Here is a 55,234-nt window from a genome sequence, read left to right on the forward strand (position 1 = left end):
ACGCCGGCGCCGTGATCGAGTTGATTCAGTACTGCGCTCATGCCGCCTCCTTATGCCTTGATCTTGAACGAGTCCGCGTACGCCTTGGGGTTCTTGCCATCCCACACGGTGCCGTCCAGCAGCTTGGCGCTGCGCAGCGGCGACTTGGGCAGGCTGACCTTGGCCATGGCGGCGGCATCCTGGTACACGTCGATGCGGCTGACCTGCTTGGCCACCGCCAGGTAATCGGGCTCGCTCTTGAGCAGGCCCCAGCGCTTCTGCTGCGTGAGGAACCACATGCCGTCCGACAGGTAGGGGAAATTCACGCTGCCGTCGTTGAAGAACTTCATGTAGTTCGGATCGTCCCAGGTCTTGCCCAGGCCATTCTGGTAGCGGCCCAGGATGCGCTGGTTGATCACATCGACCGAAGTGTTGACGTAGGATTTATCGGCGATGGTTTCGGCCATCTTCTGCTTGTTCGACAGCGAAGCGTCGATCCAGCGTCCGGCGTCGAGAACGGCCGCCGTCAGCGCGCGCGCCGTGTTGGGATGCCTGGCCACCCATTCGGCGCTGGTGCCCAGCACCTTTTCCGGATGGTCGCGCCAGATGTCCTGGGTGGTAGTGGCCGTGATGCCCACGCCGTCGGCGATGGCGCGGTGATTCCACGGCTCGCCCACGCAAAAGCCGTCCATGTTCCCGATCCGCATATTGGCCACCATCTGTGGCGGCGGCACGGTGATGACCTTGGCATCCTTCATGGGGTTGATGCCGTGCGCGGCCAGCCAGTAGTACAACCACATGGCGTGGGTACCGGTGGGGAAGGTCTGGGCGAACGAGTATTCGCGCGGGTCGGCGCGCATCAGCCGGGCCAGCGAGGGGCCGTCCACGCCGCCCTTGTCGGCCACTTTCTTCGACAGGGTGATGGCCTGGCCATTATGGTTCAGGTTCATCAGCACGGCCATGTCCTTCTTCGGCCCGCCCGCGCCCAGCTGCACGCCGTAGATCAGCCCATACAGCACATGGGCCGCGTCCAGTTCACCGTTGACCAGCTTGTCGCGCACGCCGGGCCAGGACGACTCCTTGCTCAGCACGATCTTGATGCCGTACTTCTTGTCGAAGCCCAGCACGGACGCCATCACCACCGAGGCGCAGTCCGTGAGCGGAATGAAGCCCACCTTCACTTCCTCTTTTTCCGGTTTGTCGGAACCGGCGGCCCACACGCCGCGGGTGGCCAGGCCACCCAGGGCGGTGGCCGCGACACCAGCCTTGATCAGCGTACGTCGGGTCAACTTGATGCGGGTATCGCTCGTCATCGTATCCTCATGCCTGGTCCATGGGCCGGCCGGCTGGCCGCCCTGCTTTCAATATCAGCAAGCGCTGTGCCAGCGAAAAAGCGGGAACCGAGGGGAAAAGACGTGCAACGGACGATGAAAATGGGCGGCGGCGGTGCGCGCCCGCGCCACAATGGACGGCGCGGCACTGATATTGTGCGACGCACCAAAAGAGGATGGCGGCGCGCTAGTGTGCGGCGGCGGCCGCCGGCAGCGACCGCGACGGCGACGGCGTTCGTGACGACGATGCTGAGCGCCAGAGTGACCCGCGCTGGTCCTCCGCCAGCGCGCCCTGCTCCGGTGCAGCCAGCAGATCGGCGCGCGGGTCTTCCCAACCCGGCACGCCCTGTGGACAGGCGCTGCCGCGCAGCGCGCCGAAACGCAGCGTGGTGAAATTACCGCGCGGGGTGGTGGCGAAGCGGTAGTCCGATGCCTCGCCGGTGGCCATCGACAGGGCCGGCGCGCGGGCGAAGCGCAGCCACGCGTTGACGTGGCAATCGTCGCGCTGAAGCTGGCGCAGCGCCCGCAGGCTGGCCGTGACCTCGCTCATCTCGACGATAGCCGGGTCCAGGGTGGTTTTGGCGCCGCCATCGACCAGCCGATGCGGACAGGCCAGCGGCGCCAGCCAGTCCGGCGCCAGGCTGGCCACGCCGCGCCGCATGCGGTAGCTGCCGGCCGCCTCATCGCTCTCCACCGACACGAAATTCCAGCACAAGGGCTGGGACGGATAGGCCGTCATGGCCACGTCCACCACGCGCGCGCCCGGATCGATGCGCGCCAGCGCGGCGCGGATGCGCTGCCCGCCCACGTGAGACGCTACTCCCTGCCCCGCCACGTACACGCCGCACAGGCCCAGCGCCAGCAGCAGCGCGGCGCGGCCTTGGGCACCGGCCCGGCGCTGCGCAGCCCCCAGCAATACGCCCGCACCCAGCAAGGCCGCGCACGAGGCCGCGCCCAGATAGCCTTTGAACGTGAAGAACAGCAGCGCGCACACAGGCACGGCCAGCGCCGCCATGCGTGCGCGCCGCGTGGCCAGCATCATGGCCAGCGGCGCACCGAAGGCGATCCAGTATAGCGGTTCGACAATGAACACCATGTCGCCATAGAACCAGCGGCCATCGAAGGGATAGAACGGGTGCAGGCCGTAGGAATTGGTGTAGTCGAGCAGCAGGTGCAGGCCCAGGCCGGCGCCGATGCTGGCGGCCAGTCCCCGGCTGGCCGGCCGGCTGGCCCGCAGCAAGGCGCGCGCGGCCGGCCAGCACAGCCACAACAGGACGGCCAGCGCCAGCGCCTGCGGCAGCGCGTACAGCAGCGTGTGGGTGTGGCCACGGTGGTTGAGCAGATAGCCCAGCGGATCGGGCAGCAAGCGAGAGAGGAACAGGTCGAGATCGGGGAAATTGCTGGCCAGCGCGCACGCGGTCAGCAGCAGGCGGCGCCGCGTACGGGCGCGCAAGGTATCTGCCTCCGGCGGCAGGCTGCGCTCCAGCAGCTCGCCCACGCCCAGGCCGACGATGGTGTGTGTGATGTTATCCATGCACGGCATCTTACAGGCTGGATGCCGATGGTGGCGCCGGCGCCCGTCAGCGGGCGGGCCGGCGCCTCAGGCCAGCTCAGTAGGCGATCTGGTTGCGGCCCTGCTGCTTGGCCCGCAGCAGGGCCGCGCCGGCCTGGCGCAGCAGGCTGTCGCCGTCCGCGATTTCCATGTGGTTCAAGGCGCCCACGCCCACGCTGGCCGTGATGGGCAGTATGCGCGTGGCGACCAGGTGCTGCTGCGCCTCGATCTTGACGCGCAGGTTCTCGGCCAGCTTGCAGGCGCCATCGAACGGCGTGTTGGGCAGCACGATGCAGATCTCCTCGCCGCCGTAGCGGGCCGCGATGTCGATCACGCGCACGCTTTCGCGCAGCATGCGGCCCACGCTGGCCAGCATCTGGTCGCCCACGGCGGGACCGTAGCTGTCGTTAATCTGGCGGAAGTGGTCGAGGTCTATCATCAGCGCCGACAGCGGCGCGCGGAAACGCTTGGCGCGCGCCGTTTCGAACTTGAGGCGCTGCAGCAGCGAACGGCGGTTGTGCAGGCCGGTCAGCTCGTCCATGATGGTCAGCTGTTCCAGCTCGCGCACGGATTCGCCCAGCGCCTTGTCCTTGGCCCGCAATTCGATCAGGGCCATGGCCTGGCGCGCCAGCCGCGCCAGCGTCTGGCGCTGCTCGTCGTTCAGGCGGCCGGGCACGGTATCCATCACGCACAGGGTGCCGATGGCGAAACCGTCCGACGACGTCAACGCCACGCTGCTGTACATGCGCATGAACGGGGCGTTGACGGTAAGCGGCATGTGGGCCGTACGGTAGTCCGCTTGCAGGTCGGTGATTTCAGTGGCGCTGTCGCCCAGGATGGCCAGCGAGCAGTAGCAATCAGTGCGGGGCAGCGCGGACAGTTCCATGCCCGTGTGGGCCTTGATCCAGACGCGCTCCGCGTCCACCAGCGAAATGAAGGAATACGGTACGTTGCACAGCTTGGCCGCGAGCTCGGTGAGGAAGTCGAAATCCTCACTGGCGGGGGTGTCAAGGATGTTGTAACGGTGCAAGGCGGCCAGGCGGAACTGGTCGGTCTGTGGTCTCGCCATGGGCAAGACATGGATTTTTTCTGCGGCCAGCATAAGACCCCCAAAGCAACACTATCGACACCAGCGCCGGGATAGCCGGAGTGGCCGGCCCGGGCCTTTTGTTACTTTGACAGTTTATCCCAAAACCGGGGCCGCAAGCGTGCCCGCGGCCTGCGGTTCACAGCATTTTTTAAGCTTCCGTCATGATCTGGCGCAGCGCGCGCTCGAACACTTCCACCGGCTGGCCGCCGGAAATCAGGTGGCGCTGGTTGATGATGATGGCCGGCACGGAATTGATGCCGTGGCGGGCGAAGAATTGCTCGCGCTCGCGCACCTCGTCCGCGTATTGATTGCTTTCGAGAACTTCCGACGCCGTGGCCGCATCCAGGCCCGCCTCGCCGGCCACGCGCACCAGCACGTCGTGCGCGCTGGGATTCTGGCCACGGCTGAAATACGCTTCCAGCAAGGCCAGTTTCAGCTCCTTCTGGCGCCCTTGCAGCTCGGCCCAGTGCAGCAGGCGGTGGGCGTCGAAGGTGTTGTAGATGCGGCTGCGCTGGTCGAGCGCGAAGTCGAAGCCCACTTCGGTGCCGCGGGCGCGGATGGCGGCCCGGGTCTGGGCTTGCTGCTCGGCGCTGGCGCCGTATTTTTCCATCAGGTGTTCGGTGATGTCCTGGCCTTCCGGGCCCATGTTGGGGTTCAGCTCGAACGGCTGGAAGTGCAGCGTGACGTCGGCCTCGTCGCCGATGCGGGCAATGGCCGCGTCCAGCGCCTTGAGCCCGATGGCGCACCAGGGGCAGGAAACGTCGGAGACGAAATCGATCGTGATAGGGGTGGTCATAGGGAGCCTTTGCATTGGTGACGCGCCGCGCGAGGTGCCGGCGCCCGCGCCGCAGATGGCGGCGGCGCGGCGAAATTCAAGCGGGCCGGGCAGATTCTGGCCGTTGCCGGCCGGGCCCCGGCCCGGCGCTGGTGCGCTGATTACGCTGATGCGCTGGTGCGCGAACGATTACTTGTGCTTGGCCTTGGCGGCGCCGGCGCTCTTGCCGCCGATGCGGCTTTCCTTGCCGGCCAGCAAGTTAGAGATGTTCTGGCTGTGGCGGTAGGCCAGCAGCACGCTCATGGCGACCACGGCGAACAGTTGCGGCTCCACGCCGAACAGCAAGCCATAGTAGAACGGCGCGAACAGGGCCGCGATCAGGGCCGCCAGCGACGAATAACGGAACGCGAACGCCACCACCAGCCAGGTAGCCAGCGTGGCCAGGCCCAGCCAGGGGTTCAGGCCCAGCAGCACACCCAGCGCCGTGGCCACGCCCTTGCCGCCCACGAAGCGGAAGAAGATGGGCCACAGATGGCCCAGGAACACGGCGATGGCCACCAGCGCGATCGTCATGTCGCCCACCTGCAACAGGTCGGCGTAGCGGATCGCCAGCCACACGGCCAGCCAGCCCTTGGCGCCGTCGCCGATCAGGGTCATGATGGCGGCCTTCTTGTTGCCACTTCGCAACACATTAGTGGCGCCGGGGTTCTTGGAGCCGTAGGTGCGCGGGTCGGCGATGCCGAACAGACTGCTCATCACGACGGCGAACGAGATCGAGCCCACCAGATAGGCGGCCACGGTCATCCATACTGTATTCATTGTGTCCCTTTGCAGATAATTCCCGGCGCGCTGGGCCGGGGGAGGCTGAATATACACCAAGCCCGTCCCCGATCGGGAAAATTGTGCGGTTTTGCCAACGCTGCGCCACATCGACGCCACGGGCTTTTTGAAAGGCTGGTCAGTCCGCCAGCGCGCACTGGACGGGGCGCGCGCCCAGCACGTCGATCAGCACCTGGGGCGCGATGCCCACCAGGTAGCCGCGCCGGCCGCCGTTGATATAGATGGTTGCCAGGTCCAGGATCGATTGCTCCACATAGACCGGCATGGCCTTGCGGGTGCCGAACGGCGAAGTGCCGCCCACCTGGTAGCCGCTGTGGCGCTGCGCCACTTCCGGCTTGCACGGCTCGACCGACTTGCAGCCGATGGCGCGCGCCAGGTTCTTGGTCGACACCTTGCAGTCGCCGTGCATCAGCACGATCAGCGGCTTGGCCGCCTCGTCCTGCATCACCAGCGTCTTGACCACGTGGTGCTCGTCCACGCCCAGTTCGCGCGCCGACACGGTGGTGCCGCCATGTTCCTCGTAGTCGTAGGGATGTTCGCTGAACGCCACCTGGTGCTTGCGCAGCAGTTGGGTCGCCTGGGTTTCTGAAATGTGTTCTTTCTTTGCCATGCCGTGATACGCTAAACGTTCGCTAAGGAGTGTCGCATTATGCAGCAAGAAATTCGCTTTGCCACTTTCAATGTTTGCAACCTGGCCCCGGCCGGGGCGAAATTGTATGACAACCTGGCGCCGCTGACGGCGGCGGAATACGAAGCGAAAATCGATTGGACGGCGCACCAGCTCGACCAGCTCGACGCGGACGTGGTGGGGCTGCAGGAAGTATTCAGCCTGGATGCGCTGCGCGACGTGCTGGCGCGCAGCCGGCGCTACGGCGGCGCCAGCGTGGCTGGCGTGGCGCCCGATCCGCACGCCGAACGCCTCACGCCGCAGGTGGCGCTGATCTCGCGCCTGCCGCTGGCGGCGCCGGCCGCCAGCCACCCCACCTTCCCCGCTGGCGTGGCCATGCCCATCCATTGCCGCGACGCCGAGCGCTACGCGCGCGCGCCCGTGCATGCGCGGCTGCTGCTGCCCGGCGGCACCGAGCTCGACGTGCTGGTGGTGCACCTGAAATCGAAACGGCCCGACTACCGCAGCGGCGATGCCAACGGCAACGGTGGCAACGGTGGCAATAGCGGCAATGGCGGCAACAACGGCAACGGCGGCCATGGCAACGGTGGCCCCGATTCCATGCAGTACGCCCAGGCCAACCTGCGCTCATTGATCCGGCGCGGCACGGAGGCGGTGGCGCTGCGCGCGCTGGCCGGCGAACTGGCGCTGAACGCGCGGCGTCCGTGCGTGGTACTGGGCGACTTCAACGACACGCTCGATGCCGTCACCACCAGCATCGTGCTGGGCGCCGGCGCCCCCTGCTCGCCGGACGACGAATTGCGCGGCCGCCTGTTCGACAGCAACCAGATCCAGCTGCGCCAGGATCAGGCGCGCCACCTGGGCTACACCAACGTCCACGAAGGGCGCTTCATGACCATCGACCATGTGCTGGTGTCTGAGCATTTCAACCCGGCCTCGCGCCACGCCATCGGTGAAGTGCTGGAAGTGAACTACCTGAACGACCACCTGCTGCTGCAGCGCCCGGAAACCTCCGACCACGGCCAAGTGCTGGTGCGGCTGCGGCTAAACGGCGTGGCCACCCCGGTCCCGCCGCTGCGCTAGCGCGGGTTGCCGGTTCACAGCGCGGCGCCGTCCCCGGCTGCCGGCGCCGGCCCCGGCTCGGCGCGCACGTAACTGCCCTGGTACTGGTCGCAGCCCTGCTCGCGCAGGAAGCGCAGTTGCGTCTCCGTTTCCACGCCTTCGGCCAGCACCTTCATCTTCAGGCTGTGGGCCAGCGCGATGATGGCGCTGACCACGGCCGCCTCGGCCGGCTCGTGCTCGAAGTCGTTGACGAAGGACCGGTCGATCTTGAGCTTGTCGACCGGGTAGTCCTTCAAATGGCCCAGACGCGAATAGCCGGTGCCGAAGTCGTCGATCACCAGGCTCAGGCCCAGCGTGCGCAGCTCCTGCAGCATGGTCATGGCGCCGCCATCCTTCATCAACGTCGTTTCCGTGATCTCCAGCGCCAGCAGCGACGCCGGCAGCGCCGACGCCCGCAGCGCCTCGCTCACCGTGTCCGCCAGTCCCCGTTGCATGAACTGGCTGGGCGACAGGTTGACGGCCACCACCAGCGGCCGGCCCTCATCATGCCAGCCGCGTGCGCGCCGGCACGCCTCCTGCAGCACCCAGGTACCGATCACCACCATCAGGCCGCATTCCTCGGCCACGCCGATGAAGCGGGCCGGCGCCAGCAACCCCAGTTCCGGATGGCGCCAGCGCACCAGCGCCTCCATCCCCAGCACCTGGCCGGTGGCCAGGTCCAGCTCGGGCTGGAACACCAGCTCGAACTGGCGTTCGGCCACGGCGCGCCGCAAATCGTTCTCGAAGCGCACCCGCTCCGTGATCTGCCCGTTCATCTCGGCGTTGAAGAACTGGTAGCGGTTGCGGCCATGCTCCTTGGCGTGGTACATGGCCAGGTCGGCGTGGCGTACCAGGGTGTCGACGTCGGCGCCGTCGTCGGGGTAGATGCTGATGCCGATCGAGGTGCTCACGTCCAGCCGGTGCTGTTCCAGTACATATTGCTGGGCGATGGATTGCAGCACGGTGGCCGCCACGTGGGCCGCCTGGTCCACGGCGCCGATATCGGTCAGCACGATCAGGAATTCGTCGCCGCCCTGGCGGCTCACCGTGTCCACCGCGCGCACGCAGCGCACCAGGCGCGCGGCCACCTCGCGCAGCAGCAGATCGCCCACGTGGTGGCCCAGCGCATCGTTGATGTGCTTGAAGCGGTCCAGGTCCAGGAACAGGATGGCCAGCTTGCTGTGGTGGCGGCGCGCCGCCGTCAGGGCCAGGTTCAGGCGATCCAGCAGCAGTGCGCGATTCGGCAATCCTGTCAGGAAGTCGTGTTCGGCCAGGTGGCGGGTGCGGTCCTCGGCCTGCTTGCGCTCCGTGATGTCCGACAACATGCCCATGTAGTTGCTCACCTGCTGGCGGGCGTCGCGGATGGCCGTCAACGCCAGCCAGGCCGGATAGCGCTGGCCGTTGGCACGCAGCGCCCACACTTCGCCCTGCCAGTGGCCGCTTTCGCCCACGGCCGCCACGATACGCTGGTACTGGGCCTCATCCTCGATGCCGCAGCGGTGCCCGCCCAGCGGCTGGCCCAGCATCCGCGCGCCGTCGTAGCCGGTCACGTCGCGGTAGGCGCGGTTGACGGCCGCGATCACCTGCTGGCCATCGGTGAGCACGATGGCGTCGCGGCTGTTCTCGAACACCTGGGCCGCCAGGCACAGCGCCTGCTCGGCCTCCTTGCGGGCCGAGATGTCGCGGATCACCGTGTAGAAAGTGGGCTGGCGGTCCAGCGTGGCGAAGGTCATCAGCACCTCGGCCCAGAACGGCTGGCCGGCGCCGTTCAGGTAGCGCCAGTCGAAGCGCAGATTGCCTTGCGCCCGCGCCAGCCGGGCCCGGATCCGGGCGGCGGCGGCCGAGGGCGCGCCGTCGGCCTGCTGCGGCGGCGACAGCTGGGCCAGCGTGCGCCGCAGCAGTTCGTCCTTGCGGGCGCAGCCGAACAGCGCCAGCGCGGCCGGATTGGCGTCGGCGATGCGCCCGCGCCGCAGCAGCACGATGGCGTCGCCGCTGCGCTCGACCAGGTGACGGAAATTGGCGCCGGCCGACAGCTGCGCGTTTTCCTCGGCCTTGCGGGCCGTGATGTCCACGTCCATGCAAAAGATCTGCTCCGGCACGCCGGCGCGGCCGACTGGAAACATGGTGGAGTAAATCCACACGCTGCGGCCGTCGGCCAGCCGCATGCACCAGTCGCGCGCGGCGGCGGGCTGGCCCGTGCGCCACACGCGCGCCAGCGCGGCCTCATAATCGCCGGCCCGCCCCACCGGGCGCAGCAGCGCCTCCAGCGGCCGGCCCAGCGCGTCTGCCGTGGCCACGCCATACAACAGGGCGCTGGTATGGTTCCAGAACCGCACCGTGCCGGCCCGGTCCACGCTATGCACGGCCACCATGGGCGTGGCCTCGATGGCGGCCACGATATGGGCGATCACGTCGAGCGCCTGGTAGCCGGGGCCATCGATGCGCGCGCTGCCACCAACGCTGCTTGGGGGAATACTCACGTTGACCTCACGAAATATTAGCGCTTATCAGCGTTTAAGCCATTCTTCCTTGACCCGCGTGCGCGCTGTTGACTTCGCTCAAGAAAGTCACGCCCCGCTCCGCCTTAGCCAATATCGGTTGCCATAAACCAACAATTTGGGCCGCGTGGGCACCGCCGCCGGTGGCGCTGGCATCCGCTTTTTTGCAGCTCAGGCCCGCTTTTTAACGCTTTGTCGCATTCCGGTGGCGGCCGGCGCCCTTCCTTCTTAAAGTGACAACATGCATTCAACCGCGGACGAAGGCAAGGGGGACAGGATTGTCCCCCTTCCAACTATGCGGCGATGCTGCGATCGGTCCCCAGGCGCCCCGCCCCCATTCCACAAGAAGACGACGACATGAAAATCGAGACCCTGCCTCCCCAGCCCGCCGTACGCCGCCATCGCTGGCGCCTTCCCGTGATCGCCGTGGCCGTGCTGGGCCTGGCTGGCGGCGGCTGGGCCATGTTGCGGCCCCAGCCCACGGCCGCCCAGGCCAGCGAGCAGAAGACCAAAGCCAAGGCCGAGGCACCGGCCGTGCTGGAACTGGCCAGCACCGACGTGGCGGCCATCACGGCCCGCTCGCTGGCGCTGCGCCTGCCCCTGTCCGGCTCGCTGGCGCCGCTCAGCCAGGCCACCGTCAAATCCAAGGTGTCGGGCCAGGTGGAACTGACCACGGTGCAGGAAGGCATGGCCGTCACGGCCGGCCAAGTGCTGGCCCGCATCGACCTGGCGGACTTGCGGGCCCGCCTGTCGCAGCAGCAGGCGGCGCTGGACGAAGCCCAGGCCAGGCTGTCGCTGGCCACCAAGAACGAGGCCAGCAGCCTGGCCCTGCTCAAGCAGAAATACATCGCCCAGACGGCCTACGACAGCACCCAGAACAGCGTGGACCTGGCGCGCGCCAGCGTCAAGGCGGCCGCCGCCGCCGTCGAGGTGGCGCGCATCGCCATGAACGATGGCGTGATCCGCGCCCCCATCAGCGGCATCGTCAGCAAGCGCCACGTGCAGGCCGGCGAGAAGCTGGCGCCCGACATGCCGGTCTACACCATCGTCAACCTGGCCGAACTGACGCTGGAAGCCCAGGTGCCGGCCTCGGAAATCCCCCGCATCCAGGTGGGCCAGGAAGTGCGCTTCCAGGTCGACGGTTTCCAGCAGCGTGAATTCAGCGGCAAGGTGGCCCGCATCAACCCCACCACGGAAGCCGGTTCGCGCTACATGCTGGTGTATGTGGCCGTGCCCAATGGCGATGGCGCGCTGCGCGGCGGCATGTTCGCCAAGGGCAGCCTGGTGATGGCCCGCTCGGCCGTGGCGCCGCTGGTGCCGCTGGCGGCCTTGCGCACGGAACAGGGCCGGCCAGTGGTCTACACCATCGTCCAGGACAAGGTGGCCGTGCAGCCGGTGGTGCTGGGCATGCGCAACGAGGACGAGGGCTATGCCGAAGTGACGGACGGCCTGGCGCCCGGCGCCAGCGTGATCATCGCGAAGATCGACGGCCTCAAGGCCGGCAGCCCCGTCAAGCCGCCCCGCAGCGCGGGCACAACACCAGCGCCGCACGCGTCGCAACTGGCGCAAAAGGACTAAGCCATGTGGATCACCAAAGTCAGCATTCAGAATCCCGTGTTCGCCACCATGGTGATGGTGGCGCTGGTCGTGCTGGGCCTGTTCTCCTACCAGGGACTGGGCCTGGAAGCCATGCCCAACGTGCAGATCCCGGTCGCCATCGTGGAAGTGCAGTATCCGGGCGCCTCGCCCGAGGCGGTAGAGAACGACATCACCCGGCCGCTGGAAGACATCATCAACACCGTCAGCGGCATCAAGACCTTGCGCGCCAATTCGTGGGAAGGCCGGGCTGGCGTGTATATCGATTTCAACCTGTCCACCAACATGGACAAGGCGATGCAGGATATCCGCGACAAGGTGGCGCTGGTGCGGCCGCGCTTCCCCAAGGAAGCCAAGGATCCGTTCATCGCCCGCGTGGAAGGCGAGAACGAGCAACCGATCGTGCAACTGAGCCTGACGGCCAGCGCCCACTCGCTGCGTGAGCTGTCCACCCTGGCCGACCAGGTCATCACCAAGCGCTTCCAGGCCGTGCCCGGCGTGGGCCAGGTGCGCCTCACGGGTACCCGCGCGCGCCAGGTGCTGGTGAGTTTGCGTCCGGCCGACATGACGGCCCAGGCCGTGGGCGTGGATGAAGTGATCGCCGCCATCCAGGCCACCAACACCAACCTGCCGGCCGGCAGCATCAGCTACGGCGCCAACGAACAACTGGTGCGGGTGGAGGGCAAGCTGAAACAGGCGCGCGAATTCAGCAAGATCATCGTGGCGCGGCGCGCCAATGGCCCCGTGTTCCTGGAGCAGGTGGCCAACGTGGTGGACGGCGAGCAGGAGGAATTGTCGCTGTCGCGCCTGAACGGCCAGCGCGCCATCTCGATCGAGATCACCAAGGTGCAGGACGCCAACGTGGTGGCCGTGGGCACCGGCATCCAGCGCGTGGCGGCCGAGCTGCGCCAGTCGCTGCCCAAGGACATGGAACTGAAGGTGCTCAACGACGAATCCGTGCATGTGCAAAGCCAGCTCACCAACGTCAGGGAAACCATCCTGGAAGGCGCCGGGCTGACCATGGTGATCGTGTTCCTGTTCCTGCACTCGTGGCGCAGCACCATCATCACCGGCCTCACGCTGCCGATCTCCGTGATGGCCAGCTTCATCGCCATGAAGGCGTTCGGCTTCACGCTCAACTTCCTGACCCTGATGGCGCTGTCCTTGTGCATCGGCCTGCTGATCGACGACGCCATCGTGGTGCGCGAAAACATCGTGCGCCACCTGGGCATGGGCAAGGACCACCGCCGCGCCGCCGGCGACGGCACCAACGAGATCGGGCTGGCCGTGATGGCCACCACCTTCGCCATCGTGGCCGTGTTCGTGCCGGTGGCGTTCATGCAGGGCATCATCGGCCGCTTCTTCCTGCAGTTCGGACTGACGGTGGCGGTGGCCGTGCTGGTGTCGCTGTTCGTCAGCTTCACGCTCGATCCCATGCTGTCGTCCGTGTGGGCCGACCCGGTGCAGGACCGCTTCAAGTACGTCCCATGGCTGGGCCGCTTGATGGCCTGGCTGGAAGGCGGCGTGCACCGCCTGCACGGGGTGTACGGCAAGGTGCTGGCGCTGGCGCTGCGCTGGCGCAAGAGCACGCTGGCGCTGGCGCTGGCCCTGTTCGTGGCCAGCCTGGCGCTGGTGCCCATGATAGGCGGCGAGATGTTCCCGGACACGGACGATGGCCGCATCTTCATGCGCTTCAAGACCCCGGTCGGCTCCAGCCTGGAATACACGGACAGCAAGGTGGCGCAAGCCGAGGCGGCCCTGAAGAGCTTCCCCGAGATCGTCGACGTGCTGTCGCGGGTGGGCACCCAGGACGGGCGCAACACGGCCGACGTGGTCATGAAGCTGAGCGACCTCAAGACGCACAAACGGCGCTCGCAGAAGGAACTGGAAAAGCTGGTGCGGGACCGCTTGTCGACCATCGCCGGCATCACGCTGTCGGTGGGCCAGAAGCCCATCTTCATCGCCATCCTCGGCACCGATGAAGGCAAGCTGGACGCCGTGGCCCACCGTTTGATGGACAAGATGAAGCAGATCAAGGGCGTGGCCGACCTGGAGTACAGCCAGGAAGGCGCCAACCCGTCCACCACCATCAAGATCAACAACGAGCTGGCCAGCGACCTGGGGCTGTCGGTGCAGCAGATCGGCGCCGCCCTGCGCCCGTTCGTAGCCGGGGACACGGTCAGCCACTGGCTGGCCGACGATGGCCAGAACTACGACGTCAACGTGCAACTGCCCAAGTCGGGCCGGCAAAAAATCGCCGACCTGGCCGACCTGTCGCTGGCGTCCAGCCGGCTGGGGCCGGACGGCAAGCCGATCATGATCCCGCTGCGCCAGGTGGTGGAGTTCGTGCCCTCGTCCAGCCCGCAGGTGCTCAAGCGCCAGGCGCTGCAGCGGCGGGTGGCCATCTACGCGGCCGTGGAAGGCCGGCCCGGCGGCGACGTGGACGCCGACATCAAGCGCGCCATGAAACAGATCGAGCTGCCGGCCGGGGTGCGCTTCGACGTGGCCGGCAGCGCCCAGGACATGGCCGAAACCATGTCCGGCGCCGCCATGGCGCTGGGCATCGCCGTGATCTTCATCTACCTGGTGCTGGCGTCCCAGTTCGGCAGCTTCATGCAACCGATCGCCATCATGGTGTCGCTGCCGCTGTCGCTGATCGGGGTGCTGGTGGCATTGCTGGTGACGGGCAGCACGCTCAACATCTTCTCCGTGATCGGCTTCATCATGCTGATGGGGCTGGTGACCAAGAACGCCATCCTGCTGGTGGACTTCACCAACCATGGCCAGCGCGCGGGCCTGAGCCAGTTCGACGCCATCATGGAAGCCGGCCAGGTACGGCTGCGCCCCATCCTGATGACCACGCTGGCCATGGTGTTCGGCATGCTGCCGATGGCGATCGGCATGGGGGACGGCGGAGAATTACAGGCGCCCATGGGCCGGGCCGTGATCGGCGGCGTGCTCACCTCCACCCTGCTGACGCTGGTGGTGGTGCCGGTGGCGTACACCTATCTGGATAATCTGGGCAAGCGGGCGGCCCGCTATTTCAAGGGAAAACCGGAACACGGCGTGACGGCCGTGCCTGCGTCAGCGCGGCAGGAAGAAGTGGCTTGAAGCCGGCGCCAGTGTGAAAAACGGGGGCAGTTCCGGCAATCTGCCAAATTGGTGGAAAAACGGGGTCAGTTCCGGCAACCTGCCAAATTGGTGGCGCGATGCCGGAACTGACCCCGCTTGTTGTTCTTATTCGGCCGCTGCGCCGTCGGCGTCTTGCGGCTCGCCATCGTCGGCGTCCGCATCCGCTTCCTCATCCCGGGCGCCGGGATTGGCCTTCAGCTCGGCTTTGCGCCTGGCTTTTTCCTCGGCCTTTTTCTTCTTTTCTAATTCGCGTTGCCGCTTTTCATATTGGAAATTTGTCTTTGCCATTTGCATCCTCTGCTTACATGATATTGAGATAATTCAAGTACATTATGACGCAGATACGGCCCGCGCAACTTTTTCATCCACGCGGATGATGTTGCGCATGTAAATGTTTGAGCCGTTCACGCGCCACATGGGTGTAGATCTGGGTGGTGGAAATGTCCGAATGGCCCAGCAGCAACTGCACCACACGCAGGTCGGCGCCGTGGTTGAGCAGATGGGTGGCGAAGGCGTGGCGCAGCGTGTGCGGCGACAGCGGCGCCGTGATGCCGGCCCGCTGCGCATGCTTCTTGATCAGCACCCAGAACATCTGGCGCGTCATGGGGCCGCCGCGGGCCGTCACGAACAAGGCGTCGTCCACCTGGCCATCGAGAATCACGCCGCGCGCCTCTTTCAGGTAACGCTCTATCCACAGCCGGGCCTGGGCGCCGAACGGCACCAGCCGCGTCTTGGCACCCTTGCCCGTGACGCGCAGCACGCCATCGTTCAAGCTCAGCTCCAGCATCTTGAGCGCCACCAGTTCCGACACCCGCAGACCGCTGGCATACATCAACTCCAGCATGGTGCGTTCGCGCAGGCCCAGCGGGGTGGTCACGTCCGGCGCGGCCAACAGCGCTTCCACCTGGGCTTCGCTGAGCGTATGGACGAAGCGGGCCGGCTGCTTGGCCGTGGGCAGTTGGGCGCACGGGTCGGCGGCGATCTGCTTGTTGCGCAGCGCGTGCTGGTAAAAGCGCCTGAGCACGGACAGGCGCCGGTTCGCGGAGCTTGGCTTGGTCTGCCCATGGCGGGCCGAAAAATAATCGCTGATATCGTGCCCCGCCACCGCGTGCAGGTCCGGCAGCGCCGGGCGCTGCACCTGCAGCCAGCGGGCGAACAGGCGCAGATCGCGGCGGTAGGCTTCCAGGGTATTCTTGGACAGCCCATCCTCCAGCCACAGGCTGTCGCAGAAGGCGTCGATCAGAGCAGGGTTGTCTGGCGCCATGCGTACTCGCTCGCTCCCTCATGCGCCAGCAGCCAGCGCTTGATGTTCAGGTGGTAGCCGTTCTGGTCGTCGTTGTTGGAAAAACCGCCCAGGCCGTTGGCGGCCGTCACCCGGTGGCAGGGGATCACCAGCGGGAACCAGTTGGCGCCGCACGCCTGGCCCACGGCGCGCGGCGCCGAGCCGATGTGGCGCGCCACTTCGCCATAGGTGCGCACACTGCCGCGCGGGATGGAGGCGATGGTGTCCCACACCTTGTGCTGGAAGGCGCTGCCCACCCGCGCCAGCGGCAGGTCGAACACGAAGTCCGGGTCCTGGCAGTAGCGCAGCACCTGGTCGGCCGCCAGTTCGGCCACCTTGTCCTGCGGCGCCTTTTCATCGAAATGGGGCGCCAGGTAATACAGTTCCGTCACCAAGGCGCCGGCCGTACGGATGCCGAACTTACCGAACGGCAAGTCGATGATGGCGGAAAAGATCTCGCTGCCCTGTTGTATTCTCGTCACTTCCTTGTCCTTCCGCTGGTCCTGTTGCTAGTCGCGCTGTCGCGCCGGCACGACACCGGTGCCGCCATTGTAAAACCACGGGACAAAAAAAAGCGCACCCGAAGGTGCGCTCGAATCCTGCTTCACGTTCCCGGCCGTTTGGTTCCCGTCGTAGCGCGCTTGTGGCGGCTTGCAACAGTGATACCAACAGCATTCTGTAAAACGTGTGTCTCCTCAAATATGGCCGGCTCTGGTTCGCCGTTGTTATACCCACTCCCCACAACTAATCCTGCGTACTGCTTGTATGTTCTTTGCTACCTGGACGCATTTCGTTATCAGTTATATGTCCGACAGCGACGCCATCATAACGTATCTGAATGGCTTTTTCCCATTTTTTTTGTCGTAAGAAAAAGACAGCAGGTCCTAATATTTTAGTAATAAATTAAGTCGGGCACCCGTGGCGCGCGCCGGGCAGTGGCCGGGCCAACCTTACTTGGCTGCTTCCTTGTTGATGGCCGAGATCAGGTCCTTGCCGATCCGGCCTTCCATCTCCCGCTGCACCGGCAGCAGCGCGCGGCGCCACTCGGCCTGCTCCTTCACGCTCAACGCGTAGACAGTAGTCTTGCCAGTCTTCTTGATGGCCTCCAGCGCCGCGTCGTTATCGCGCTGGGCGATCGCCTTCTCGAACGTGGTGGCATCCTTCATCGCCTTCTCCAGCGCATTGCGGATATCGCCCGGCAGGCCGTCCCAGAACTTCTTGTTGACGATCACGGCGTAGCCCAGGTAACCGTGGTTGGACACAGTCACATGCCGCTGCACCTCATACATCTTCTGGGTGTACATATTCGACGGCGGATTCTCGGTGCCATCCACCACCCCCGTTTGCAAGGCCCGATAGACATCGGAGAAAGCCAGCACCCGCGGACTGGCACCCAGCGCCCGCATCTGCGCATCGAGCACCGTGGACGACTGGATGCGCATCTTCAAGCCCTTGAAGTCGGCCGGCGTGTGCAGCGGCTTGTTGGCCGACATCAGCTTGAAACCATTGTCCCAAAACGCCAGCCCGGTGATGCCCTTGGCCTCCAGCTTCTTCAGCATGCCCTTGCCGATCTCGCCCTCGGTCACATTGTACAGGGCCGTCTTGCTGGGGAAGATATAGGGCAGGTCGAAGGCCTCGAATTCCTTCACCCCCAGCGGACCGAACTTGGCCAGCGACGGCGCCAGCATGTGCACCAGGCCCAGTTGCAGCGCCTCCAGTTCCTCCTTATCCTTGTACAGTTGGCTGTTCGGATAGATGTCGACCTTGACGCGGCCATGGGTGGCCTGCTCGGCCAGCTGCTTGAAACGCTGCGCGGCCTGGCCCTTGGGCGTATCCATGGCCACCACATGGCTGAACTTGATGATGATGGGACCTTCGGCGTAGGCGTTCGCGCACAGGGCGGCGCACAGGGCCGCCAGGCTGGCTCTCAATTGCATGCGGTCTCCGAGGATATAGGTGTACCAAAATACACTATTATGATGTTTGTCGCCGATTCTCGGCAGTCGCCTGTGGCCACGCAACTGTGGAAAGCCACAATGGCGACGCCAGCCCAACTGGATAACCTTGCCGGCAATGAACCCTGTTCCCACCTTCGCACGCCGCCTCCAGTTCAACAACACCTTACGCTGGCTGCTGCCGGTGGTGCTGGTGCTGCTGTTCCTCACCATCCTGATCTGGTTGCCGTGGCAGGCGCGCGAGATGGAGAGCAACGAGCGCCAGGAACAACTGATCGCCGACACGCTTTGGGTGGAGCAAACCATCCGCTTCCAGCTGGGGCGCGACGAGGAAAGCCTGCGCGCCCTGGGCGCCGACATCGACAACGGCCACCTGACGCCGAACCAGCTGCGCGAACGCATGGCGCAACTGCTCAACAACGGCCACGAACTGCTGCGGGTGCAATGGATCGATCCACAAGGCCGGATGATCACCGGCAGCGACGACGGCGCGCCCCTGTCCGAAATCTCACGTACCACGGCCGACATCGCGCGCCGTACCCATAACGCGCAGTACACCCAGCCCGAAGCCCAGAACCCGGACCCGCACGCGCCACCGGCCGCCGTGCTGATGGACTACCACGTGCCCTTGTACCGGGGCGGCACCTATTTGGGCAGCCTGGTGGCGACCTACCAGGTCAGCGCCCTGCTGGAGGAAATGGTGCCGTGGTGGTTCGCCCAGGAGAACCAGATCACCCTCACCGACCGCGACGACCACGTGCTGGCGCGGCGCGCCGCCGCCGGTCCCGGCCACGGGGTGTACACCCACAAGCGGGCCTTGGACCTGCCGGGCGTGAATATCACGCTGGTGACGGACAGCGTCAAAAGCGCGCCGCGCCTGCTGCCCAACCTGCTGGTCGGCTCCGTCATCGTGCTGTCGCTGGGCTTGTTGTGGAGTCTGTTGGCGCTGTGGGGCCACATCACGCGCCGGCTGGCGGCCGAGGGCGCGCTACGCCAGCAAATGTCGTTCCGCACCGCGATGGAAAATTCGCTCGTCACGGGCCTGCGCGCGCGCGACCTGGAAGGCCGGGTCACCTACGTCAATCCCGCCTTCTGCCAACTGGTGGGCTACCCGCCCGAGGAACTGATCGGCAAGGTGCCGCCCATGCCCTACTGGGCGCCCGAAGCGATGGCCGAATACCAGCACCGCTTCGCCGCCGTACTGGCCGGCACCATCACGCCCCAGTTCGAAACCATCTTCCAGCGCGCCGACGGCACCCGCGTGCCGGTGCTGATCTTCGAAGCGCCGCTGGTGGACAAGGATGGGCGCCAGACGGGCTGGATGGGCTCCATCCTCGACATCTCCGACCGCAAGCGCATCGAGGAACTGAACCGCCAGCAGCACGAAAAGCTGCAGACCAGCGCGCGCCTGGCCACCATGGGCGAAATCGCCTCCATGCTGGCCCATGAACTGAACCAGCCGCTGGCGGCCATTTCCAGCTACACCACGGGCGCGCTCAACGTGCTGGGACGGGCCGAGGCCAGCGGCGCGCCGGTCGATGGCAGCATGCTGAAGCCGGCGCTGGAACAGGCTTCCGCGCAGGCCCAGCGGGCCGGCCAGATCATCCGCAGCGTGCACGCCTTCGTCAAGAAGCGCGAACCGTTGCGCGAGGAAGTGACGCTGCCGGCGCTGCTGGAAGGCATACGCGCGCTGATCGAACTGCAGGCGCGCCGCTTCTACGTCGTCATCCACACCGAACTGGCGCCCGACCTGCCGCCGCTGCGCATCGACCGCATGATGGTCGAACAGGTGCTGTTGAACCTGACCCGCAACGCCATCGAAGCGATGGCCCACATCCCCCCCCAGCGCCGCGTGCTGACCCTGCGCGCCAGCTACGACGCGGCGGCCGGCCAGGTCAGCGTGGCCGTGATCGACCAGGGCCACGGCATTCCGCAGGACGTGGCTGAACGCCTGTTCTCACCGTTCTTTTCCACCAAGGCCGAAGGCATGGGCATGGGATTGAACATCTGCCGCACCGCCATCGAATTCCACGGCGGCGCGCTGACCCACCACGCCAACCCGGAAGGCGGTACCATCTTCACATTCACCTTGCCGGCCGCGCCGGTTGCCACGCACACAGGAGCAATCTGAACCATGCTGCACATAGTCGATGATGAAGAAGTGGTGCGCGACGCGCTCTCCTGGCTGGCCGGCTCGCGCGCGATCGCCGCGCGCGCCTACGACAGCGCGCATGCTTTTCTGACCGAAGTGGCGCGCGGCCAGTTCGACGCCGACGGCGACTGCGTGCTGCTGGACGTGCGCATGCCGGATGTGAACGGCGTGGCCGTGTTCGACCAGTTGGCCGCCAAGGGATTGACGCAGCGCCTGCCCGTGATCTTCCTGACCGGCCACGGCGACGTGCCGATGGCGGTCGACACGCTCAAGCGCGGCGCCTTCGATTTTTTCGAAAAGCCGTTCAACGACAACGAGTTGATGGACCGGGTGCAGGAAGGGCTGGCCGGCTCACGCCAGGCCGGCGCTCGCGCCGCCGTGCAGGCGCGCCTGGCCACGCTGTCGGGCCGCGAACGGGAAGTGCTCGATTTGATCCTGGCTGGAAAAATGAACAAGGTGGTGGCCGACCAGCTGGGCATCAGCATGCGCACGGTGGAAGTGCACCGCGCCCATATCTTCGACAAGATGCAAGTCAAGACGGCCGTGGAGCTGGCGGGGCTGCTCAAGTGAGGCGACATAGAGCATGTGCTTGATTTGCCTCAGAGTGATGCATACTATGCGGGTAGCACTCCACGACCAGGGCGAGGAGCGAGATTGCGCTCGATTCATTTCATGCCGTTATAGCAGCAAACATGAAACGCGAACTTATCTCAAAGCGGCTACATATTAGCGTCGAGCAAATAGCTACGGCAATCGCATCCGCACCGGATCAGGTGGACGACCCGGACTGTGCCTATGATCCCAACGACGCCGCTTCGGTGAAGACATATTGGGCAAATGCCTCCGCCATTCTTCCAGGTCAGCATCGCTTCCAACAAAACCGACAATCCGGACAGGCAATGACCGAAAAGACTATCGCGGAAAAAATGTATGTCCACAAGGCCGGTTCGATCGCCGTTCTGAACAGAGAAGCAGGTAGCAGCTCGCTGCTGGCCGCGCTGCCGGCAGACAAGCTCGCCGCTGCCGACGAAGCGGCGGAGCTGGTGCTGCTGTTCGCCACCAGCCAGCAAGAACTGGCAACCCTGCTGCCCCAAGCGAAGGCGCGGATGGCGCCCAAGGCGGCGCTATGGGTGGCCTATCGTAAAGGCGGCGCCAAGCGAAACATCGGCCTGCACCGCGACACGATACGCGAACACGCGGCGACGATAGGACTCGATAGCGTGGCCATCGTCGCCATCGACGACGACTGGTCGGCGCTGCGGCTCAAGCAAGTTTGACGGGGCTGGTTAATTTGCGTGTTTCTTGTGATCGCGACCACCAAGAAGGATATTGACCATGAATCAGCACCACGGCATCGCTATTCGTACTCCTTTACCCTGCCCTGCCACAGCCGACCATTGGCCACACTCGGCATCACGTCGCGTGCGCCGATAACCTGACGCCGAGCGCACGGACCACTCTGAGGATGGTGTCGAGACGCGGCTTCGCGCCGGGGGTGAGTGCCTTGTAAAGACTCTCTCGGCCTAGCCCTGCATCCTTTGCGACCTGCGCCATTCCCTTGGCTCGCGCAACGTCGCTGAGCGCAAGAATAAAAAGATCGGTATCCTCGGCTTCGAGAACTGCGGTCATGTACTCGGCGATAGCACCTTCGTCAGTGAGGTAACGAGCCGCATCCAATGGAATTAACTTTGCTTTGGTCTTAGGAGTGCTCATCATTCAAGTTCCAATTGTTGCAAGATTTTTTGTGCCCGTTTGATATCTCTTGCCTGGGTTGATTTGTCGCCGCCAGCGAGCATGACGATGAGAATGTTCTGACGTTTCGTGAAGTACAGACGATAGCCCGGACCGAACGCAACGCGCAATTCCGATACCGCTCCCCCGACCGGCCTCCAGTCGCCAAGATTGCCTGCCTCAGCCAAGCGCAGTCTCGCAACTATGCGCAACTGGGCTTTAATGTCTTTGAGGCCATCAAGCCAGTCTTGGAACTCCTGTGTTTGAAGTACCGAGAACATGTGTTTCATTGTATCTAATTGGATACAAAAATCAAGCGAAGGTTTCCGAAATCAAAACGCCCAGAGTTCGAATTAGCTGGTGCCGTCAGGCGTTCCCTTGAACGAGGGGTTAAGTTAAGGTAGCGGCCTCTCAACTACGAGATTGTCTTCACCGATGAGTTCACCATCGTTTGACATGAGGCTAAAGTTCAAAGTAACTTGCTTCTGAAACGCTTAGCCCCTCTGTGGGACTAAGCCGCTGGACATCCGCTCGATGGAAGGGTTAGCCATTCATGAAACCAAGCTCTTATCGCAGACGGACAAGAACCCACTCCTGCTTGCGTTTCTGAATGAGCTTCAATCCCTATCCAAGTGCCGCGCCAGCGCCCATTCCACATGCTCGCGCACCAGCTCCGACGGATGATCGCGGCGTGACATCAGCGCGGCCACGATGGTCGCGTCACCGCGCGCCCCAGCCGCCGCCGCATTACCGAGCCCGACGGCGATATTGCGCAGCCAGCGCTCATGGCCGATGCGGCGGATCGGGCTACCCTCCAGGCGCCGGTTGAAGTCCTCCTCGCTCCACGCGAACAGGTCCACCATGTCCGCCCCGCCCAGTCCATTGCGCTCGTCGAAGTCCGGCAGCACGGCGCGCTGGGCGAACTTATTCCACGGGCAGACCGTCTGGCAATCGTCGCAGCCATACACGCGGTTGCCAATCAGGGGCCGCATCTCCTCCGGGATCGCGCTTTTCAGTTCGATGGTCAGGTAGGAGATGCAGCGCCGCGCATCGAGCTTGCCGGGGCCGATGATGGCCTGGGTGGGGCACACGTCCAGGCACGCCGTGCACTGGCCGCAATGGGCGCCCGTGGGTGGGTCCACCGGCAGCGGCAGGTCGACCAGGATTTCGCCCATGAAGAAGGTGGAACCGGCCGTGCGGCTGATGAGCAACGTGTGCTTGCCGCGCCAGCCCAGCCCCGCCTTCTCGGCCAGCGGCAATTCCATCACGGGCGCCGAATCCGTGAAGACGCGGTAGCCGAATTCGCCCGTCGCGGCGCGGATGCGGTCGGCCAGTTGCTGCAAGCGGGCGCGCAACACCTTGTGATAATCGCGTCCCCGCGCGTACAGCGAAATGACGGCCGCGCCGGGTTCGGCCAGGCGCGCCGTTTCCCGCTCGCGCCAATCCTCGGGCATGGACTGCGGCAGATAGTCCATGCGGGCCGTGACCACCCGCACCGTGCCCGGCACCAGTTCGGCGGGCCGGGCACGCTTCATGCCGTGGCTGGCCATGTAATCCATTTCGCCGTGCATGCCCGCGTCCAGCCACGCCTGCAGACCCGCTTCGGACGCGGTGAGGTCGATGTCCGTGATGCGTACTTCGGCAAAACCCAGTTCGCGCCCCCATTGCTTGATGCTGGCGGCAAGTTCGGCTAAATTGGCTTCGGACAGGGACATGGTGACAGGCGGGCGGTTACAATGCAGGCAGGCGGGCCTTGCGGCCCACAAAGGATACGGACACGAACGCCCGAACCTGCAAAACGTTCATCTAAAACGCTATTTTAATTGATGCAGCACTTTAAAGCCCATCTCCACGACGAAGCCGGCACCTGCGCGCTGGGCGCCTCGCTGGCGCGCGCGCTCGCGCCCGGCCTGGCCATCTACCTGCACGGCGACCTGGGCGCCGGCAAGACCGCCCTCACCCGCGCCCTGCTGCACGCGGCCGGCTATGAAGGCACCGTCAAGAGCCCCACTTACACGCTGTCCGAACCGTACCGTGTGCAACTGAACGGGCGCGCCGTGAACGTGATCCATTTCGACCTGTACCGCATGGGCAGCCCGGAGGAATTCCTGGACGCCGGCTTCCGCGAAGATTTCAACGGTGACAACATCTGCATCGTCGAATGGCCGGAAAAGGCGGACCGGGTGCTGCCGCCGCCCGACCTGAACCTGTTCCTGTCCGTCGCCGGCGACGGCCGTGATGTAGAATTGCAGGCAACCACCGCCCTGGGTCACTCATGCCTCGAACGCCTCCATTTCGCGCCCAACCTGTGAGCGGCACCGCTCCCCGGGCCATGCGGCGCACCATCCTGAAAGCCGGCGGCACGCTGCTGTTGTCCGTGCTCGCGCCCCTGCCCGCGCGCGCGGCGCAAATTTTGGCCGTGCGGGTGTGGCCTGCCGACGACTACACGCGCGTGACGTTGGAAAACGATTCCAGCCTGAAGGCGACCCATTTCATCGTCAAGGACCCGGACCGGCTGGTGGTCGATATCGAGGGCCTGGAACTCAATCCCACGCTCAAAAGCCTGGTGGCCAAGATCCAGTCCAACGATCCCTACATCAAGCAGGTGCGGGTGGGCCAGAACCGGCCCAACGTGGTGCGGCTGGTATTCGACCTGAAAGAGGAAGTGACGCCGCAGGTGTTCACGCTGGCGCCAGCGGGCAATTACAAGCACCGCCTGATCTTCGATTTGTACCCCGTCAAGGCGGTCGACCCGATCGCCGCCATGATCGAAAAGGGCAACTGGTCGGACGAGGCGGGCAAGGCGACACAACCGGCCGCAGGCGCGGCGCGCGACGGCACGCCCACCGTGGGCGGCGCTCCGGCGCCATCCACGCCCGGTGCGGACGTTGCGCAGGCGCAGAAGGCGGACGGTAAGGCGGACGGTAAGCCAGATGGTAAGCCGGATGCCCGCGCCGATGCCAGGACCGCCATCAAACCGGAAGACCGTTTCGAAGCGCGCAGCGAGGCCAAGGCGGGAGCGGGCCAGAAGATGGTGCGCATGCTGACCATCGCGCTCGATCCCGGGCACGGCGGCGAAGACCCCGGCGCCTCCGGCAGCAACGGCAGCCACGAGAAGGATATCGTGCTGGCCATCGCCAAGCGCCTCAAGTCGCGTATCGAGGAACATCCCAACATGCGGGTGATGCTGACGCGCGACGCCGACTACTTCGTGCCGCTCGGTACGCGGGTGGAAAAGGCGCGCAAGGTGCAGGCCGATCTGTTCGTCTCCATCCACGCCGACGCCTTTGTGGAACCGACGGCGCGCGGCTCGTCCGTGTTCGTGCTGTCGGAAAAAGGCGCCAGCTCCAGCGCCGCGCGCTGGCTGGCCAACAAGGAAAACCTGGCCGACACCATCGGCGGCGTCAACGTCAAGAGTCACGACAAGCAGTTGGCCAGCGTGTTGTTCGACCTGTCCACCACGGCCCAGATCAACGACAGCCTGAAACTGGGCAAGGCCGTGCTGGGCGAGATCGGCGGCATCAACCGTCTGCACCGGGGCGCTGTCGAGCAGGCCGGTTTCGCCGTGCTGAAGGCGCCGGACATCCCTTCCATCCTGGTCGAAACGGCATTCATCTCGAACCCCGAGGAGGAGGCCAAGCTGCTCGACAACGCCTACCAGGATCAGTTGGCCGACGCCATCGTCAAGGGCATACGGCGCTACTTCGCCAAGAATCCGCCGCTGTCCAAGAACCGCCTGACCTGATTTCACACCCAAGGATGAATGCAATGACCGTGGTAACGATGGTGGAGTACGGCCAATTGCCGGCCGTGCGCCTGACGGCGCCGGATGGCGCACAAGCGACGGTGGCGCTGTTCGGCGCCCACCTGCTGTCCTGGAAAACGGCCGAAGGCAAGGAACACCTGTTCTGCAGCGCCAAATCGGCGCTGGACGGCAGCAAGGCCATACGCGGCGGCGTGCCCGTCATCTTCCCCCAATTTAACGCGCGCGGCGACGGTCCGCGCCACGGCTTCGCCCGCACCAGCACCTGGCGCCTGGCCGGCAGCGGCGGCGAGGATGGCCGCGTGTGGGCCGAATTCGTGCTGGCGCCGGCCGACCTGGCCGCGCCGGTGGCGCAAGCCTGGCCCCATGCGTTCGAACTGCGCCTGCGCTTCACGCTGGGCGGCCCGGCACTGGACCTGCTGTGCACTGTGCAGAACACGGGCACGCAGCCATTCCCGTTCGGCGTGGCGCTGCACACCTATTTCGAAGTGGGACAACTGGAAGCGGCCGCCATCGAAGGCTTGCAGCATTGCCGCTACACCGACCACCTCATGGCCACGCTGGAACAGCAGGAGCCGGTACTGCGCTTTACGGAAAAGACGGACCGCCTGTACCAGGCCCCGCCCGCGCTCACGCTGCGCACGGCCGGTGGCGCGCTGCGCCTGGAGCAGCAAGGTTACAGCGAGTGGGTGGTGTGGAATCCCGGCGCGGCCGACGCGGCGGCGCTGGCCGACATGGCCGACGATGAATACCTGCGTTTTGTCTGCATCGAACCGGCCCGGGTGGACCAGCAGCAGCTAGCGCCGGGCGCGCAGTGGGTGGGCCGGCACAGGATCAGCAACTGAATCAGCTGCTGAATCGACAGCTGATTCAGCCCCCGCGCCGCTGTTAGTTCGATTCCTTGACGATACGGCCCGAAGACGGCTGCACGGGACGGGCGTTGAGCGGATACAGGCGGCTGAACAGCGCCATCTGCGCCGGCGAGGCTTGCACCGGTTCCTTCATCACCAGCCACAGCACGCCTTCGCTGCAGGGCGGCGTGGTCAGCGAACCCATGTAGGTGTAGTAATCGCGCCGGGCCGGAATCAAGTCCATGGGATCGAGCACAATGGACGGCGCCATGGTGTCGAACTTCTCCAGCGGCAGGTTGTTCCACACGGTCTGGATGGTCGGCTGCGGCTTGCCCCGTTCCAGCAGCAGCGCCAGCACGGCCAGGTGGCCTTCCGCATCCTTGTGCACCAGGTGCACCACCATCTCATAGCCCTTGCCGTTGATACGCTCCTCGGACGGCCGGTGGAAATGGAACTGGATCAGTTCATACATGCGGTTGGCCACCGTGATGAAGTTGCCGCCACTGACCATCACCTGCACCGTATGGCCGTTGTCCGTCACGTTGAACGACGATGGCTTGTAATCGAAGGTGATCTGTTCCAGGTCCACCTTCATGCCATCGCGGATATCGATCGGCGACTGGCGGTTGCCGATGCCGCACTTGGCCCACTCAGGATTGATGCGGCCCCAGTTGGCCGGGCCATTCTCGCCTTCATACGACCAGTGATTGCTGTAGACCTTGGGCGCGGCCGCCACCACCGCTGCCGCTGCGGCGGCGGCTTTCTTGGCCTTGGCCTGCTGCGCCACGCGCGCGGCCTGATTGGCGCGCATGATGGCCAGGCGGGCCGCGATCTTGGCCGACAGGTCGGCTTCGGCCTGTTCCTCGCGCGCGCGCTCGGACATGGCGCTGGCGCGCACGGGTGGGCCTGATTTCTCCGGCACGGAAGCCGATGCCGATGCCGATCCAGCGCTGGCCGCGCCGGCCGCGTGCGGACGGATCGATTCGATGGGTTTAGGGGCGGAATTCTTGGCCGACGGCGTGATGCCCGGATCGGCGGCGCTGGCTGTCGCGGCAACGATGCTGCAGGCTATCAGGGCGATCAGTGTACGCATGGGTATCGAGGAAAGTGAGAATTACACTCTTGTATACGGATGCAGTACGGCAAAACTTGAGACGTGCGGACCATGCACGAGAGAATTATTTACGATACAACACGCCACGGCGGGGCCGTGGCGCCTTCCCTGTATCGTCAGCGGCCCAGCATGCGGCGCGACAGCTTCCATACCCCGCCCAGCGCCATCGGCACCACGGCCACACCCACGCCGAACAGCACGATTTCCGTCAAATGCTCGCGCACGATGGTGATATTACCGAAGAAGTAGCCGGCCGTCGTCAACAGCAGCACCCACAACGTGGCGCCGGTGATGTTGTAAAGCTGGAAGCGGGCATGGGTCATGTCCGACACGCCAGCGACGAACGGTGCAAAGGTGCGCACCACAGGCACGAAGCGGGCCAGCACGATGGTCTTGCCGCCGTGCTTTTCGAAAAAGTCGTGGGTGCGGCGCAGCGCCTGCTTGTTGATCCACCGGTAATCATGGGTGAACACACGGTGGCCGATGGCCTCGCCTATCCAGTAATTGAGGGTGTTGCCCGTCACGGCCGCCGTCACCAACAGCAGCATCAGCAGCGCCAGGTTCATCTCGCCCACCGCGCACAGGGCGCCGGCAATGAACAGCAGCGTATCACCAGGGAAGAAGAACAGCACCACCAGCCCCGTCTCGCAAAAGATGATGGCGAACAGCACCGCGTACACCAGCGTGCCGTATTGCTGTATCAGCAGTTCCAGCGTCTTGTCGACATGCAACAGCATGCCGAAAAATTGCATCAAATCCATATTCGTCCCATAAAGGTTGCGCCGGAATCATACACCACCGGCCGCACTCCTGCCGTGATAGTCGGCGGATATTTGCGTTTCCAATTTAACCATCTTTCCGATTACAATCGGCGCAGCGCGCGCTACCCGCCGCGCACCGTATGGCGCTACCCTGCGACCACCCCGCCATCATCCCGCCATCACCGAGGAGAGCCTGGATGCACACCCCATTTTCCCTGACGATCCGCCGTGCCACCACGCTGGCGCTGGCCCTGGCCGCCGTGCCAGTGCTGGCGGCCAGCGCCGCCCCCGGCCTGCCCATCAAGCCCACCGTGGCCGACATCGTCAAGGCTTCCAGCGCGTCCGACTGGCGCCCGCTGGACCCGGACAATACGCTGTACATGGAACTGCCCGGCGGGCGCGTGGTGATCGAACTGGCGCCCGATTTCGCGCCGCAAAACGTGGCCAACATCAAGCTGCTGACGCGCGAACGCTATTACGACGGCCAGGCCGTGGTGCGCTCGCAGGACAACTACGTGGCCCAGTGGGGCGATGCGGACGAAGCCCATCCCAAGCCGCTCAAGACGGCCAGGGAAAAAGTACCGGGCGAATTCACCGTACCGCTCAAGAACGACCGCCACTTCACCGCCCTGCCCGAGCGCGACGGCTACGCGCCGCAGGTGGGCATCTCGAACGGCTTTCCCGCCGGACGCGATCCCAAGGCTGGCCGCACCTGGCTGGCGCACTGCTATGGCATGGTGGGCGTGGGCCGCGACGTGGAGAACGACAGCGGCAATGGCACCTCGCTGTACGCCGTGACGGGCCACGCGCCGCGCCACCTGGACCGCAACATCACCGTCGTGGGCCGGGTGGTGTCGGGCATGGCGCTGCTCTCGACACTGCCGCGCGGGCATGAGGCCATGGGATTTTATGGCGCCACTGAAGTCCACCCGCCCATCACCTCCATGCGGCTGGCGGCCGACGTGCCGGAGGCCGAGCGCAGCCACTTGCAAGTGATGCGTACCGACAGCGCCACCTACAAGGCCGCCGTGGAAGCCCAGCGCAACCGGGGCGGCCCGTGGAACAAGTACGCGGCCGGCTACGTCGAGCTATGCAACGTCCCCATCCCCGTGCGCGAGCAGCCAAAACCGTAGTCCCCCGAAATTGTTTCCGATGGATCGCGGTCGGGTGGTGCGTATCGGTATAATCGCGCCATGAACGCGCCCGACCCGACCCAACGCCCCCTCCGTCCCATCCAGGCCCTGCCGGACAAGCTGATTTCCCAGATCGCCGCCGGCGAGGTGGTGGAGCGGCCGTCCGCCGTGGTCAAGGAATTGCTGGAAAACGCGCTCGACTCGGGCGCCACCCAGATCACGGTGCGGCTGGAGGAAGGCGGCGTGAAACGCATCGCCATCACCGACAACGGCCGTGGCATCCCGCCCGACCAGCTGCCGCTGGCCCTGGCCCGCCACGCCACCTCCAAGATCGCTTCGCTGGACGACCTGGAAAACGTGGGCACGCTGGGCTTCCGGGGCGAGGCGCTGGCTTCGATCGCGTCGGTGGCCGCCGTCACCGTCACCACCCGCACGGCCGACGCACCCCACGCGTGGGAAATCGCGGGCTCGCACCTGGGCGCCGTATCGCCCTCGTCCGGCGCCCACGGCACCACGGTGGACGTCAAGGACCTGTACTACAACACCCCGGCGCGGCGTAAATTCCTCAAGTCGGAACAGACGGAGTTCGGCCACTGCGCCGAGGTGGTGCGGCGCATCGCGCTGGCGCGGCCGGACGTGTCGTTCTCGCTCAGCCACAACGGCCGCACCATCGACCACTGGAACGTGACGGAGATGGCCAAGCGCAGCGCCCACATCCTGGGCGATGGTTTCGCCGAGGCGCGCCTGCCGATCGACGAAACGGCCGGCCCGCTGCGCCTGCACGGCTACGCCGGCCTGCCCACCGCCTCCAAGGCGCGCGCCGACGGCCAGTTCTTCTACGTGAACGGACGCTTCGTGCGCGACAAGCTGCTGGTGCACGCCGTCAAAGCCGCCTACGCCGACGTGCTGCACGGCGACCGCTTCCCCTCCTACGTGCTGGCCCTGGAGATCGACCCGGCGCTGGTGGATGTGAACGTGCACCCATCCAAGATCGAAGTACGCTTCCGCGACAGCCGCGCCGTGCACCAATTCGTGTTCCACGCCGTGCAGCGGGCGCTGGCACAGACGTCGGCCACGGCCCACGGCAGCGTGCCGTCGCCGCTGCCGGCGGCCGAATCGCTGAACGCGGGCGACAACTGGCGCGGCCAGGCGCAACAAGCGTCGTTCGGTCCCCTGCTCACGCCCGGCTACACGTCCACCTTCTCACCTTCACCCTACGGCCCATCGCGCCAGGCTGGCGGTGGCGTGGCGCAAAGCACGGAGCGTTACGGCGCCCTGTTCGGCGGCGAGCAGGCACGCGATGAGCGCATGGCATCGGCATCCCCGGCCAGCATGGACACGATGGCCTCCTCGGCGACCATGATCGCTTCGGCCACGCCCTACGTGGCCTCGTCCGCCGCCATGGCGCAGGAGGAATTCCCGCTCGGCTTCGCGCTGGCCCAGCTGCACGGCATCTACATCCTGGCCCAGAACAGCAAGGGCCTGGTGCTGGTGGACATGCACGCGGCGCACGAGCGCATCCTGTACGAACAGCTCAAGAACGCGCTCGACGACCAGGTGGCCGGCCAACAGATGCAGGTGCAGCCGCTGCTGATCCCCGTCACCTTCTACGCCGAGGAAGTGGAAGTGGGCACCGCCCAGGAACACCAGGAAACGCTGCAGGCGCTGGGCTTCGACATCGCCGCCCTGTCGCCCACCACGCTGGCCGTGCGCTCGGTGCCGGTGCTACTCAAGAACGCGGACGCCCAGACCCTGGCGCGCGACGTGCTGCGCGACGTGCGCGAATTCGGCGGTTCGCGGGTGCTGATCGAGCGCCGCAACGAACTGCTGGGCACCCTGGCCTGCCACACGGCCGTGCGCGCCAACCGCATCCTGTCGACCCAGGAAATGAACGCGCTGCTGCGCCAGATGGAAAGCACGGAGCGGGCCGACCAGTGCAACCACGGCCGCCCCACCTGGGTGCAGGTCGAAATCGGCGCGCTCGACAAGCTGTTCCTGCGCGGCCAGTAAGCACGCGCTATCAAGTAAAGACATCATGAATCATCAAGCACCACGCCCGCTGGCCGTCGCCATCATGGGACCGACGGCGTCCGGCAAAACGGCCGCCGCGCTGGCCATCGCCGAACGCATCGGCGCCGAAATCATCTCGGTCGACTCGGCCCTGGTCTATCGCGGCATGGACATCGGCACTGCAAAGCCCACCCGCGCCGAACTGGCCGCCGTGCCGCACCACCTGATCGACATCATCGACCCGCTGGACGCCTATTCCGTGGCCCAGTTCCGCGATGCCACGCTGGGCCTGGTGGCCGACATCACGGCGCGCGGCAAGCTGCCGCTGCTGGTGGGCGGCACCATGCTGTACTTCAAAGGCCTGACGGACGGCCTGGACGACCTGCCCGGCGCCGACCCGGCCCTGCGCGCCGAACTGGAAGACGAGGCGGCCCGCCACGGCTGGCCCGCAATGCACGCGCGCCTGCAGGCGCTGGACCCGCCCACGGCCGCGCGCCTGGCGCCCAACGACGCCCAGCGCATCCAGCGCGCGCTGGAGATCTGCACCCTGGCCGGCCGTCCCATGTCGGAACTGCTGGCCCAGCGCGAGAAGACGGAGCTGCCGTTCGACCTGCTGTCGTTCGCACTGGAACCATCCGACCGCGCCGTGCTGCATGAACGCATCGCGCGCCGCTTCGACCTGATGCTGGAGGAAGGCGAGGAAGGCAACCTGCTCACGGAAGTGGAAACGCTGCGCCGCCGGGGCGACCTGCATCCCGGCCTGCCGTCCATGCGCTGCGTGGGCTACCGCCAGGCGTGGGAATACCTGGACGGCTATATCGACTACGCCACCCTGCGTGAAACGGGCATCGTGGCCACCCGCCAGTTGGCCAAGCGCCAGCTGACCTGGCTGCGCTCCATGCCGCAGCGGGTGGTGTTGGACTGCCTGGCGCCCAACCCGGCCGCCGCCATGCTGGCCCAAATCGAAGCCCGGCGCCGCTGAGCGCCTGCCATGGCAATGTGACAAGGCACGCGCCGGGTGCGTAAGAAAAAAACGGAAAATATTCGGGCCAGTCTTGACAGGCTGGCGTCCAACCTAGATAATGCTGGGCGTTGTCGGTGATATAGCTCAGTTGGTTAGAGCACAGCATTCATAATGCTGGGGTCGGTGGTTCAAGTCCACCTATCACCACCAAGATTTCTTAAAGAATGGTCTGATTCCGATCAGACCATTTTTGTTTCGGTGATATAGCTCAGTTGGTTAGAGCACAGCATTCATAATGCTGGGGTCGGTGGTTCAAGTCCACCTATCACCACCAGAATTCTGCGAAGGCCGTCATTCATGGAAACGTGATGACGGCCTTTTTGCATGCAACTGTGCTGCATGCCGCCCTGCCGTATTCAGTCCCGCTTCACTTGCCCGGCGCCGGCTTGCGGTACTTGGCCACCAGCGCCACGAAGCGCGGATTGTCGCGCAGCGGGTCCAGGTCGTTGTCCATGTCAAGCTGGTCGAAATAGCTGAAGCCGGCCACGAAGCTGGCCTCCAGTTCGCGCAGCGCGTCATCCGGACGGTGCTGCTTCACGCGCAGGATGGCCGTGTTATAGGCCACCAGCGGCTGCTGCGGCGCGTGGGCACGCGCGGCCTGCAAATCCTTCTCGGCCTCGGCCAGGTTGCCCTGTTCAAGGTGGCTGATGGCCAGGTTCATCAACTCGTTGACGGTTTTGCTGTCCTTCTGGACCGGTCCCGCTTCCGGTGGCGGCGCCGGATGGTTGGCCGCTTCGTCCGCCGCCGGCTGCGTGGCCGGCCCGGACTTGACGTAATACAGCCCCGCCCCGGCCAGCAACACCAGCACGGCCACCGCCGCCACGGCCGAGGTCCGGGCCATGCCCGCTTGCCTTGTGCGCACGAAGTTGTGCGCCAGCGTGTGCGCCCGATCATGCGCGCCAGAGACAAAACCCGCCAGTTTCACCATTATTGTCCGCCTTTCCAGTTTTTTCCTATCTTCACAGTTGGGCGGGCCGGCGTCAATCCTTAGCTGTCTCCATCGCCTGCAAGGCTTCCTGCGCGGCGCGGAACGCATCCACCGCCAGCGGCGCGCCGCAGTAGACGGCCGCGTGCAACAGCACTTCCTGGATTTCCTGGATGGTGGCGCCGTTGTTGATGGCACCGCGCACATGGCCCTTGATCTCATGCGAGCGGCCCAGCGCCGTCAACATCGACAGCGTCAGCAGGCTGCGGGTTTTCAGGTCCAGGCCCTCGCGGCACCACACCGTGCCCCAGGCGTTGCGGGTGATGAATTCCTGCAGCGGCTGGGTGAAGGTGTCGGCGTTGGCGAATGCGCGCTCGACGAAATCGTCGCCCATCACCTGCTTGCGCATTTGCAGGCCGTCGTTGAATTGCTGGTCCATGTCACTACTCCCTCGAATTGATGTGTTGGTAAAGGTGCAGGTGGTGCGACGCGCACGCATCCCTGGCTTGCATGGCTACTTACGCCGCGACCAGTAGGCGGGCCGGCGCCTTTGATGTGCGATGGCCAGTACCCGCAATTGGTCCTGGACGATTTGATAGATAACGCAGTAGGGGAATTTACGCAGAAAATATCGGCGCTGATTGCCGCGAAAAACGGCGCCCAATTGCCGAGAAGCTGACACGAGGTTGGCGACCCGCTCGACCTCCTCCACAAACGCGCGCGCCAGATCCGCATTCGCCTGCGCCGCGTACCAGGCGGCGGCATCCCGCAGCTCCGCGAGCGCCGCAGGGACGATCACTAACTTCACTTCAGTCCGGCACGCACCGACGCAAACGCATCGGCAAGCGGGATGGCTTGCGTCGCACCGCTCTCCAGATCGGCGATACGACGCGCCACCTCAGCTGCCAGCGCCTCGTCTTCGGCGATATCCTGATCCAGGCTGGCGGCCAGCAGTTGCACGAAGGCCTCCCGCTCGTCCGGCGTGAGCTTCAACGCCTGCGCCGTCAAGATGTCGAATTGCGATTGCATGCGTCGTCCCCTCCTCTAAGCCACGATCGTACCGCCAATCGGAGGGGCCAGCAAGCGCCCCGGCCCGCTATTGTGCCACCCAGCCGCCATCCATGTTCCAGGCCACGCCGCGCACTTCGCGGGCGGCGTCGCCGCAGAAGAACACGGCCAGCGCGCCCAGTTGTTCGGGCGTGACGAACTGGCCCGACGGCTGCTTTTGCGCCAGCAGCGCGGCGCTGGCCGCGTCCCCGCTGATGCCGCGCTGGGCCGCCAGTGCGTCCACCTGGTTCTGCACCAGCGGCGTGAGCACCCAGCCGGGGCAGATGGCATTGCAGGTGATGCCCGTCTGCGCCAGTTCCAGCGCCACCGCCTTGGTCAGCCCCACCACGCCATGCTTGGCCGCCACGTAGGCCGATTTTTGCGCCGACCCCACCAGCCCGTGCACCGAGGCCACGTTGATGATGCGGCCCCAGTTGTGCCGCTTCATCGACTCCAGCGCCAGGCGCGTGGTGTGGAAGGCGGAGCTGAGGTTGATGGCGATGATGGCGTCCCACTTCTCGACCGGGAACGCATCCACGTCGGCCACGTGCTGGATGCCGGCGTTGTTGACGACGATGTCGATGCGGCCAAAGCGGGCCAGCACGGCCGCCATCATCGCTTCGATGTCGGCCGCGCGCGCCATGTCGGCCGGCTGGTACGCGGCCTGCACGCCGTAGCGCCGCTCGATGTCGGCGCGCAGCGCTTCGATCTCGCGCGCGTCGCCGAAGCCATTAAGCACCACATGGGCGCCATTGGCGGCCAGCGCCTGCGCGATGCCCAGGCCGATGCCGGAGGTGGAGCCCGTGACGAGGGCGACTTTATCTTTCAACATAGCGGTGGCGGTGGTCATGGTCAGTAAACTCCGGTGAGCAGGAAGGCGGCGATCACGACGAACACGGCGCCCGTCTTGATCAGGGTGATGGCGAAGATGTCGCGGTAGGACACCCGGTGTGTGAGCCCGGTGACGGCCAGCAGTGTGATCACGGCGCCGTTGTGGGGCAAGGTGTCCATGCCGCCGCTGGCCATGGAGGCCACGCGGTGCAGCACTTCCATCGGAATATGGGCGGCCTGCGCGGCCTGGATGAAGCTGTCGGCCATGGCGGCCAGCGCGATGCTCATGCCGCCCGACGCGGAACCGGTGATGCCGGCCAGCGCGGTGACGGTGACGGCTTCGTTGAGCAGCGGATTGGGTACGCTCTTGAGCGCGTCCGATACCACCAGGAAGCCCGGCAGCGCGGCGATCACGCCGCCGAAACCGTATTCCGAGGCCGTGTTCATGGACGCCAGCAGCGCGCCGCTGATGGCCGCGCGCGAACCGTCGGCCAGGTGCGCGATCACACGCCGCCAGGCGCAGGCCAGCACCACCAGGATACCGGCCAGCAGCGCGCCCTCCACCGCCCAGATGGCGACCAGCTTGCTCACGTCCACCACCAGCGGATGGCCCGGCAGGTTGGCCGTGAAGCTGGTGCCAAACACCTTGGGAATGGCCAGCGTGAAGCACTTATTGAGCACGCCCACCAGCACCAGCGGCAGCAGCGCCAGCAGCGGATGGGGCAGACGCTCCAGCGCCACCGTGGCCGGTTCGTTGAGGTGGCCGCTGCCATAGCCTTCGCCGGCGGCGGCGGCCTGGCGGCGGCGCCACGACAGGTAGCTCAGGCCCGCGATCAGGATGAACACGGAGCCGATCACGCCCAGCCACGGTGCGGCCCAGGTGTCGGTCTTGAAGAAGGTGGTGGGGATGATGTTCTGGATCTGCGGGCTGCCCGGCAGCGAATCCATGGTGAAGGTGAACGCGCCCAGCGCGATGGTGCCGGGGATCAGGCGCTTGGGGATATCGCTCTGGCGGAACATCTCGGCCGCGAACGGGTAGACGGCGAACACCACCACGAACAGCGACACGCCGCCGTAAGTGAGGATGGCGCACACCATCACGATAGCCAGCATGGCGCGCTCGCGCCCCAGCACGCGGATCACGGCCGACACGATGGCTTGCGAATAGCCGGACAACTCGATCAACTTGCCGAACACGGCGCCCAGCATGAACACGGGGAAGTACAGCTTGACGAAGCCGACCATTTTTTCCATGAAGATGCCGCTGAACATGGGCAGCACATAGGACGGGTCCGTAAACAGCACGGCCAGCAGGGCGCACACGGGCGCGAACAGGATGACGCTGTAGCCGCGATAGGCGACCAGCATCAACAGGGCCAGGGCGGCCAGGACGATGATGAAACTCAAGGGTAGTCTCCAGTACAGGTGGTTCGTAGGTCGGTACATGCCGGCCGGCGGCTCTGCTGGCCGCTACGCTCCGGGATGCGTGCAGCGCACAATTGCAATGATCGTGCCATGTACGCCAAGTGCTTGTTTCAAAAGTGAAATTTATGACAACAAGGAAGAAAAGCGGTGCCACAGGGCGGGGTGGCGGAGGATTTGTCTCGTTGGCGAGACTGGCGGGCACTGACGCGGCGGCAAGCGCCTTGCGCAGCGCAGCAATCCAGTAGTCTCGCCAACGAGACGACTGTCTTGTGCGCGAGACTCGCCCCTGCCGCTACGCTGGCGGCGCGCGCCGCGCCAGCGCCGCCACCCGCTTGTACATGGCCGCGCGCGACAGGCCCAGTAATTTGGCGGCGGCCGGCACGTTGCCATCGGCGGCGGCCAGCGCGTCCTGGACGATGGCACGGTCGAAGTCCGCCAGCGCCTCGGCATACGGCCGCACGGCCGGCGCCGCGCGCCCCACGTCGGCCGGCAGCATGGCGGCGAAATCGTCCACGTCCAGCCGCACCCGGTCGCTCAGGATGCAAGCCCGTTCCAGCACATTGCGCAACTCGCGTACATTGCCCGGCCACGGGTAGCGCGCCAACAGCGTGCAGGCGGCCGGCGTGACGGCGCGGCGCCGCATGCCGTTGCGCTCGAAAATCTCCTGCAGCAGCGCGTCGCACAGGGCCGGCAAATCAGCCAGGCGCGCGCGCAGCGGCGGCAACTGGATCGGCAGCACGTTGAGGCGGTAGTACAGGTCGGAGCGGAAGCGGCCCTGCGCCACCAGTGCCGGCAGGTCCACGCTGGTGGCGGCGATCACGCGCACATCGATCTTGACTACCTTGTTCGAGCCGAGCAGCTCGATTTCCTGTTCCTGCAGCACGCGCAACAGCTTGCCTTGAACCGGCAGCGGCATGTCGCCGATCTCGTCGAGGAACAGGGTGCCGCCGTCGGCCAGCTTGAATTTCCCCTCGCGCGCCTTCTTGTCGGCGCCCGTGTAGGCGCCCGGCGCCACGCCGAAAAATTCCGCCTCCAGCAGCGACTCCGGCACGGCTGCCATGTTCACGCCGATGAACGGCGCGCCGGCGCGGGCCGACATGGCGTGGATGGCATTGGCCAGGATTTCCTTGCCGGTGCCCGTTTCACCCAGCAGCAGCACACTCACATCGCGCTGGGCGGCGCGCGTGGCCTGGCGCTTGATCTCCGCCGTGGCCGGGGCATCGCCCACGAACTGCTCCAGCGTGTACTTGGCGCGCCGGTGCTCGGCCAGGCCGCGGCGGGCCGCGTCCAGTTCCTGCTGCAAGCTGGCGAACTTGGCCACCAGCGGCTTGAGGTGCGCCAGCCGCTCGTACAGCACGAAACCGACGGCGCCCACCACAGCGCCGCCCGCATCGCACAGCGGCAAGCGGGTGACGACGAACGATTGCTGGCCGAACTCCATGATGTCGAGCAGGATGGGCTGGGCCGTGCGGATCACTTCGCGCAGCAGGCTGTTGGGGATCACCTGCTCGATATCGCGCCCCAGCACCTGCTGCGGGTCGCGCAGTCCCAGCATCGACATGTATTTGTCGTCGATCCAGCTGATGCGGCCCTGGCAATCGACGGCGATGGCGCCTTCGTACAGGCTGTCGAACTGGTCGAACAAGGCCCGCATGGCATGCTGGCGCACGGCGATGGAGGAATCGAGCGTATCGGGAACAGACGGTGTGGGCATGGGTGACGGTACGCGTGCTGACTTGGTGCGGATGCGAGGACCAAGGATTACGCGGCTGAAAATCGCAAGTATAGACCGGAACGGCGTCCGGTCTGGTACGTCAACGCTCTTTGGCTGCCGTGCCCTGGGCCGTCTGGGCCGGCAGGTTCCACTTACGGTCGATGGCGCGCTTGACGCCGTTGGCCACGATGGTGGCGTAGCCGCTGTTGAACAGCGTGCGGGCGCGCTCGCCGTCCGGGTGGGTGAGGGAAAAGCCCAGGTAAGAGCCCTGGGGCGCGGACTGGAACGCGAACGCCACGCCCTCCACCTGCGCCTCGTACAGCAGCACCTGGTCGGTCTTGAGATCGTCCATCATGGCCAGCACCAGGTCCACCCGTCCGGCCGCCAGCTTCTTCAGGTTGGCCGCCTCGGAACGGGCCGCCACCAGGCGCACGCCGTGCTGCTCCAGCCGCATCACTTCGGGCGGATATTCATAACCGTTGACGACAGCGACGCGGGTGCCGGGCGCCAGGTCGGCCAGCCCGCGGGCGGCCACGGGATGGGACGTATTGTGGAAAAAACGGGGATAGGCCAGGAACAGGGGCACATCGGCGAAGCGCACCTTGCCGTGCAGCTCGGGCGCATCGGCCATGCTGAAGCAGCCGGCCACGGCGCCGGCCATCACGTAGGTTTTGCAGCGCGCATAAGGCACCACCACGAGCTTCACGTCCGCGTGCGCGGCGGCGAAGGCGGCCAGCACCACGTCGTTGGCGTAGCCGGAACCGTCGCTGTTGGACCAGGGCGCGGCGGCATCCTCCACCATCAGTTCGATGGGTGCGGCGGCGCCGGCCAGGTGGAGCGACGCCAGCGCGACGAGGACTAAACGTTTGACGATACGATAGCTAAACCGGGACATGACCGCACTTTCGCGCTGCACAACGTTCAATCGGGCCGGCACGCCGCCTGAGGGCGCAACCTGGCGCCGGCGGTGATACCTGCGGCCGATTATAACGTCGGTCACGCCGGGCGCAAGCAAATCGGTGCGCATCGATACTTGTGTACTCAACTAACGGCAACGCAGGCCGGATGGCCCGCGCGCCGCGAGATGGGGGCCGGCGCTGCCGGCCCGCCTGCTTAGCGGGGGATCATCCCCGCCAGCACATACGCTTGCAGCGTGGTGATGATCCCCACCACGGTCGCGAACAGCAAACTATGCTTGAGCGTGAAGCGGAACAGTTCCGACTCCTTGCCCACCAGCCCCGTGGCCGCGCAAGCCACCGCGATCGACTGCGGCGAAATCATCTTGCCCGTCACACCACCGGTGGTATTGGCCGACACCAGCAGCGTGTCGGACACGCCGATCTGGTGCGCCGTGGTGTTCTGCAGGGAGCAGAACAGGGCGTTGGACGAGGTGTCCGAACCGGTCAGGAACACGCCCAGCCAACCGAGGAACGGCGAGAAGAACGGGAACGCGGCGCCGGTACCGGCCAGCACCAGCGCCAGCGTGGACGACATGCCCGAGTAGTTGGCCACGAAGGCGAACGCCAGCACCAGGCCGATCGACAGGATGGGGCGGCGCAGTTCCAGCACCGTCTGGCCGAAGGCGGCGACGGCGGCGCGTGGCTTCATGCGCAGCAGCACGGCCGAGATGATGGCCGTCAGCAGGATGGCCGTACCGACAGCCGACAGCAGGTCCAGCTTGAACAGCGCGTCATACGCCTTGGGGGCCGTGACGATAGGGGTGGTCTTGATCACCAGCTGGTCCAGGAACGGCACATGGACCTTGATGACGGTGGCCGCCAGCGCGCCCTTGGCGCCGAACATGGCCTTGAACTGCGGCAGGCTCCACACGGTCACGACGGCCGTCAGGATCAGGAACGGGGCCCAGGCGCGGACCGTCTGCCCCATCGTGTAAGGCGAAGCGGCGCGGCTGGTCTGCTTGACGCCGCCGGTGGCCACGCCACCGAAGCCGGTCATGGCGGCGGCGCCGCCGCCCACACGCACGGTGGCCTTGGCGCTGGCTGGCTGCCACACTTTCAGGAACACCGTCAGCGACACCAGGCACACCAGGGCCGAGGTGATATCGGGCAGTTCAGGGCCGATGAAGTTGGAGGTGAAGTACTGGGTGACGGCGAAGCTGCCGCCCGTAACCAGCGCGGCCGGCCACACTTCGCGGATGCCGCGCATGCCGTCCATCATGAACACCAGCCAGAATGGCACCAGCAGCGACAGCAGCGGCAACTGGCGGCCGGCCATGGCGCCGATCAGCATCGGGTCGATGCCCGTGACCTGGCCCGCGACGATGATGGGGATGCCCATGGCGCCGAACGCCACCGGCGCCGTGTTGGCGATCAGGCACATGCCGGCCGCGTACAGCGGGTTGAAGCCGAGGCCCACCAGCAGCGCGGCCGTGATGGCCACCGGTGCGCCGAAACCGGCCGCCCCTTCCAGGAAGGCACCGAAGGCGAAGCCGATCAGCAGCATCTGCAGGCGCTGGTCGTCCGTGATCGCCACCACGGAGGCGCGGATGATCTCCAGTTGCCCCGTCTTGTCGACGATCTTGTACAGGAACACGGCCGTGATGATGATCCACGCCACCGGCCACAGGCCGTAGGCGAAGCCGAAACCGGCGGCGGCCAGCGCTTGCTGCACCGGCATGCCGTAGGCGAAGATGGCCACGGCCAGCGCCAGCAACAGCGTGACGGCGGCCGCGATATGGCCCTTGATGCGCAATACGGCCAGCGCGACGAAGAAGAAAATAATGGGGACCGCGGCGACCAGGGCCGACAGGCCCAAGCTGCCTAGCGGCGTATAGATCTGATTCCAGGCTTGCATGGTGACTCCTCCAAGGTGGTGCTCGTTAAAATCTTTTTATTGGGTGCTGCGTTGGTGCCGGTTGGTCCATCCCGGCCCTTGCCGTCTTATTCCGGCTGGCCTTTCGCCTTCAGTAAATCGGCCAGGCTGCGCGGCGCAGGCTTGAGCGGCGCGCGGTGTTGGGTCCAGCCCATTTGCTGCGCTGGCGCGAAGGCCCGCAGCCGGGTCGCCGCCCAGCGGAATGCGCGGTAGGCAGTGGGACTGGCGTAGGCGCCGCTCCAGAAGCGCCACACCATCTTGTCCATGCGGCTGTACTGGGCGCCCTGGCCGCGCAGCGGGTTGTCCACCTGCTGCGCGGGATCACGGTTCGCTTCCGTGCGCAGGCGGATCAGCAGCTGCGGAATGGGGATGCGCACCGGGCACACTTCACCGCAGGCGCCGCACAGGCTGGAGGCGGTGGCCAGATCGGCCGTGGCATCGAGGCCCAGCAAGTGCGGCGAGATGATCTTGCCGATCGGGCCAGGATAAGTGGTGCCGTAGGCGTGGCCGCCCACGCGCGCATACACGGGGCAGTGGTTCATGCAGGCACCGCAGCGGATGCATTGCAAGGTGGCGCGCAACTGCTCGTCCGCGTAAGCCTGGGTGCGGCCGTTGTCGAGCAGGACCAGGTGCACGGCGCGCGGGCCGTCCATTTCGCCGGGGCGGCGCGGGCCGGAGATCAGGTTGAAATAGGTGGTGATGGCCTGGCCCGTGGCCGAGCGCGTGAGCAGGCTGGCCAGCGGTACGATCTGCTCCAGCTTGGCCACCACTTTTTCCATGCCCATGATGGCGATGTGCACGTCCGGCACGGTGGTGCTCAGGCGGCCGTTGCCCTCGTTCTCCACCAGCCACAGGGTGCCCGTGTCGGCGGCCGCGAAGTTCACGCCGGACAGGCCGATATCCGCATCCACGAACGCCTGGCGCATGGCGCGCCGGCCGGTCTGGATCAACTGGTCCACATCTTCCGTGTAGGGCGTGCCGGGGATGTGCTGCTCGAACAGGGTGGCGATATCGGCCTTGGTCTTGTGCACGGCCGGCATGACGATGTGGGACGGCTTCTCGCCGGCCAGCTGGACGATGTATTCGCCCATGTCCGACTCCAGGCAGCTCACGCCCCGCTCTTCCAGGTAGTGATTGAGCTCGATCTCCTCGCTGGCCATCGACTTGCCCTTGATGACACGCTTGGCCTGGTGCGACTGGGCGATTTGGTGAATGATGGCATTCGCCTCGTCGGCCGTGGCGGCCCAGTGCACTTGCACCCCGGCCGCCGTCAGATTGGTTTCCAGTTGCACCAGCAGGTCCGGCAGGTTAGCCAGCGCATGCTGGCGGATCGCCTCACCCAGGTCGCGCAGTTGTTCCAGCTCGTCGCCATCGGGGAACTGGACGCTGCGCTTGGTCTGCAGGAAATCCATCGCGCCACGGAAGCTCTTGCGCAGCTTGGGGTCGTCCAGCGCCGCGCGGGCACGGGCGCGGAAGTCGGCCGACGGCATGAATTGCAGCGGTGCGGAAGTACTCATGGCTGTACTCCCTGCACGGGGCGGTCGGTGACGATGATGACCCACATCCAGCGTGGGCCGTGGGCGCCGTAGGCCAGCGTCTGCTGGATGTCGGAAGTCTTCGAGGGGCTGGAGGCCAGCACCAGGTTGGTGGGCATGCCGTCGCTCCAGCGTTCGGCCTGGGCGGCTGCCTGCAGGTCGGCGTGCAGCGTGTCCGCATACACCAGCGCCACATGCAGCGGCGGCACCAGCGACACGGTGCGCGGCGTGCCGGCGTCAGGCGCCAGCACCAGCGTGCCGGTGGCGGCGATGCCGGAACGGACCACGGTGAAACCGGCGTCCACGCTGTCGAACAATTCAGCCTTCCACGCTTCCAGCGGGCGCGCGAACGGCAGCGCTTCCATGGCGGGCGGCAGGGTCTTCTTCAGGGCCGCGCCTTCGACGGCGGCCGGGTCCAGCAACAGGCGCTGGACGCCATGCGCTGCCAGGCGGTTGGCCAGTTGGGCCGGCCATTCGGCGTTGGTGGCGCACCACACGTCGGCGTGGGCCGCCGTCAGCGCGGCCTGCATGGCGGCCACGCGCTCGGCCGGGGTCTGTTCGATGCGGCGCTGTTCGTAGTGGGCGCGGATGCGCTGGTCCAGTTCCTCGGCATGCAGTTGCGCGGTGGCGGGAGCGGCCGCGCGCAGCCGGCCCAGCATCAGTTCGCGGGCGTTCATGGTGCTCATCGTGCTGCTCCTTGTGCTTGTGCCGGTTCCAGTGCCGCCGCGTCGTCGCCGCCCGTGCGGCGCCACAGGAAGCTGGCCAGGTGTTCGACCGGCAGCGGCGCTTCCATGTGGCGGGCCGCGTGGCCGATGTTGAGCAGGCAGCCGCAATCGGCCGACACCAGCCGGTCGCAGCCCGTGGCGCAGGCGGCGGCCACCTTGTCGCGCACCATGGCGCCGGAAATGTCGGGATGCTTGAGCGAGAAGGTGCCGCCGAAACCGCAGCACTCCGACTCGTGTTCGTGTTCGGTGCGGGTCACGCCGGGCAGCGCGTCCACCATCGCCACGCCGTGGGCGCGGGTGCCCATCTCGCGCCGCGCGCCACAGGAGGTGTGCAGCACCACCCGTTCCGGCGCCTGGCCGGCGGGAGCGACGGCCGGGATAACCAGCTTGAGCACGTGCAGCAGGAATTCAGTCAGTTCGTAGACGCGGTTGGCCAGGTCCAGCGCCTTGGCGTGGGCCACTGGGTCATCTTCGAACAGGGCGGGCCAGTGGTGGCGCATCATGCCGGCGCAGGAGCCGGACGGCACGATCACAGGCCAGGGTTGGGAGAACAGGTCGAGCTGGGCCAGCGCCACGGCGCGCGCCTGTTCCGGGTTGCCGCTGCTGTAGGCGGGCTGGCCGCAGCAGCTTTGGCCGCGCGGGAAGTGGACGGTCAGCCCTTCGCGCTCCAACAGGCGCACCGCATCCAGCCCGGCTTCGGGCATGAACAGGTCGATCACGCAAGTGCCGAACAGGTACACCTGCTCCGGTTTGGCGGGGTAGTCGCGGTCCTTCATGATGTCTCCTGGTTAGGGGCGCGTTTGCGGTTTGCTTTTATAGCGCCCATAATCCCAGCGTCGGCGGGGCGGCACAAATTGGTTGGGCCAGTGCCTGTTTTACGTGCACAGGAGGCAAACATGCGGGAAAAGCAAAGCGGCGGACGGGTGGAAACCGTGCTGCGCAGGCTGGAACAGGCGCTGCTCGACGGCAGCCTGCCGGCCAACGCGCGCCTGCCGGCCGAACGGGTGCTGGCCGAGCGCTACGACGTGTCGCGCAATACGATACGGGAAGCCATCCAGCGCCTGAGCGCGCGGGGGCTGGTGCGCAGCCGGCCCGGGGCCGGGGTCTACGTCACCGACCAGCTGCGCACGGGCATGTCGTCTTCGCCGTGGGGCCAGCTGGTGGCCGACCATCCGGCCGTGCGCGACGACATACTTGAATTCCGCCGGGTGCTGGAAGGGGCCACCGCCTATTTCGCCGCCATGCGGGCCGACCCGGAGGAACGGGACCGCATCGCCGATTTGATGGCGCGGCTGGAGCAGGCCCGCATCGACGACGACAAGGTCACCGAGGCGGAGGTGGACGCGCAACTGCACGAACAGATCGCCCTCGCCTCGCACAACTCCATGTTCCTGCATCTGCACACCAGCATCATCAGCATGCTGCGCGAGCACATCACGCTCAATGGCACCGGCCTGCGGGAAATCAGCCCGGCCACCTCGGACCAACTGCTGCAACAGCACCGCAGCGTGTGCCTGGCCATCTGCGCCAGCCAGCCGGAAGAGGCACGCACCGCCATGCAGACCCATATCGACTTCGTGCGTTCGCATGTGGCCAAGGGCGCCATCTGACGGCCTGAATTGGTCGGACCAGTGGCCTTGGGACGGGCGCGCAGGCCATCGCTGACGCGCCGTTACAACAAAATATTTTTGCCGGCGCGACTTCCGGGGCCAACCCTGGCACCGGGGAAGAGTCTGACCCTACGATCCGCGCCGCAGGTGCCGGTACTGGCTGGGCGTGACGCCCACCGTGGCCTTGAACTGGCGCGTGAAGGCGCTGTGGTCGCCGTAGCCGCAGGCCTGGGCGATGTCGGCCACGCTGTCCGCCCCGGCCAGCAGGCGCGAGGCGGCGTCGAGGCGGGTCTTGATGATCATCTGGCGCGGCGTGAGGTGGAAGATGCGCAGAAAGTAGCGCTCGATCTGCGCCACCGACATGTGGGCCGTGCGGGCCAGCGCGGGCAGGTGCAGCGGCTGGTCGTAGTGCTCGTGGATCATGCGCACGGCCTCGGCCACCTTGCCATAGGCCGGATTCTTCTGGTCGGCCATGGCCAGGTCGCGCGATACGCCCGTCAGGCCGATGATGGCGCCGTCCCCGTCGCGCAGGGCCGTCTTGCGGGTCAGGCACCAGCCGGGATCGCGCGTGGGATACAGATGCAGCTCCAGCTGGTCCTCGATCTGGCCGCCGCCGGCCAGCACTGCCATGTCCTGCGCCAGATAAGTCTGGCCGAACGGGTGGGCAAACACCTCGGCCGGCGTACGCCCGATCAGCGCCGCCTTGTGCTTGACGCCGCAGCGCTGGACCAGGGTCTGGTTGACCACCACGTAGCGCCCCTCCACGTCCTTGACGAAGAACACCACGTCCGGCAGCGCGTCGAACAGGGGTTCGGAGAAGAACACATCGGCGATGCGGGCGCCCAGTGCCGCGCGGCCTCCATCTGCCGCCGCTCCAGCTACCTCAGCTCCCTGCGCCTCACCTCCCGCTGCCGCCGCTCCCATCATGCCCGCTGTCCTTTACGCTCCGTTCAACGATACCGCGCACGCAACCTCACGCGGCCGCCTCCCGATTGTCGCACAGGACAGGGGCCCGCACCGCGCCATGAATTGTGCAGATTTCGTCATCTTCGGTGCGCAGCTTGTGCAAGACAGGCGGCCCCGCCAGGCATAACATTCTGCTCATGAAAACCATCTCCATCATCGATTCCCACACGGGCGGCGAACCGACCCGGCTGGTGACGGCCGGCGGCCCCGAACTGGGCGCAGGCCCGCTCAGCGAACGGCTTGCCATCCTGCGCCGCGAGCACGACACCTTCCGCTCCGCCGTCGTCTGCGAACCGCGCGGCTCGGACGTGCTGGTGGGCGCGCTGCTGTGCGCCCCGCACGCTCCCGATTGTGCGGCGGGCGTCATCTTCTTCAACAACGTGGGCTACCTCGGCATGTGCGGCCACGGAACCATCGGCCTGGTGGCCTCGCTGGCTTTCCTGGGCCGCATCACGGCCGGCCGCCACCGCATCGACACTCCCGTTGGCGTGGTGGAGGCGCAATTGCATGAAGACGGCAGCGTCACCGTCGACAACGTGCCGGCCTGGCGCAGCCGCAAGAATGTGACGGTGGACGTGCCGGATTACGGCCCCGTGACGGGCGACGTGGCCTGGGGCGGCAACTGGTTCTTCCTGGTGGCCGGCCACGGCCAGGCACTGCGCGTCGACAACGCGGACCAATTGACTGCCTATGCGGTGGCCGTGCGCGCCGCGCTGGCGCAAGCCGGCGTGACGGGCGACGACGGCGCCGAAATCGACCATATCGAACTGTTCGCGCCATCCAGCGCGGGGGCGGACAGCCAGAACTTCGTGCTCTGCCCCGGCAAGGCCTATGACCGCTCACCCTGCGGCACCGGCACCAGCGCCAAGCTGGCCTGCCTGGCGGCCGACGGCAAGCTGGCCGAAGGCGCGCTGTGGCGCCAGGAGAGCATTGTCGGCAGCGTGTTCGAAGGCAGTTACCGCCACGCGCCAGCGGAAGGCCGTGTGCTGCCCAGCATCCGCGGCCAGGCCTGGGTCAACGCCCAGTCCACCCTGATCCTCGACCCGAGCGACCCGCTGGTGTGGGGCATACGCTGATGACCTCTCCGTCCTGCGAAACCGCCATCGTGATCGGCGCCGGCATCGTCGGCGCGGCCTGCGCCGACGCGCTGGCCGCGCGCGGCTTGCGCGTGACGGTGATCGAGCAGGACGCCGTGGGCAGCGGCGCCACCGCCGCCGGCATGGGGCACCTCGTGGTGATGGACGATAACGAAGCCGAACTGGCGCTGACGGCATGGTCGCTGGCGCTGTGGAAGGAACTGGCCGCCGGCCAGCCGCAAGGCCACGAATACAGCAACTGCGGCACCATCTGGATCGCCGCCGACGAGGAGGAACTGGCCGCCGCCCGCGCCAAGGCGCACACGCTGGCCGGCCATGGCGTGGCCTGCGAACTGCTGGACCCAGCGGCCCTGTACGCCCGCGAACCGGCGTTGCGCCCCGGCCTGGCAGGCGGCCTGCTGGTGGCGGGCGATGGTCTCGTGTATCCGCCCAAGAGCGCCCGCATCCTGCTCGACCGCGCCTGCACCCACGGCGCCAGGCTGGTGGCCGGCAGTGTGGTCCGCATCGAGGACAACGGCGTGCTGCTGGCCGACGGCAATCGCCACCAGGCCGACATCGTGGTGCTGGCGGCGGGCTCGCGTGCCACCGACCTGCTGCCGGAACTGCCGGTGCAAGCCAAGAAAGGCCATGTGGCCATCACCGACCGCTACCCCGGTTTCATCCGCCACCAGCTGGTGGAGCTGGGCTATATCAAGAGCGCCCACGCGGCCAGCGGCGAGTCGGTCGCCTTCAATTTACAACCCCGTCCAACCGGACAAATCCTCATCGGCTCCTCACGCCAGTTCGACACCATCGACCTGGCCGTGGAGCCGCGCATGATGCGACGTATGCTGCGTCACGCCGCCAGCTTTACCCCTGGGCTGGCCCAACTGAATCTGCTGCGCTGCTGGACCGGCCTGCGCGCCGCCAGCAGCGACGGCCTGCCCCTGATCGGGCCCTACGCCACACGGCGCGGGCTGTGGCTGGCCACCGGCCACGAAGGGCTGGGCATCACCACCTCGCTGGCCACGGCACAATTGCTGGCCGACCAAGTGGTCAATGCGCGCAGCGCCATCGCCTGCCAACCTTACCTGCCCAGCCGCTTCGACAGCCTGGTCCGCGCCCATGCCTGACGCCATCATCCTCACCATCGACGGCCAGTCCGTCTATGTGGCGCCCGGCACCAGCGTGGCGGCCGCCGTCGCCCTGGCTGGCAGCATGGTCACGCGCCGCTCCGTGACGGGCAGGATGCGCGCGCCCTTGTGCGGCATGGGTGTCTGCCAGGAGTGCAGGGTGACGATAGACGGCCGCCCGCACCAGCTGTCGTGCCAGACGCCGTGCGCACCCGGCATGCAAGTGCGCACCGCGCGCGCCGGAGATCGGGCATGAAGCGCGCCTTCGACGTGCTGGTGATCGGCGCCGGCCCGGCCGGCCTGGCCGCGGCCCATGCGGCGGCCTGCCATGGCGCGAGCGTTGGGGTGGTGGACGACAACCCGCAAGCGGGCGGCCAGATCTGGCGCGGCGGCCCCGCGCAACAGGCGGACGCGCGTGCGCGCGAGCTGTGGCATGCGCTGGCCTGCGCACCGGACGCACCGGACGCACCCAACGCACCCAACGCACCCAGCGTCACCTTTCTGCACCAGTGCCGGGTACTCTGTCCGCTGGATGGCAAACGGCTGCTGGCGCAAACGCCCACCAAGGCCATCGAACTGTCCTACGGCAGGCTGGTGATCGCCACCGGCGCGCGCGAACTGCTGCTGCCCTTCCCCGGCTGGACCTTGCCCGGCGTGACGGGTGCGGGCGGCCTGCAGGCGCTGGCCAAGGGCGGTTATCCCGTGGCCGGCAAGCGCGTGATCGTGGCCGGCTCCGGCCCGCTGCTGCTGGCCGCCGCCGCCACGCTCAAGCAACAAGGCGCGCATATCGCCGCCATCATCGAACAAGCGGCGTTGCCCAGCCTGGCGCGATTCGCGCTCGGCCTGCTGGCCACGCCGTCCAAGGTCACACAGGCGCTGCAACTGGCTTGCCGGTTGCGCGATGTGCCCTATCTGCGCGACAGCTACGTGCTGTCCGCGCACGGCGCCGACATGTTGCGGTCGGTCGTATTGCAGCGCGGCGACCGCAAGCAACAGTGGGACTGCGACCTGCTGGCCTGCGGCTACGGCCTGCTGCCCAACGTGGAACTGGCGCTGGCCCTGGGCTGCGCCGTGGATGGCGATCACACGCAAACGCAGGCCGTGCGGGTGGACCCGTGGCAGCGCACCAGCGTGCCGGACGTGCTGTGCGCCGGTGAAGGCACGGGCGTCGGCGGCGTGGACCTGGCGCTGGCCGAAGGCCGCATCGCAGGCCTGGCCGCCGCCGGCCACACGCAGGCGGCGCCGGCGTTGTTCGCAGAACGGGCCCGCTGGCGCAAGTTCGCCGCGCGCCTGGCGCACGCCTTCGCGCCGCGGCCCGAACTGGCCCGACTGGCCGGCGACGACACCATCATCTGCCGCTGCGAGGACGTGCGGCATGGCGACTTACGCCAGCACACCAGCTGGCGCAGCGCCAAGCTGCACACGCGCTGCGGCATGGGCCCGTGCCAGGGCCGCGTGTGCGGCGGCGCCACCAGCCTGCTGTACGGCTGGCGGCCGGACGCGGTGCGCTCACCGCTGTCCCCGGCGCGCATCGAAAGCCTGATCGAAGATTAAGTGGACATTTCGTCCGTTTATCACCAAGGAGAACAGCATGGCCGCAGCAAAATGGGAAGGGGTATTCCCCGCCGTCACCACCAAGTTCAAGCCGAACGAGGATCTGGACCACGCCGCCATGGAACGCCACTTCGCGTTCCAGATCGACAGTGGCGTGCACGCCCTGCTCACCTGCGGCTCGCTGGGCGAGGCCAGCACCCTGTCGTTCGATGAAAAGCTGGAAGTGACCAAAACCGCGCTGCGGGTGGCCGACGGCCGCGTGCCGGTGCTGGTCAACGTGAGCGAGACGCGCACGCTGACGGCCTGCCGCTTCGCCGAGCAAGCCCACGAACTGGGCGTGCAGGGATTGATGGTAATGCCGTCCGTGCTGTACGCGGCCGATGCGCGCGAGGCACGCGACAACCTGCGCACCATCGCCCAGGCGGCCCAGTTGCCCATCATGGTCTACAACAATCCCGTGTCGTACAAAGTGGATTTGACGCCCGACGACTTCAAGGAACTGGCCGACTGCGAGTGGATCGTGGCGATCAAGGAGTCCACCGACAACGTGCGCCGCATCACCGACCTGCGCAACGCCGTGGGCCAGCGCTACCAGTTGTTCATGGGTGTGGACGACCTGTCGTTCGAAGGCTTGGCCGTGGGCGCGGATGGCCTGCTGGCCGGGCTGGTGGTGGCGTTCCCAAAAGAGACGGTGGCGCTGTACAAGCTGATGAAAGCCAAGCGCTGGGACGAGGCGCTGGCCCTGTACCAGTGGTTCATGCCGCTGATGCACCTGGACGTGTCGAACAAGCTGGTACAGAACCTCAAGCTGGTCGAAACCCTGGCCGGCGTGGGCAACGAGAATGTGCGCCGTCCACGCCAGCCGCTGCAAGGGGCCGAGCGCGAACGGGTGACGGCCATCGTGCAGCGCGCACTGGCCCACCGGCCCGACGTCAGCGCCCTGTTCTGATACTGCGCTTCGACGGCGCGGGCCCCGGGTGCCAGCGCGCCGCCGTATCCGCCCGTTCCGCCCGTTCCGCCCGGCGCGCCCTGTCCGCCCGCCTCGCTTAAGGGGCCGGCGCGGCGATGCGGGCCAGCGCGTCCGCGATCGGCGCGGCCGTCAGCGGCCGCACCAGGCGTTCCACTTCCTGGCCGTCGCGCAGAAAAATCAACGTGGGCCACAGCTTGACCCGGTACGAGCGGCCCAGCGGCCGGCCCGGTCCATCTTCAACCTTGATGTGTGCCAGCGCGCCGTGGCCGGCCATGGCCTCTGCCAGCGGCGCCTGGGCCGCCATGCAGTGGCCGCACCAGTTGGCGCCAAATTCCAGCAACACCGCCCCTGGCAAGGCGTCAACCTGCTCCCGCGTGGGGGCATCCGTCCGATAGTGCGTTTCCATCTTTACTCCCCGGCCCACCCCGGCATAGCCTCAACCGTGGGGCGGACACTATTGCATAGAAAAAATATATGGTGTTGTTTTGCAATTTTCAGTGTTATTTTGAAACTGCATGTGCTTTAATGGTAAACAGAAAAACACCATCGCGTTCGATATTTGTATCGGGAGCTGTCATGAAAATCCGCCTGTCCATCCTGCTCGCCATGCTGCTGACTGGCGCTGGTGGCGCCGTCCAGGCGGCCGCCGTGCCGGTGGTCACGCTCGATGCGCCGCAATGCCACGCCAGCTTGACGGCCGCACCTTGCCGCATCGGCGGCGCACCATACGGGCTGGCGCCCGCCGCCAGCCACCCCGGCGATAGTCTCGATGGCGCGTTCGCGCAACCTGGCGACGACCTGCAAGCGCTGGACGATTATGCCCCCTCCCCCGCCTCGGTTCAGGCCCCAGCCGCCGACGCCGCCCCCGTGCCCGAGCCCGCGCAGTTCCTGATGCTGCTGGCCGGCGTGATCCTACTCGGACTGAGTTCAACCCGGCAGGAAAAGTACGACAAATTCTCTGCCTGAGAACCCAGCCAGTACATTCCATCCCGCCTCGCGCGGGATTTTTTTTGCCCCAGAGGCCGCTTCAAAATGCGCGCAGCGAGGCGCGGCGACGAAGACAGTGCACCTGCACGGCGAGGAGCCGCAACGACGCTGCGCTCTTTTTGAACCGGTCTCTTATAGGCCGCAGACCGAATGGATGTTAGTCAGTGAAACACCATGCAATATGGCCCGGACCATGCAGCTGAGCTTCTGGAAACCATCGTCCGTGGCGACAACGGCGAAGATGGCCAGCGCCAGCAACACGCCAACGAGGATCAGGATGCCTTTGATCAGGTCTTTGTTCATGGAGCGGGCAAGGCCAGGTGAATGAGGGAGGCCATTCTAGCGTGCGGCCACGGGCGCGCGCAATGGCGTCCTGGCCATCATGCGTGCAGCTGGCCGTCCGGATGGGCCGGCGCGGCCGGATGGGCTTCGTCCACCGGCGTCACCACGGGTATGCGCAGCACGAAACTGGCGCCGTGGCCCAGCGTGCTGCTGACCGTGATGACGCCGCAGAACTGCTTGACGATCAGGTTGAACACGATGTTGAGCCCCAACCCCGTGCCGCCCTGTCCGCGCCGCGTGGTGACGAACGGATCGAACACCTTGTCGATCATGTCGGGCGCGATGCCTTTGCCGTTGTCCACCACCTGCATCTCGATCCAGTCGCCATCGAGCACCACGTTGATGCCGATGGTGCCTTCGGCGTCCGGCTCGAACGCGTGCTCCACGCAGTTGAGCGTGAGGTTGGTGATCACCTGGGCCAGCGCGCCCGGATAGCTGTCGAGCACAATGTCGGGCGGACAGGCGATGGCGACGTGGATGTGGGTCTTCTTCAGCTTGGGCTGCAGGCTGGCCACCACTTCCGTGATGTAGTCGCGCAGTTCGAAGCGGCGCCGCGCCTCGCTCACCTGGTCGACGGCGATCTGCTTGAAACTGTGGATCAGATGCGCGGCGCGGTAGGCATTGTTCATGATCAGGCGGGTGCTCTCGCCAGCCGTCTCCACGTAGCGCGTGATGTCGGACTTCTTGATGTTGCCGCCCTCGATAGCCTGGTGCACCTTCTCGGTCGCCTCCAGCAGCACGGAGGCGCTGGTGAGCGCGATCCCGACCGGCGTGTTGATCTCGTGCGCCACCCCGGCCACCAGTCCGCCCAGCGACGCCAGGCGCTCGGCCTGCAGCAGCGATTCCTGGGTGCGGCGCAGGTCGTCGAGCGCCCGCGCCGTTTCCTGGGCCGACTTGCGGGCCTCGTCCTCGGCCTCGCGGATGCGGGCGATGATGGACTTCACGCGGCGCTGGATGGCGTTGAAACCGCGGATCACTTCACCCAGTTCGTCATGGCGGTTGTCGGCCAGTTCCTCCACTTCGTCGCTGCCGCGCGTGGCCAGGTCGAACAGACCGTCGCGCAACTGCTTGAGGGGGTCGAACACGATGCGCAGCGACAGCGCCAGCGCCGCCACCAGGATCAGGTCCAGCAACAGTACTTCCGTCACCTTGCGCCGCACTTCGGCCGCCAGCGTGGCGTCGATCTGGGCCCGGCTGAAGTTGACCACCACCCGCCCCACGATGACGGGTTTGAGCGAGGCGCCGGCGGCGCCCGAATCGCGGTAGGCCAGGTCGGCCACCACGGGCGCGCCAGCCACGGGCGCGTCGTTCTCGATCGAGACCACGCCGCCGCCGTCATTGCGTAATTTGCCCGAGAACAGGCCGACCGAGGTGTCGTAGACGCGGATGGCCACCAGTTCCGGCGGCAGCATCTCGGCCGCCACGATGTTGTCGACCTTGGCCTTGTCCAGGTCCCACAGGGCGGACGGCAAGCTGGTCTGCAAGCGCGTCAGCACGCCCTGGCGCAGCCGCTGGTTGCTCACTTCCAGTTCATGGCCAAGGCTGTATTGCGCATACGTGCCGGAAATAGCCAGCACCAGCGTGACGATGACCACGAACAGCGCCGTCAGCCGACCTTGGATACCAAACATCTACACACCTCCCCGGAACACCGGGCTCCGCGCGGGGCGGAACCAACAATGTGGATTTGACGGCAACGCCCCAATGTACGGTATGACATACAACTTGGCAAGAACTGCCCGACGCCAACGCCGCCAACCGTCCCGTTTGGCCCCATTTTGCATCGTTTTACGCCATTTTCGTGCCGCGGGCGCGCCCCAGGGGGGCAGCAACATGGCCTTGCGGCCAGCGGCACACAGCGCGCCATGACGATGGTAAGATCGGAGCAACAGAACGCCGGAGGCGCCATGACTGCCACTTACCATCACATCCCGCTGGCCCAGGCCGAACCCGGCATGATCCTGTCGGACGAACTGCTCGACGTGCAGGGCAAAGTGCTGCTGCCGCAGGGCACCGTGCTGACCGAGGCCATGCTCGACCTGATGCCGCGCCACGGCATCGCCGTGCTGCCGATCGCCACGCCGCCGATCTCGCTCGACGAATTGGCCGCCAGCCGCCACCACTACCAACAACGCATAGACCACCTGTTCCGCAAGCACGATCCGGACAACGACGCCGACTGGGCCACCGGCCTGCTGCGCCATTACGTGACGGACTTCCGGTTAGGCATGGAGGACATCCCTGAATGAGCGCCCCACTGACTTATGACGACATCGTCAAGAACCTGGACGACCTGCCCTCGTTGCCGGCCGTCGTGATGGAGCTGCTCAACAGCATAGACCAGGAGGAGGTGGACATCTCGGTGCTGGCCAAAAAAGTGTCGCACGACTCGGCGCTCACGGCCAAGACGCTGCGGCTGGCCAATTCCTCGCTGTACGGGCTGCAGGTGAAGGTGACCACCATCCAGCAAGCCATCACCTTCCTCGGCTTCCAGACCACGCGCAACCTGATCACGGCGGCCGCCGTCACGGGCTGCTTCGCCCAAGGCCAGTGCGCCGGTTTCGACCACAAGCGCTTCTGGCGCCATTCGATCGCCACCGCCGCCTGCGCCAAGGTGCTGGCGCGCCAGATGCGCTTCAACCAGGATTACGCGTTCACGGCCGGCCTGCTGCACGACATCGGCCGGCTAGTGCTGGTGGCTTGCGTCCCCGAACTGTACGGACAGGCGCTGGCGCACCGCGAGGCGCACGATTGCACCCTGCTGGAAGCGGAACGGGCGGTGCTGGGCATCGACCATGTGGACGCGGGCATGGCGCTGGCCGAACACTGGAATTTTTCCGATACCATGCGGCTGGCCATTGGCGGCCATCACGATCCGGAAACGCCGGGCGCCGGCTTCCTGGCCGCCATCATTCACGTGGCCGACGCCATGGTGCATGCGCTGGACCTGGCCCAGATACCGGACGGCCTGGTGCCGCCCGTATCGACCGTGGCCTGGACGGCGCTGGCCTTGAATGAGGAAACCTGTTTGCAACTGTTCCGCGAGACGGAGCTGCAGTTCGGTGAAATCGCGATGGTGCTGCTGTCCTGACCGACCCATGGCCGGCTGAATCTGACGATGCGGGCGCGCCGCGCCGGATCGGCGCAGACGGTCCGCCTCAAACCTGCCGGGGCCGATCGGGCGCGGCAGGCGAATGCGGCGCCATCAGTGGCGGGCGTACGCGCTGACCTCGGGACGGTCGCCGCGGTCCTCTGGCTTGGGGC

55 protein-coding genes and 2 tRNA genes (2 of these 57 only partly in view) are annotated in these 55,234 nt (G+C 66.2%); 23 read left to right on the top strand and 34 right to left on the bottom strand.

Annotated features, from left to right (window positions below; genetic code table 11):
- From ntrB to ybaK, 7 genes are all read right to left on the bottom strand, one after another.
- Positions 1 to 41, bottom strand: the beginning of a protein-coding gene (ntrB, locus tag H3H39_RS13330; protein WP_375540423.1) for a nitrate ABC transporter permease. 931 nt of this gene lie to the left of the window's left edge; the window shows 41 of its 972 coding nt (coding positions 1-41); the start codon lies at positions 39 to 41; its stop codon lies beyond the left edge, outside the window.
- A 9-nt stretch (positions 42 to 50) separates the two neighbouring features.
- Positions 51 to 1,292 (bottom strand): CmpA/NrtA family ABC transporter substrate-binding protein, encoded by a 1,242-nt coding sequence (locus H3H39_RS13335; protein WP_182153879.1) that lies wholly within the window; start codon positions 1,290 to 1,292, stop codon positions 51 to 53.
- Between the two features lie 205 nt (positions 1,293 to 1,497).
- The gene (locus tag H3H39_RS13340) at positions 1,498 to 2,844 is read right to left on the bottom strand and encodes a metal-dependent hydrolase (protein ID WP_182153880.1); all 1,347 of its coding nucleotides are present in this window, start codon (positions 2,842 to 2,844) and stop codon (positions 1,498 to 1,500) included.
- 76 nt (positions 2,845 to 2,920) lie between these two features.
- A complete protein-coding gene (locus H3H39_RS13345; protein WP_229218026.1) occupies positions 2,921 to 3,931 on the bottom strand; it encodes a sensor domain-containing diguanylate cyclase in 1,011 nt (336 codons plus the stop codon).
- 169 nt (positions 3,932 to 4,100) lie between these two features.
- On the bottom strand, positions 4,101 to 4,748 hold the full coding sequence (locus H3H39_RS13350; RefSeq protein WP_182153882.1) for a DsbA family oxidoreductase: 648 nt from the start codon (positions 4,746 to 4,748) through the stop codon (positions 4,101 to 4,103).
- Positions 4,749 to 4,916: 168 nt separating this feature from the next.
- Complete coding sequence (gene plsY / locus H3H39_RS13355) at positions 4,917 to 5,546, bottom strand: glycerol-3-phosphate 1-O-acyltransferase PlsY (protein ID WP_182153883.1); 630 nt, start codon at positions 5,544 to 5,546, stop codon at positions 4,917 to 4,919.
- Positions 5,547 to 5,685: 139 nt separating this feature from the next.
- Positions 5,686 to 6,177 (bottom strand): Cys-tRNA(Pro) deacylase, encoded by a 492-nt coding sequence (gene ybaK / locus H3H39_RS13360; RefSeq protein ID WP_182153884.1) that lies wholly within the window; start codon positions 6,175 to 6,177, stop codon positions 5,686 to 5,688.
- Between the two features lie 39 nt (positions 6,178 to 6,216).
- Here ybaK and H3H39_RS13365 point away from each other — a divergent pair, with 39 nt between their 5' ends.
- Positions 6,217 to 7,278, top strand: coding sequence for an endonuclease/exonuclease/phosphatase family protein (locus H3H39_RS13365; RefSeq protein WP_182153885.1), 1,062 nt, complete (start codon positions 6,217 to 6,219; stop codon positions 7,276 to 7,278).
- A gap of 14 nt (positions 7,279 to 7,292) precedes the next feature.
- On the opposite strand, the gene H3H39_RS13370 is transcribed toward H3H39_RS13365, so the two are convergent.
- The gene (locus H3H39_RS13370) at positions 7,293 to 9,776 is read right to left on the bottom strand and encodes a sensor domain-containing protein (protein WP_311196915.1); all 2,484 of its coding nucleotides are present in this window, start codon (positions 9,774 to 9,776) and stop codon (positions 7,293 to 7,295) included.
- A gap of 375 nt (positions 9,777 to 10,151) precedes the next feature.
- Here H3H39_RS13370 and H3H39_RS13375 point away from each other — a divergent pair, with 375 nt between their 5' ends.
- Together H3H39_RS13375 and H3H39_RS13380 are read left to right on the top strand one after the other, a co-directional pair.
- Complete coding sequence (locus H3H39_RS13375) at positions 10,152 to 11,372, top strand: efflux RND transporter periplasmic adaptor subunit (RefSeq protein WP_182153886.1); 1,221 nt, start codon at positions 10,152 to 10,154, stop codon at positions 11,370 to 11,372.
- A gap of 3 nt (positions 11,373 to 11,375) precedes the next feature.
- The gene (locus H3H39_RS13380; RefSeq protein WP_182153887.1) at positions 11,376 to 14,501 is read left to right on the top strand and encodes an efflux RND transporter permease subunit; all 3,126 of its coding nucleotides are present in this window, start codon (positions 11,376 to 11,378) and stop codon (positions 14,499 to 14,501) included.
- Positions 14,502 to 14,627: 126 nt separating this feature from the next.
- On the opposite strand, the gene H3H39_RS13385 is transcribed toward H3H39_RS13380, so the two are convergent.
- From H3H39_RS13385 to H3H39_RS13400, 4 genes are all read right to left on the bottom strand, one after another.
- Positions 14,628 to 14,810 carry a hypothetical protein gene (locus H3H39_RS13385; RefSeq protein ID WP_182154105.1) on the bottom strand — a complete coding sequence of 61 codons (183 nt, stop codon included), beginning with the start codon at positions 14,808 to 14,810 and terminating at the stop codon, positions 14,628 to 14,630.
- A 73-nt stretch (positions 14,811 to 14,883) separates the two neighbouring features.
- Entirely contained in the window at positions 14,884 to 15,786 is a 903-nt protein-coding gene (xerD, locus tag H3H39_RS13390) for a site-specific tyrosine recombinase XerD (RefSeq protein ID WP_182153888.1), read from the bottom strand.
- Positions 15,762 to 16,286 (bottom strand): methylated-DNA--[protein]-cysteine S-methyltransferase, encoded by a 525-nt coding sequence (locus tag H3H39_RS13395; protein ID WP_311196916.1) that lies wholly within the window; start codon positions 16,284 to 16,286, stop codon positions 15,762 to 15,764. Before H3H39_RS13395 ends, xerD begins: the two co-directional genes overlap by 25 nt.
- A gap of 468 nt (positions 16,287 to 16,754) precedes the next feature.
- Positions 16,755 to 17,741: a TRAP transporter substrate-binding protein gene (locus H3H39_RS13400; protein WP_182153889.1), complete on the bottom strand. Its 987-nt coding sequence runs from the start codon at positions 17,739 to 17,741 to the stop codon at positions 16,755 to 16,757.
- A 136-nt stretch (positions 17,742 to 17,877) separates the two neighbouring features.
- On the opposite strand from H3H39_RS13400, the gene H3H39_RS13405 reads away from it, so the two are divergent.
- The 3 genes from H3H39_RS13405 (at position 17,878) to H3H39_RS13415 (ending at position 21,188) form a co-directional block, all read left to right on the top strand.
- Positions 17,878 to 19,890, top strand: coding sequence for a sensor histidine kinase (locus tag H3H39_RS13405; RefSeq protein ID WP_182153890.1), 2,013 nt, complete (start codon positions 17,878 to 17,880; stop codon positions 19,888 to 19,890).
- 3 nt (positions 19,891 to 19,893) lie between these two features.
- Positions 19,894 to 20,481 carry a response regulator transcription factor gene (locus H3H39_RS13410; protein ID WP_182153891.1) on the top strand — a complete coding sequence of 196 codons (588 nt, stop codon included), beginning with the start codon at positions 19,894 to 19,896 and terminating at the stop codon, positions 20,479 to 20,481.
- A 122-nt stretch (positions 20,482 to 20,603) separates the two neighbouring features.
- Complete coding sequence (locus H3H39_RS13415; protein WP_182153892.1) at positions 20,604 to 21,188, top strand: DUF3052 family protein; 585 nt, start codon at positions 20,604 to 20,606, stop codon at positions 21,186 to 21,188.
- Positions 21,189 to 21,324: 136 nt separating this feature from the next.
- Here H3H39_RS13415 and H3H39_RS13420 read toward each other — a convergent pair whose 3' ends face one another.
- The 3 genes from H3H39_RS13420 to queG form a co-directional block, all read right to left on the bottom strand.
- The gene (locus H3H39_RS13420; protein ID WP_182154107.1) at positions 21,325 to 21,624 is read right to left on the bottom strand and encodes an addiction module antidote protein; all 300 of its coding nucleotides are present in this window, start codon (positions 21,622 to 21,624) and stop codon (positions 21,325 to 21,327) included.
- Entirely contained in the window at positions 21,624 to 21,923 is a 300-nt protein-coding gene (locus H3H39_RS13425) for a type II toxin-antitoxin system RelE/ParE family toxin (protein ID WP_182154108.1), read from the bottom strand. Before H3H39_RS13425 ends, H3H39_RS13420 begins: the two co-directional genes overlap by 1 nt.
- A gap of 336 nt (positions 21,924 to 22,259) precedes the next feature.
- Positions 22,260 to 23,357 (bottom strand): tRNA epoxyqueuosine(34) reductase QueG, encoded by a 1,098-nt coding sequence (gene queG / locus H3H39_RS13430; protein WP_182153893.1) that lies wholly within the window; start codon positions 23,355 to 23,357, stop codon positions 22,260 to 22,262.
- Between the two features lie 111 nt (positions 23,358 to 23,468).
- Here queG and tsaE point away from each other — a divergent pair, with 111 nt between their 5' ends.
- From tsaE to H3H39_RS13445, 3 genes are read left to right on the top strand one after another with little or no spacing between them, the layout of a single operon-like run.
- A complete protein-coding gene (gene tsaE / locus H3H39_RS13435; protein ID WP_182153894.1) occupies positions 23,469 to 23,954 on the top strand; it encodes a tRNA (adenosine(37)-N6)-threonylcarbamoyltransferase complex ATPase subunit type 1 TsaE in 486 nt (161 codons plus the stop codon).
- The gene (locus tag H3H39_RS13440; RefSeq protein WP_182153895.1) at positions 23,918 to 25,387 is read left to right on the top strand and encodes an N-acetylmuramoyl-L-alanine amidase; all 1,470 of its coding nucleotides are present in this window, start codon (positions 23,918 to 23,920) and stop codon (positions 25,385 to 25,387) included. The genes tsaE and H3H39_RS13440 overlap by 37 nt, the downstream gene beginning before the upstream one ends.
- 23 nt (positions 25,388 to 25,410) lie before the next feature.
- Positions 25,411 to 26,250, top strand: coding sequence for a D-hexose-6-phosphate mutarotase (locus tag H3H39_RS13445; RefSeq protein WP_182153896.1), 840 nt, complete (start codon positions 25,411 to 25,413; stop codon positions 26,248 to 26,250).
- 43 nt (positions 26,251 to 26,293) lie between these two features.
- Here H3H39_RS13445 and H3H39_RS13450 read toward each other — a convergent pair whose 3' ends face one another.
- The gene (locus tag H3H39_RS13450; RefSeq protein WP_182153897.1) at positions 26,294 to 27,349 is read right to left on the bottom strand and encodes a carbonic anhydrase; all 1,056 of its coding nucleotides are present in this window, start codon (positions 27,347 to 27,349) and stop codon (positions 26,294 to 26,296) included.
- A gap of 137 nt (positions 27,350 to 27,486) precedes the next feature.
- Positions 27,487 to 28,131 (bottom strand): VTT domain-containing protein, encoded by a 645-nt coding sequence (locus H3H39_RS13455; protein ID WP_182153898.1) that lies wholly within the window; start codon positions 28,129 to 28,131, stop codon positions 27,487 to 27,489.
- A 197-nt stretch (positions 28,132 to 28,328) separates the two neighbouring features.
- On the opposite strand from H3H39_RS13455, the gene H3H39_RS13460 reads away from it, so the two are divergent.
- The 5 genes from H3H39_RS13460 to H3H39_RS13480 all read left to right on the top strand — a co-directional run bounded on the left by H3H39_RS13460 (position 28,329) and on the right by H3H39_RS13480 (position 32,572).
- A complete protein-coding gene (locus tag H3H39_RS13460) occupies positions 28,329 to 29,264 on the top strand; it encodes a peptidylprolyl isomerase (protein ID WP_182153899.1) in 936 nt (311 codons plus the stop codon).
- Positions 29,265 to 29,324: 60 nt separating this feature from the next.
- Positions 29,325 to 31,274 (top strand): DNA mismatch repair endonuclease MutL, encoded by a 1,950-nt coding sequence (mutL, locus tag H3H39_RS13465; RefSeq protein ID WP_182153900.1) that lies wholly within the window; start codon positions 29,325 to 29,327, stop codon positions 31,272 to 31,274.
- A gap of 25 nt (positions 31,275 to 31,299) precedes the next feature.
- Positions 31,300 to 32,256, top strand: a complete 957-nt coding sequence (miaA, locus tag H3H39_RS13470) for a tRNA (adenosine(37)-N6)-dimethylallyltransferase MiaA (RefSeq protein ID WP_182153901.1) — start codon at positions 31,300 to 31,302, stop codon at positions 32,254 to 32,256.
- Between the two features lie 115 nt (positions 32,257 to 32,371).
- Positions 32,372 to 32,448 (top strand) — tRNA-Met (locus H3H39_RS13475).
- 47 nt (positions 32,449 to 32,495) lie between these two features.
- Positions 32,496 to 32,572, top strand: a tRNA-Met gene (locus tag H3H39_RS13480).
- A 93-nt stretch (positions 32,573 to 32,665) separates the two neighbouring features.
- On the opposite strand, the gene H3H39_RS13485 is transcribed toward H3H39_RS13480, so the two are convergent.
- The 12 genes from H3H39_RS13485 to H3H39_RS13540 form a co-directional block, all read right to left on the bottom strand.
- Positions 32,666 to 33,139: a TPR end-of-group domain-containing protein gene (locus H3H39_RS13485; RefSeq protein ID WP_182153902.1), complete on the bottom strand. Its 474-nt coding sequence runs from the start codon at positions 33,137 to 33,139 to the stop codon at positions 32,666 to 32,668.
- Between the two features lie 139 nt (positions 33,140 to 33,278).
- Entirely contained in the window at positions 33,279 to 33,662 is a 384-nt protein-coding gene (pcaC, locus tag H3H39_RS13490; protein WP_182153903.1) for a 4-carboxymuconolactone decarboxylase, read from the bottom strand.
- Between the two features lie 75 nt (positions 33,663 to 33,737).
- On the bottom strand, positions 33,738 to 34,031 hold the full coding sequence (locus H3H39_RS13495; protein ID WP_182153904.1) for a type II toxin-antitoxin system RelE/ParE family toxin: 294 nt from the start codon (positions 34,029 to 34,031) through the stop codon (positions 33,738 to 33,740).
- Positions 34,028 to 34,252: an addiction module protein gene (locus tag H3H39_RS13500; protein WP_182153905.1), complete on the bottom strand. Its 225-nt coding sequence runs from the start codon at positions 34,250 to 34,252 to the stop codon at positions 34,028 to 34,030. The genes H3H39_RS13495 and H3H39_RS13500 overlap by 4 nt, the downstream gene beginning before the upstream one ends.
- Positions 34,253 to 34,319: 67 nt before the next feature.
- The gene (locus H3H39_RS13505) at positions 34,320 to 35,120 is read right to left on the bottom strand and encodes a 3-hydroxybutyrate dehydrogenase (protein WP_311196917.1); all 801 of its coding nucleotides are present in this window, start codon (positions 35,118 to 35,120) and stop codon (positions 34,320 to 34,322) included.
- Positions 35,121 to 35,122: 2 nt separating this feature from the next.
- On the bottom strand, positions 35,123 to 36,508 hold the full coding sequence (locus tag H3H39_RS13510; RefSeq protein ID WP_182153906.1) for a GntP family permease: 1,386 nt from the start codon (positions 36,506 to 36,508) through the stop codon (positions 35,123 to 35,125).
- A 310-nt stretch (positions 36,509 to 36,818) separates the two neighbouring features.
- Positions 36,819 to 38,240 (bottom strand): sigma-54 interaction domain-containing protein, encoded by a 1,422-nt coding sequence (locus H3H39_RS13515; RefSeq protein ID WP_182153907.1) that lies wholly within the window; start codon positions 38,238 to 38,240, stop codon positions 36,819 to 36,821.
- Between the two features lie 100 nt (positions 38,241 to 38,340).
- Positions 38,341 to 39,135 carry a substrate-binding periplasmic protein gene (locus tag H3H39_RS13520; RefSeq protein WP_182153908.1) on the bottom strand — a complete coding sequence of 265 codons (795 nt, stop codon included), beginning with the start codon at positions 39,133 to 39,135 and terminating at the stop codon, positions 38,341 to 38,343.
- 218 nt (positions 39,136 to 39,353) lie between these two features.
- Positions 39,354 to 41,054, bottom strand: a complete 1,701-nt coding sequence (locus H3H39_RS13525; protein WP_182153909.1) for a lactate permease LctP family transporter — start codon at positions 41,052 to 41,054, stop codon at positions 39,354 to 39,356.
- 86 nt (positions 41,055 to 41,140) lie between these two features.
- Positions 41,141 to 42,589, bottom strand: coding sequence for a LutB/LldF family L-lactate oxidation iron-sulfur protein (locus H3H39_RS13530; RefSeq protein ID WP_182153910.1), 1,449 nt, complete (start codon positions 42,587 to 42,589; stop codon positions 41,141 to 41,143).
- Entirely contained in the window at positions 42,586 to 43,293 is a 708-nt protein-coding gene (locus H3H39_RS13535; RefSeq protein WP_182153911.1) for a LutC/YkgG family protein, read from the bottom strand. Before H3H39_RS13535 ends, H3H39_RS13530 begins: the two co-directional genes overlap by 4 nt.
- Positions 43,290 to 44,108: a (Fe-S)-binding protein gene (locus tag H3H39_RS13540; protein WP_182153912.1), complete on the bottom strand. Its 819-nt coding sequence runs from the start codon at positions 44,106 to 44,108 to the stop codon at positions 43,290 to 43,292. The genes H3H39_RS13535 and H3H39_RS13540 overlap by 4 nt, the downstream gene beginning before the upstream one ends.
- 120 nt (positions 44,109 to 44,228) lie before the next feature.
- Between H3H39_RS13540 and H3H39_RS13545 the strand changes: the two genes are divergently transcribed.
- A complete protein-coding gene (locus H3H39_RS13545; protein ID WP_182153913.1) occupies positions 44,229 to 44,942 on the top strand; it encodes a FadR/GntR family transcriptional regulator in 714 nt (237 codons plus the stop codon).
- Between the two features lie 129 nt (positions 44,943 to 45,071).
- On the opposite strand, the gene H3H39_RS13550 is transcribed toward H3H39_RS13545, so the two are convergent.
- The gene (locus H3H39_RS13550; RefSeq protein WP_375540428.1) at positions 45,072 to 45,866 is read right to left on the bottom strand and encodes an AraC family transcriptional regulator; all 795 of its coding nucleotides are present in this window, start codon (positions 45,864 to 45,866) and stop codon (positions 45,072 to 45,074) included.
- Positions 45,867 to 46,045: 179 nt separating this feature from the next.
- On the opposite strand from H3H39_RS13550, the gene H3H39_RS13555 reads away from it, so the two are divergent.
- From H3H39_RS13555 to H3H39_RS13575, 5 genes are read left to right on the top strand one after another with little or no spacing between them, the layout of a single operon-like run.
- Positions 46,046 to 46,984: a 4-hydroxyproline epimerase gene (locus H3H39_RS13555; protein WP_220461540.1), complete on the top strand. Its 939-nt coding sequence runs from the start codon at positions 46,046 to 46,048 to the stop codon at positions 46,982 to 46,984.
- Complete coding sequence (locus H3H39_RS13560; RefSeq protein ID WP_182153915.1) at positions 46,984 to 48,117, top strand: NAD(P)/FAD-dependent oxidoreductase; 1,134 nt, start codon at positions 46,984 to 46,986, stop codon at positions 48,115 to 48,117. Before H3H39_RS13555 ends, H3H39_RS13560 begins: the two co-directional genes overlap by 1 nt.
- Positions 48,110 to 48,373, top strand: coding sequence for a (2Fe-2S)-binding protein (locus H3H39_RS13565; RefSeq protein WP_182153916.1), 264 nt, complete (start codon positions 48,110 to 48,112; stop codon positions 48,371 to 48,373). The genes H3H39_RS13560 and H3H39_RS13565 overlap by 8 nt, the downstream gene beginning before the upstream one ends.
- Positions 48,370 to 49,671: an NAD(P)/FAD-dependent oxidoreductase gene (locus tag H3H39_RS13570; RefSeq protein ID WP_182153917.1), complete on the top strand. Its 1,302-nt coding sequence runs from the start codon at positions 48,370 to 48,372 to the stop codon at positions 49,669 to 49,671. Before H3H39_RS13565 ends, H3H39_RS13570 begins: the two co-directional genes overlap by 4 nt.
- A 37-nt stretch (positions 49,672 to 49,708) precedes the next feature.
- Entirely contained in the window at positions 49,709 to 50,620 is a 912-nt protein-coding gene (locus H3H39_RS13575; RefSeq protein WP_182153918.1) for a dihydrodipicolinate synthase family protein, read from the top strand.
- Positions 50,621 to 50,717: 97 nt separating this feature from the next.
- Here the strand turns inward: H3H39_RS13575 and H3H39_RS13580 are convergent, their stop codons facing one another.
- The gene (locus H3H39_RS13580; RefSeq protein WP_182153919.1) at positions 50,718 to 51,047 is read right to left on the bottom strand and encodes a thioredoxin family protein; all 330 of its coding nucleotides are present in this window, start codon (positions 51,045 to 51,047) and stop codon (positions 50,718 to 50,720) included.
- A 170-nt stretch (positions 51,048 to 51,217) separates the two neighbouring features.
- Here H3H39_RS13580 and H3H39_RS13585 point away from each other — a divergent pair, with 170 nt between their 5' ends.
- Entirely contained in the window at positions 51,218 to 51,607 is a 390-nt protein-coding gene (locus H3H39_RS13585) for a hypothetical protein (protein ID WP_182153920.1), read from the top strand.
- 153 nt (positions 51,608 to 51,760) lie between these two features.
- Here H3H39_RS13585 and H3H39_RS13590 read toward each other — a convergent pair whose 3' ends face one another.
- Together H3H39_RS13590 and H3H39_RS13595 are read right to left on the bottom strand one after the other, a co-directional pair.
- Positions 51,761 to 51,931, bottom strand: coding sequence for a hypothetical protein (locus H3H39_RS13590; protein ID WP_182153921.1), 171 nt, complete (start codon positions 51,929 to 51,931; stop codon positions 51,761 to 51,763).
- 77 nt (positions 51,932 to 52,008) lie between these two features.
- Entirely contained in the window at positions 52,009 to 53,601 is a 1,593-nt protein-coding gene (locus H3H39_RS13595) for a sensor histidine kinase (RefSeq protein ID WP_182153922.1), read from the bottom strand.
- A 276-nt stretch (positions 53,602 to 53,877) separates the two neighbouring features.
- Between H3H39_RS13595 and H3H39_RS13600 the strand changes: the two genes are divergently transcribed.
- Both H3H39_RS13600 and H3H39_RS13605 read left to right on the top strand, forming a co-directional pair.
- Complete coding sequence (locus H3H39_RS13600) at positions 53,878 to 54,219, top strand: hypothetical protein (RefSeq protein WP_182153923.1); 342 nt, start codon at positions 53,878 to 53,880, stop codon at positions 54,217 to 54,219.
- Positions 54,216 to 55,061: an HDOD domain-containing protein gene (locus H3H39_RS13605; protein ID WP_182153924.1), complete on the top strand. Its 846-nt coding sequence runs from the start codon at positions 54,216 to 54,218 to the stop codon at positions 55,059 to 55,061. Before H3H39_RS13600 ends, H3H39_RS13605 begins: the two co-directional genes overlap by 4 nt.
- 114 nt (positions 55,062 to 55,175) lie before the next feature.
- Here the strand turns inward: H3H39_RS13605 and H3H39_RS13610 are convergent, their stop codons facing one another.
- Positions 55,176 to 55,234, bottom strand: partial view of a hypothetical protein gene (locus H3H39_RS13610; RefSeq protein ID WP_182153925.1) — the final stretch only. 274 nt of this gene lie beyond the right edge of the window; only the last 59 of its 333 coding nucleotides appear in the window; the start codon falls outside the window, past its right edge — the gene reads right to left on this strand; the stop codon is at positions 55,176 to 55,178.

The sequence above is a fragment of the Rugamonas apoptosis genome (assembly GCF_014042355.1).
GTDB classification, from domain to species: Bacteria; Pseudomonadota; Gammaproteobacteria; order Burkholderiales; family Burkholderiaceae_D; genus Rugamonas; species Rugamonas apoptosis.

Bases quoted from the DNA above. Each gene is read 5' to 3' on its own strand.
- H3H39_RS13335 (WP_182153879.1), bottom strand. From the start codon at position 1,292: ATGACGAGCGATACCCGCATCAAGTTGACCCGACGTACGCTGATCAAG.
- H3H39_RS13340 (WP_182153880.1), bottom strand. From the start codon at position 2,844: ATGGATAACATCACACACACCATCGTCGGCCTGGGCGTGGGCGAGCTG.
- H3H39_RS13345 (WP_229218026.1), bottom strand. From the start codon at position 3,931: ATGGCGAGACCACAGACCGACCAGTTCCGCCTGGCCGCCTTGCACCGT.
- H3H39_RS13350 (WP_182153882.1), bottom strand. From the start codon at position 4,748: ATGACCACCCCTATCACGATCGATTTCGTCTCCGACGTTTCCTGCCCC.
- plsY (WP_182153883.1), bottom strand. From the start codon at position 5,546: ATGAATACAGTATGGATGACCGTGGCCGCCTATCTGGTGGGCTCGATC.
- ybaK (WP_182153884.1), bottom strand. From the start codon at position 6,177: ATGGCAAAGAAAGAACACATTTCAGAAACCCAGGCGACCCAACTGCTG.
- H3H39_RS13365 (WP_182153885.1), top strand. From the start codon at position 6,217: ATGCAGCAAGAAATTCGCTTTGCCACTTTCAATGTTTGCAACCTGGCC.
- H3H39_RS13375 (WP_182153886.1), top strand. From the start codon at position 10,152: ATGAAAATCGAGACCCTGCCTCCCCAGCCCGCCGTACGCCGCCATCGC.
- H3H39_RS13380 (WP_182153887.1), top strand. From the start codon at position 11,376: ATGTGGATCACCAAAGTCAGCATTCAGAATCCCGTGTTCGCCACCATG.
- H3H39_RS13385 (WP_182154105.1), bottom strand. From the start codon at position 14,810: ATGGCAAAGACAAATTTCCAATATGAAAAGCGGCAACGCGAATTAGAA.
- xerD (WP_182153888.1), bottom strand. From the start codon at position 15,786: ATGGCGCCAGACAACCCTGCTCTGATCGACGCCTTCTGCGACAGCCTG.
- H3H39_RS13400 (WP_182153889.1), bottom strand. From the start codon at position 17,741: ATGCAATTGAGAGCCAGCCTGGCGGCCCTGTGCGCCGCCCTGTGCGCG.
- H3H39_RS13405 (WP_182153890.1), top strand. From the start codon at position 17,878: ATGAACCCTGTTCCCACCTTCGCACGCCGCCTCCAGTTCAACAACACC.
- H3H39_RS13410 (WP_182153891.1), top strand. From the start codon at position 19,894: ATGCTGCACATAGTCGATGATGAAGAAGTGGTGCGCGACGCGCTCTCC.
- H3H39_RS13415 (WP_182153892.1), top strand. From the start codon at position 20,604: ATGAAACGCGAACTTATCTCAAAGCGGCTACATATTAGCGTCGAGCAA.
- H3H39_RS13420 (WP_182154107.1), bottom strand. From the start codon at position 21,624: ATGAGCACTCCTAAGACCAAAGCAAAGTTAATTCCATTGGATGCGGCT.
- H3H39_RS13425 (WP_182154108.1), bottom strand. From the start codon at position 21,923: ATGTTCTCGGTACTTCAAACACAGGAGTTCCAAGACTGGCTTGATGGC.
- queG (WP_182153893.1), bottom strand. From the start codon at position 23,357: ATGTCCCTGTCCGAAGCCAATTTAGCCGAACTTGCCGCCAGCATCAAG.
- tsaE (WP_182153894.1), top strand. From the start codon at position 23,469: ATGCAGCACTTTAAAGCCCATCTCCACGACGAAGCCGGCACCTGCGCG.
- H3H39_RS13440 (WP_182153895.1), top strand. From the start codon at position 23,918: ATGCCTCGAACGCCTCCATTTCGCGCCCAACCTGTGAGCGGCACCGCT.
- H3H39_RS13445 (WP_182153896.1), top strand. From the start codon at position 25,411: ATGACCGTGGTAACGATGGTGGAGTACGGCCAATTGCCGGCCGTGCGC.
- H3H39_RS13450 (WP_182153897.1), bottom strand. From the start codon at position 27,349: ATGCGTACACTGATCGCCCTGATAGCCTGCAGCATCGTTGCCGCGACA.
- H3H39_RS13455 (WP_182153898.1), bottom strand. From the start codon at position 28,131: ATGGATTTGATGCAATTTTTCGGCATGCTGTTGCATGTCGACAAGACG.
- H3H39_RS13460 (WP_182153899.1), top strand. From the start codon at position 28,329: ATGCACACCCCATTTTCCCTGACGATCCGCCGTGCCACCACGCTGGCG.
- mutL (WP_182153900.1), top strand. From the start codon at position 29,325: ATGAACGCGCCCGACCCGACCCAACGCCCCCTCCGTCCCATCCAGGCC.
- miaA (WP_182153901.1), top strand. From the start codon at position 31,300: ATGAATCATCAAGCACCACGCCCGCTGGCCGTCGCCATCATGGGACCG.
- H3H39_RS13485 (WP_182153902.1), bottom strand. From the start codon at position 33,139: ATGGCCCGGACCTCGGCCGTGGCGGCGGTGGCCGTGCTGGTGTTGCTG.
- pcaC (WP_182153903.1), bottom strand. From the start codon at position 33,662: ATGGACCAGCAATTCAACGACGGCCTGCAAATGCGCAAGCAGGTGATG.
- H3H39_RS13500 (WP_182153905.1), bottom strand. From the start codon at position 34,252: ATGCAATCGCAATTCGACATCTTGACGGCGCAGGCGTTGAAGCTCACG.
- H3H39_RS13505 (WP_311196917.1), bottom strand. From the start codon at position 35,120: ATGACCACCGCCACCGCTATGTTGAAAGATAAAGTCGCCCTCGTCACG.
- H3H39_RS13515 (WP_182153907.1), bottom strand. From the start codon at position 38,240: ATGCCCACACCGTCTGTTCCCGATACGCTCGATTCCTCCATCGCCGTG.
- H3H39_RS13520 (WP_182153908.1), bottom strand. From the start codon at position 39,135: ATGTCCCGGTTTAGCTATCGTATCGTCAAACGTTTAGTCCTCGTCGCG.
- H3H39_RS13525 (WP_182153909.1), bottom strand. From the start codon at position 41,054: ATGCAAGCCTGGAATCAGATCTATACGCCGCTAGGCAGCTTGGGCCTG.
- H3H39_RS13530 (WP_182153910.1), bottom strand. From the start codon at position 42,589: ATGAGTACTTCCGCACCGCTGCAATTCATGCCGTCGGCCGACTTCCGC.
- H3H39_RS13535 (WP_182153911.1), bottom strand. From the start codon at position 43,293: ATGAGCACCATGAACGCCCGCGAACTGATGCTGGGCCGGCTGCGCGCG.
- H3H39_RS13540 (WP_182153912.1), bottom strand. From the start codon at position 44,108: ATGAAGGACCGCGACTACCCCGCCAAACCGGAGCAGGTGTACCTGTTC.
- H3H39_RS13545 (WP_182153913.1), top strand. From the start codon at position 44,229: ATGCGGGAAAAGCAAAGCGGCGGACGGGTGGAAACCGTGCTGCGCAGG.
- H3H39_RS13550 (WP_375540428.1), bottom strand. From the start codon at position 45,866: ATGGGAGCGGCGGCAGCGGGAGGTGAGGCGCAGGGAGCTGAGGTAGCT.
- H3H39_RS13555 (WP_220461540.1), top strand. From the start codon at position 46,046: ATGAAAACCATCTCCATCATCGATTCCCACACGGGCGGCGAACCGACC.
- H3H39_RS13560 (WP_182153915.1), top strand. From the start codon at position 46,984: ATGACCTCTCCGTCCTGCGAAACCGCCATCGTGATCGGCGCCGGCATC.
- H3H39_RS13565 (WP_182153916.1), top strand. From the start codon at position 48,110: ATGCCTGACGCCATCATCCTCACCATCGACGGCCAGTCCGTCTATGTG.
- H3H39_RS13570 (WP_182153917.1), top strand. From the start codon at position 48,370: ATGAAGCGCGCCTTCGACGTGCTGGTGATCGGCGCCGGCCCGGCCGGC.
- H3H39_RS13575 (WP_182153918.1), top strand. From the start codon at position 49,709: ATGGCCGCAGCAAAATGGGAAGGGGTATTCCCCGCCGTCACCACCAAG.
- H3H39_RS13580 (WP_182153919.1), bottom strand. From the start codon at position 51,047: ATGGAAACGCACTATCGGACGGATGCCCCCACGCGGGAGCAGGTTGAC.
- H3H39_RS13585 (WP_182153920.1), top strand. From the start codon at position 51,218: ATGAAAATCCGCCTGTCCATCCTGCTCGCCATGCTGCTGACTGGCGCT.
- H3H39_RS13590 (WP_182153921.1), bottom strand. From the start codon at position 51,931: ATGAACAAAGACCTGATCAAAGGCATCCTGATCCTCGTTGGCGTGTTG.
- H3H39_RS13595 (WP_182153922.1), bottom strand. From the start codon at position 53,601: ATGTTTGGTATCCAAGGTCGGCTGACGGCGCTGTTCGTGGTCATCGTC.
- H3H39_RS13600 (WP_182153923.1), top strand. From the start codon at position 53,878: ATGACTGCCACTTACCATCACATCCCGCTGGCCCAGGCCGAACCCGGC.
- H3H39_RS13605 (WP_182153924.1), top strand. From the start codon at position 54,216: ATGAGCGCCCCACTGACTTATGACGACATCGTCAAGAACCTGGACGAC.